The 56,863-nt window shown below is 69.6% G+C and carries 49 protein-coding genes, 1 tRNA gene and 2 pseudogenes (1 of these 52 cut by a window edge); 35 read left to right on the top strand and 17 right to left on the bottom strand.

The genetic code is table 11. The annotated features are described in order from the left end of the window. Positions 1-1,498 carry the 5' portion of a helicase-associated domain-containing protein gene (locus V7E05_RS01670; protein ID WP_333617943.1) on the bottom strand. It extends 893 nt beyond the left edge of the window, so the window shows 1,498 of its 2,391 coding nt (coding positions 1-1,498); the start codon lies at positions 1,496-1,498; its stop codon lies beyond the left edge, outside the window. Positions 1,499-1,615: 117 nt separating this feature from the next. On the opposite strand from V7E05_RS01670, the gene V7E05_RS01665 reads away from it, so the two are divergent. After that, on the top strand, positions 1,616-1,807 hold the full coding sequence (locus tag V7E05_RS01665; protein ID WP_333617942.1) for a hypothetical protein: 192 nt from the start codon (positions 1,616-1,618) through the stop codon (positions 1,805-1,807). Positions 1,808-2,174: 367 nt separating this feature from the next. On the opposite strand, the gene V7E05_RS01660 is transcribed toward V7E05_RS01665, so the two are convergent. Both V7E05_RS01660 and V7E05_RS01655 read right to left on the bottom strand, forming a co-directional pair. Then, positions 2,175-2,828 carry a transglycosylase family protein gene (locus V7E05_RS01660; protein WP_442891564.1) on the bottom strand — a complete coding sequence of 218 codons (654 nt, stop codon included), beginning with the start codon at positions 2,826-2,828 and terminating at the stop codon, positions 2,175-2,177. A gap of 483 nt (positions 2,829-3,311) precedes the next feature. Further along, on the bottom strand, positions 3,312-3,596 hold the full coding sequence (locus V7E05_RS01655; RefSeq protein ID WP_333617941.1) for a hypothetical protein: 285 nt from the start codon (positions 3,594-3,596) through the stop codon (positions 3,312-3,314). A gap of 162 nt (positions 3,597-3,758) precedes the next feature. On the opposite strand from V7E05_RS01655, the pseudogene V7E05_RS14270 reads away from it, so the two are divergent. Both V7E05_RS14270 and V7E05_RS14265 read left to right on the top strand, forming a co-directional pair. Continuing rightward, positions 3,759-3,942: pseudogene (locus V7E05_RS14270) on the top strand (cold-shock protein); the annotation flags it as partial. Positions 3,943-4,004: 62 nt separating this feature from the next. Next, positions 4,005-4,157: pseudogene (locus V7E05_RS14265) on the top strand (cold-shock protein); the annotation flags it as partial. Between the two features lie 143 nt (positions 4,158-4,300). On the opposite strand, the gene V7E05_RS01645 reads toward V7E05_RS14265, so the two are convergent. From V7E05_RS01645 to V7E05_RS01635, 3 genes are all read right to left on the bottom strand, one after another. Further along, positions 4,301-4,852, bottom strand: coding sequence for a hypothetical protein (locus V7E05_RS01645; RefSeq protein ID WP_333617939.1), 552 nt, complete (start codon positions 4,850-4,852; stop codon positions 4,301-4,303). 108 nt (positions 4,853-4,960) lie between these two features. Then, positions 4,961-6,502: an MFS transporter gene (locus V7E05_RS01640; protein ID WP_333617938.1), complete on the bottom strand. Its 1,542-nt coding sequence runs from the start codon at positions 6,500-6,502 to the stop codon at positions 4,961-4,963. Further along, positions 6,499-7,491: a glutaminyl-peptide cyclotransferase gene (locus V7E05_RS01635; RefSeq protein WP_333617937.1), complete on the bottom strand. Its 993-nt coding sequence runs from the start codon at positions 7,489-7,491 to the stop codon at positions 6,499-6,501. The genes V7E05_RS01640 and V7E05_RS01635 overlap by 4 nt, the downstream gene beginning before the upstream one ends. Before the next feature lie 102 nt (positions 7,492-7,593). Between V7E05_RS01635 and V7E05_RS01630 the strand changes: the two genes are divergently transcribed. Then, positions 7,594-8,469 (top strand): DUF3027 domain-containing protein, encoded by an 876-nt coding sequence (locus tag V7E05_RS01630; RefSeq protein ID WP_333617936.1) that lies wholly within the window; start codon positions 7,594-7,596, stop codon positions 8,467-8,469. 48 nt (positions 8,470-8,517) lie between these two features. Here the strand turns inward: V7E05_RS01630 and V7E05_RS01625 are convergent, their stop codons facing one another. After that, positions 8,518-8,904: a DUF2530 domain-containing protein gene (locus tag V7E05_RS01625; RefSeq protein ID WP_333617935.1), complete on the bottom strand. Its 387-nt coding sequence runs from the start codon at positions 8,902-8,904 to the stop codon at positions 8,518-8,520. A gap of 77 nt (positions 8,905-8,981) precedes the next feature. Between V7E05_RS01625 and V7E05_RS01620 the strand changes: the two genes are divergently transcribed. The 3 genes from V7E05_RS01620 (at position 8,982) to V7E05_RS01610 (ending at position 12,329) form a co-directional block, all read left to right on the top strand. After that, the gene (locus tag V7E05_RS01620; protein WP_333617934.1) at positions 8,982-10,466 is read left to right on the top strand and encodes an NCS2 family permease; all 1,485 of its coding nucleotides are present in this window, start codon (positions 8,982-8,984) and stop codon (positions 10,464-10,466) included. A gap of 20 nt (positions 10,467-10,486) precedes the next feature. After that, entirely contained in the window at positions 10,487-11,335 is an 849-nt protein-coding gene (locus tag V7E05_RS01615; RefSeq protein WP_333617933.1) for a TrmH family RNA methyltransferase, read from the top strand. A 178-nt stretch (positions 11,336-11,513) separates the two neighbouring features. After that, positions 11,514-12,329 (top strand): hypothetical protein, encoded by an 816-nt coding sequence (locus V7E05_RS01610; RefSeq protein WP_333617932.1) that lies wholly within the window; start codon positions 11,514-11,516, stop codon positions 12,327-12,329. A gap of 39 nt (positions 12,330-12,368) precedes the next feature. Here the strand turns inward: V7E05_RS01610 and V7E05_RS01605 are convergent, their stop codons facing one another. The 3 genes from V7E05_RS01605 to serC all read right to left on the bottom strand — a co-directional run bounded on the left by V7E05_RS01605 (position 12,369) and on the right by serC (position 16,403). Then, positions 12,369-13,292, bottom strand: coding sequence for a DUF6928 family protein (locus V7E05_RS01605; RefSeq protein ID WP_333617931.1), 924 nt, complete (start codon positions 13,290-13,292; stop codon positions 12,369-12,371). A 54-nt stretch (positions 13,293-13,346) separates the two neighbouring features. After that, positions 13,347-15,038: a septation protein SepH gene (sepH, locus tag V7E05_RS01600; RefSeq protein WP_333617930.1), complete on the bottom strand. Its 1,692-nt coding sequence runs from the start codon at positions 15,036-15,038 to the stop codon at positions 13,347-13,349. Between the two features lie 240 nt (positions 15,039-15,278). Then, the gene (gene serC, locus V7E05_RS01595; RefSeq protein ID WP_333617929.1) at positions 15,279-16,403 is read right to left on the bottom strand and encodes a phosphoserine transaminase; all 1,125 of its coding nucleotides are present in this window, start codon (positions 16,401-16,403) and stop codon (positions 15,279-15,281) included. Positions 16,404-16,732: 329 nt separating this feature from the next. On the opposite strand from serC, the gene V7E05_RS01590 reads away from it, so the two are divergent. The 3 genes from V7E05_RS01590 (at position 16,733) to V7E05_RS01580 (ending at position 19,799) form a co-directional block, all read left to right on the top strand. Further along, the gene (locus V7E05_RS01590) at positions 16,733-17,509 is read left to right on the top strand and encodes a pyridoxine/pyridoxamine 5'-phosphate oxidase (protein ID WP_333617928.1); all 777 of its coding nucleotides are present in this window, start codon (positions 16,733-16,735) and stop codon (positions 17,507-17,509) included. Between the two features lie 500 nt (positions 17,510-18,009). After that, on the top strand, positions 18,010-19,293 hold the full coding sequence (locus V7E05_RS01585) for a citrate synthase (RefSeq protein WP_333617927.1): 1,284 nt from the start codon (positions 18,010-18,012) through the stop codon (positions 19,291-19,293). Positions 19,294-19,436: 143 nt separating this feature from the next. Next, positions 19,437-19,799 carry an FKBP-type peptidyl-prolyl cis-trans isomerase gene (locus V7E05_RS01580; protein WP_333617926.1) on the top strand — a complete coding sequence of 121 codons (363 nt, stop codon included), beginning with the start codon at positions 19,437-19,439 and terminating at the stop codon, positions 19,797-19,799. A gap of 607 nt (positions 19,800-20,406) precedes the next feature. Here V7E05_RS01580 and V7E05_RS01575 read toward each other — a convergent pair. From V7E05_RS01575 to V7E05_RS01565, 3 genes are all read right to left on the bottom strand, one after another. Beyond that, positions 20,407-21,036 (bottom strand): DUF1801 domain-containing protein, encoded by a 630-nt coding sequence (locus V7E05_RS01575; protein WP_333617953.1) that lies wholly within the window; start codon positions 21,034-21,036, stop codon positions 20,407-20,409. Positions 21,037-21,078: 42 nt separating this feature from the next. Continuing rightward, a complete protein-coding gene (locus V7E05_RS01570) occupies positions 21,079-23,034 on the bottom strand; it encodes an AMP-binding protein (RefSeq protein WP_333617925.1) in 1,956 nt (651 codons plus the stop codon). 89 nt (positions 23,035-23,123) lie between these two features. Continuing rightward, complete coding sequence (locus V7E05_RS01565) at positions 23,124-24,671, bottom strand: carboxyl transferase domain-containing protein (RefSeq protein ID WP_333617924.1); 1,548 nt, start codon at positions 24,669-24,671, stop codon at positions 23,124-23,126. Positions 24,672-24,775: 104 nt separating this feature from the next. Between V7E05_RS01565 and V7E05_RS01560 the strand changes: the two genes are divergently transcribed. The 4 genes from V7E05_RS01560 (at position 24,776) to V7E05_RS01545 (ending at position 29,332) form a co-directional block, all read left to right on the top strand. Further along, positions 24,776-25,522 carry an enoyl-CoA hydratase gene (locus V7E05_RS01560; protein WP_333617923.1) on the top strand — a complete coding sequence of 249 codons (747 nt, stop codon included), beginning with the start codon at positions 24,776-24,778 and terminating at the stop codon, positions 25,520-25,522. A 355-nt stretch (positions 25,523-25,877) separates the two neighbouring features. Continuing rightward, the gene (locus V7E05_RS01555; RefSeq protein WP_333617922.1) at positions 25,878-26,273 is read left to right on the top strand and encodes a DUF485 domain-containing protein; all 396 of its coding nucleotides are present in this window, start codon (positions 25,878-25,880) and stop codon (positions 26,271-26,273) included. Positions 26,274-26,338: 65 nt separating this feature from the next. Further along, positions 26,339-27,892 carry a solute symporter family protein gene (locus V7E05_RS01550; RefSeq protein ID WP_442891565.1) on the top strand — a complete coding sequence of 518 codons (1,554 nt, stop codon included), beginning with the start codon at positions 26,339-26,341 and terminating at the stop codon, positions 27,890-27,892. A 177-nt stretch (positions 27,893-28,069) separates the two neighbouring features. Further along, on the top strand, positions 28,070-29,332 hold the full coding sequence (locus tag V7E05_RS01545; protein ID WP_333617920.1) for a saccharopine dehydrogenase family protein: 1,263 nt from the start codon (positions 28,070-28,072) through the stop codon (positions 29,330-29,332). A 68-nt stretch (positions 29,333-29,400) separates the two neighbouring features. Here the strand turns inward: V7E05_RS01545 and V7E05_RS01540 are convergent. Then, positions 29,401-29,476: transfer RNA gene (locus V7E05_RS01540), tRNA-Arg, on the bottom strand. A 223-nt stretch (positions 29,477-29,699) separates the two neighbouring features. Between V7E05_RS01540 and V7E05_RS01535 the strand changes: the two genes are divergently transcribed. From V7E05_RS01535 to glmM, 8 genes are all read left to right on the top strand, one after another. Further along, on the top strand, positions 29,700-30,209 hold the full coding sequence (locus V7E05_RS01535; protein WP_333617919.1) for a hypothetical protein: 510 nt from the start codon (positions 29,700-29,702) through the stop codon (positions 30,207-30,209). A gap of 76 nt (positions 30,210-30,285) precedes the next feature. After that, positions 30,286-31,593, top strand: coding sequence for a glycosyltransferase 87 family protein (locus tag V7E05_RS01530; protein WP_333617918.1), 1,308 nt, complete (start codon positions 30,286-30,288; stop codon positions 31,591-31,593). A 179-nt stretch (positions 31,594-31,772) separates the two neighbouring features. After that, positions 31,773-33,275 carry an MFS transporter gene (locus V7E05_RS01525; protein WP_333617917.1) on the top strand — a complete coding sequence of 501 codons (1,503 nt, stop codon included), beginning with the start codon at positions 31,773-31,775 and terminating at the stop codon, positions 33,273-33,275. 143 nt (positions 33,276-33,418) lie between these two features. After that, positions 33,419-34,372 carry an NADPH:quinone oxidoreductase family protein gene (locus tag V7E05_RS01520; RefSeq protein ID WP_333617916.1) on the top strand — a complete coding sequence of 318 codons (954 nt, stop codon included), beginning with the start codon at positions 33,419-33,421 and terminating at the stop codon, positions 34,370-34,372. An 81-nt stretch (positions 34,373-34,453) separates the two neighbouring features. Next, entirely contained in the window at positions 34,454-35,809 is a 1,356-nt protein-coding gene (locus V7E05_RS01515; protein WP_333617915.1) for an MFS transporter, read from the top strand. Between the two features lie 242 nt (positions 35,810-36,051). Beyond that, positions 36,052-36,495, top strand: a complete 444-nt coding sequence (gene rplM, locus V7E05_RS01510) for a 50S ribosomal protein L13 (RefSeq protein WP_333617914.1) — start codon at positions 36,052-36,054, stop codon at positions 36,493-36,495. Then, positions 36,492-37,022, top strand: coding sequence for a 30S ribosomal protein S9 (gene rpsI / locus V7E05_RS01505; RefSeq protein ID WP_333617913.1), 531 nt, complete (start codon positions 36,492-36,494; stop codon positions 37,020-37,022). Before rplM ends, rpsI begins: the two co-directional genes overlap by 4 nt. 334 nt (positions 37,023-37,356) lie before the next feature. Beyond that, positions 37,357-38,775 (top strand): phosphoglucosamine mutase, encoded by a 1,419-nt coding sequence (gene glmM / locus V7E05_RS01500; RefSeq protein WP_333617912.1) that lies wholly within the window; start codon positions 37,357-37,359, stop codon positions 38,773-38,775. Positions 38,776-39,045: 270 nt separating this feature from the next. On the opposite strand, the gene V7E05_RS01495 is transcribed toward glmM, so the two are convergent. Next, positions 39,046-39,927: a poly(ethylene terephthalate) hydrolase family protein gene (locus V7E05_RS01495; RefSeq protein WP_333617911.1), complete on the bottom strand. Its 882-nt coding sequence runs from the start codon at positions 39,925-39,927 to the stop codon at positions 39,046-39,048. 213 nt (positions 39,928-40,140) lie between these two features. Here V7E05_RS01495 and glmS point away from each other — a divergent pair, with 213 nt between their 5' ends. The 8 genes from glmS to tsaD are packed head-to-tail and all read left to right on the top strand — an operon-like array spanning position 40,141 to position 49,571. Beyond that, a complete protein-coding gene (gene glmS / locus V7E05_RS01490) occupies positions 40,141-41,994 on the top strand; it encodes a glutamine--fructose-6-phosphate transaminase (isomerizing) (protein WP_333617910.1) in 1,854 nt (617 codons plus the stop codon). Between the two features lie 28 nt (positions 41,995-42,022). Continuing rightward, positions 42,023-43,756, top strand: a complete 1,734-nt coding sequence (locus tag V7E05_RS01485; protein WP_333617909.1) for a bifunctional ADP-dependent NAD(P)H-hydrate dehydratase/NAD(P)H-hydrate epimerase — start codon at positions 42,023-42,025, stop codon at positions 43,754-43,756. A gap of 6 nt (positions 43,757-43,762) precedes the next feature. Next, entirely contained in the window at positions 43,763-45,040 is a 1,278-nt protein-coding gene (gene alr, locus V7E05_RS01480; RefSeq protein ID WP_333617908.1) for an alanine racemase, read from the top strand. Positions 45,041-45,046: 6 nt separating this feature from the next. Further along, positions 45,047-46,525 carry an alpha/beta fold hydrolase gene (locus V7E05_RS01475; protein ID WP_333617907.1) on the top strand — a complete coding sequence of 493 codons (1,479 nt, stop codon included), beginning with the start codon at positions 45,047-45,049 and terminating at the stop codon, positions 46,523-46,525. After that, positions 46,522-47,115 (top strand): tRNA (adenosine(37)-N6)-threonylcarbamoyltransferase complex ATPase subunit type 1 TsaE, encoded by a 594-nt coding sequence (gene tsaE, locus V7E05_RS01470; RefSeq protein ID WP_333617906.1) that lies wholly within the window; start codon positions 46,522-46,524, stop codon positions 47,113-47,115. Before V7E05_RS01475 ends, tsaE begins: the two co-directional genes overlap by 4 nt. Positions 47,116-47,126: 11 nt before the next feature. Then, positions 47,127-47,861 carry a tRNA (adenosine(37)-N6)-threonylcarbamoyltransferase complex dimerization subunit type 1 TsaB gene (gene tsaB, locus V7E05_RS01465; protein WP_333617905.1) on the top strand — a complete coding sequence of 245 codons (735 nt, stop codon included), beginning with the start codon at positions 47,127-47,129 and terminating at the stop codon, positions 47,859-47,861. Next, entirely contained in the window at positions 47,851-48,462 is a 612-nt protein-coding gene (locus V7E05_RS01460; protein WP_333617904.1) for a GNAT family N-acetyltransferase, read from the top strand. Before tsaB ends, V7E05_RS01460 begins: the two co-directional genes overlap by 11 nt. Next, positions 48,459-49,571, top strand: coding sequence for a tRNA (adenosine(37)-N6)-threonylcarbamoyltransferase complex transferase subunit TsaD (gene tsaD, locus V7E05_RS01455; protein WP_333617903.1), 1,113 nt, complete (start codon positions 48,459-48,461; stop codon positions 49,569-49,571). The genes V7E05_RS01460 and tsaD overlap by 4 nt, the downstream gene beginning before the upstream one ends. A 29-nt stretch (positions 49,572-49,600) precedes the next feature. Here tsaD and V7E05_RS01450 read toward each other — a convergent pair whose 3' ends face one another. Then, a complete protein-coding gene (locus tag V7E05_RS01450; RefSeq protein WP_333617902.1) occupies positions 49,601-50,077 on the bottom strand; it encodes a DUF4190 domain-containing protein in 477 nt (158 codons plus the stop codon). Positions 50,078-50,330: 253 nt separating this feature from the next. Between V7E05_RS01450 and groES the strand changes: the two genes are divergently transcribed. The 4 genes from groES (at position 50,331) to V7E05_RS01430 (ending at position 54,455) form a co-directional block, all read left to right on the top strand. Then, positions 50,331-50,618: a co-chaperone GroES gene (gene groES / locus V7E05_RS01445; RefSeq protein ID WP_333617901.1), complete on the top strand. Its 288-nt coding sequence runs from the start codon at positions 50,331-50,333 to the stop codon at positions 50,616-50,618. Between the two features lie 151 nt (positions 50,619-50,769). Further along, a complete protein-coding gene (groL, locus tag V7E05_RS01440) occupies positions 50,770-52,395 on the top strand; it encodes a chaperonin GroEL (protein WP_333617900.1) in 1,626 nt (541 codons plus the stop codon). A gap of 408 nt (positions 52,396-52,803) precedes the next feature. Then, positions 52,804-53,385, top strand: a complete 582-nt coding sequence (locus V7E05_RS01435; protein WP_333617899.1) for a sigma-70 family RNA polymerase sigma factor — start codon at positions 52,804-52,806, stop codon at positions 53,383-53,385. Continuing rightward, positions 53,376-54,455: a hypothetical protein gene (locus V7E05_RS01430; protein ID WP_333617898.1), complete on the top strand. Its 1,080-nt coding sequence runs from the start codon at positions 53,376-53,378 to the stop codon at positions 54,453-54,455. The genes V7E05_RS01435 and V7E05_RS01430 overlap by 10 nt, the downstream gene beginning before the upstream one ends. 106 nt (positions 54,456-54,561) lie before the next feature. Here V7E05_RS01430 and V7E05_RS01425 read toward each other — a convergent pair whose 3' ends face one another. Further along, entirely contained in the window at positions 54,562-54,984 is a 423-nt protein-coding gene (locus V7E05_RS01425; protein WP_333617897.1) for a DUF5319 family protein, read from the bottom strand. Positions 54,985-55,208: 224 nt separating this feature from the next. Between V7E05_RS01425 and guaB the strand changes: the two genes are divergently transcribed. Then, the gene (gene guaB / locus V7E05_RS01420; protein WP_333617896.1) at positions 55,209-56,717 is read left to right on the top strand and encodes an IMP dehydrogenase; all 1,509 of its coding nucleotides are present in this window, start codon (positions 55,209-55,211) and stop codon (positions 56,715-56,717) included. The last annotated feature ends 146 nt before the right edge of the window (positions 56,718-56,863 follow it).

The following is a 56,863-nucleotide window of genomic DNA, read 5'->3' as shown; positions in this document are numbered from 1 at the left end:
TGTACTTCTCGGAGAGCAGCGTCCGGAGCTCGTCGGCGCCGGCATCGGAATGCAGCGAACGGCCTTCGTCGCGGGCCGCGGACTCGGCGGCGAGGAGGGCGCGGCCGGGCGTCGTCAGGCCCCATCCGGCGACGAGCCCGAGCCCGCGCGCCTGGTCGACGACCTGGCGGATGAGCGCCATCCGCCGACCGGAGAGCAGAGAGGGGCGCAGCCAGCGGACGAGCTCGGGGAAATCCTCGGCCGTCGTCTCGCCGTCTTCGGGAAGCTGGCCGAGCGCGGCGAACGCGTCGTGGCGGGCCTCGAGGGTGCCCGGCAGCCAGCGGTCCTCGGCACGGATCGCGAGGACGGGAACGTCGATGTGGGTCTTGCCCGGCTCGTCCGCGCCCGGTTCCGGCTGCCACGGCGCGAGTGGCATCTGCCACCACGCTGCGGCGAGTGTCGCGAGGCGCTCGGGCAGCTCCGCGGCGAGCCAGCGGTCCGCGGCGGGAGTCGGGGCCCAGGCGTCGAGGACCTCTTCCTCGCCCACGGTGCTGTCGCCGGGGAAGATGAGGCCCGCGGCGTAGAGGGTCTCGAGGAGCACGACGAGTGGGCCGAGTCCCTCGCCGGTGGCCGCCGCGAGGCGGCGCAACTCGCGGATGCCCACCCCTCCGCCCCGGAGCTGGCCGACGGGGGCGCCGCCGAGGTGCGAGAGCACCCGCTGCGCCGCGTGGTCGAGCTCGATGGCCGCGACACCGCCGCTGCCGTCGCGGCTCGCCTGCGAGACAGTCGTACCCGGCCACTCGGGCTCGGCGAGTACGTCCGCGCCGCCGGCTCCATAGCGCAGCCGGTACAGGGCGCCGGCGCTCGGCCACAGGTGGGCGCTGTCCGCGGAGAGCCTCGCGACGCCGGCGGACACCGCGGCGTCGAGGACCTCGCGGGTGCCCGCGCTGATCCGGACCGAGAACTCCCCGCGCGCCACGGACCCGCGTGCGAGCCGCGCGAGCATGGCCTTTACCCGCTCGTCGCCGTCGAGCGCCGCGGCGACCTCGGCCGGCTTCGGATCGCCCGGCGCAGGGAGAACGATCTGGCCGCGGGCCGGGAAATCGCCGGGCTTCGCCGTCATCCGAATGGCCGAGTCCGGGCCCCACAGGAGGCCTACGCCGCGCAGCCTGTCGACGGCATCGGCGAGGTGTTTCTTCGCGCCGGCCGGACGGCGGCCCTTGTGCGGGAGCGCGGCGTCGATGTCGGCGAGGGCGACAGGCCCGGGAAACGCGCCGGCGGCCTCTGCCGCGAGAAGCGTCGTGGCCGTGGGGAGGTCGAGTCGCGCGGCCTCGCGGGTCGCGGTCTGCGGCAGCGCGAGGCGCGCCGCGAGGACCTCGAAGGTCGAGGGCGGGGGAGCGGTGACGTCGGGGCGGGCCTGCAGCAGGGCGGCGACGGTGGCGTCGTCCGTAGCGGCCAGCCACTCCGAGAGGTCTCCCGCGGAGGCGGCGGAGGCTGCGGAGCTGGATCGGCGTGGCACTTTATCCACAGTAATTGCCTCGGCTCGCTCGTGCCGCCGGGCGAGTAGCGACCCGCGGTGACATCGAGTCCCACCCTGCGGTGACAAGGGGCCGGTTCGGATGACACAATAGACGGCGTGAGCACCGCAAAGAACGTTCTCGACACCACCGCCTGGCCGGACGAGCGCTTCGGCGAGCACCCTGTTACCGAGCTGGTCGCGTACGTGACCGGCGGCCTTTCGCCGTACGGCAACGTGACCTTTCCGGTGGACTACACCGAGTTGGCCTACGTGCACTCGTACACGCACATCAATACCTGGGACCAGTAGCAGCTCTCCGCTCGATCCGAGCGCGCTGAGCGCGGCGTGAGCCGCGCCGCCGCTCGTCGACTCGGTGGTGGTTTTCGGTAGCCCGCCTCCCTTCCATTGGGGGCGGGCTTTCGTGCGTGCGGAGCGGGTGCTGTTCCCGCTGTGTGGGATTGGCAGAATTTACGCCTACCAGATTGTCGATCCACCAACTGACGCTGTGGGTGGATCGACAATCTGGTGGGCGAACGCGGCCGCATGCGAATCGAGAAGTGCTCGAACGCAGCGCATACCCCGAAATGGCCGAACGGCCGGAACGCTGCGAAAGCATTCCGGCCGTCCGGGAGACAGCTCCTGCGCGAGTAGGCGCAGGCGACGGCTGGTCCGAGGGCTAGTTGGTGCCGAAGTAGGTCGCCATGAAGTTGTCGACGGCGTCCTTGTTGTCGAGGTAGTGCGTGTCGACGAGATCCTTGTTGGCCTCGTACTCGGCCTGGATGTCGACGGGGAGCTGGACGCCACGGGCGGCAGCCTCGGCGACGACCTGCGCGACGTACTTCTCGGCGGAGGGCGCCTCCTGCGCGATGTCGGCGGAGCCGGCATCGGCGGCGGGGGCAGCCGGGGCGGCCTGGCCGAAGTCGGCCATGGTGCGCTCCTGTGGGGCGCCCGAGAGGCCGAGCTGAGCGGAGCAGGACGGCCATGCGCCCCAGCCCTGGCCGGCGAGAACGCGCTCGCCGACGATGATCTGCTGCTCACGCGAAGCCTGGTTGGCGGTGGGGGCGAACTCGCCGCCGCCGTAGCCCGACCAGGTGGACGGGGAGAACTGCAGGCCGCCCTGGAAGCCGTTGCCCGTGTCGATGGCCCAGTTGCCACCGGCCTCGCACTGCGCGAGGGAATCCCACTCGGAGATCGGGGCCGCGTTGGCGGCGCCCGGGGAGAAGAGGAAGCCGGCGAGGCCGACAGTGGCACCGGTGAGAGCGACCTTCGCGAAGGTCTTAGCGTGCGAGGAGTTCGTGGCGGCGCGGTGGCGACCGTTGATCGTGCTCATTCTTCGCGGGGTCCTTACGTGTTCGATACGGGGTGGGGCGGGGAGTCCGCGCGCGCCGGTGTTCTCGGCACTGCGGGCGAGCTCGCGCTTCGCGCCGCACCTGGATGTCCAACTCTTGGGGAGTCGACGTCGACAATAACGAATCAACAACGAATCGTCATCATTCTGAAATAAACAGAATCGAGATTTCGTGACGTTTCCGTGACATTTATCGAATCGACCAGGCGTTTCGCGTCCCACTGTGATTCACCGCACTCGGCGTGTCGCGATTCGGCGCCCCAATTGCCCCTCGGGCCACACGCGTAGTCCCTCCGCTGGTCGCGATCCCGGCGCTGCTGAGGCGGCGGGAAGGTGGCCGTCATCCAGTGGCCCCGAAATGGGGGAGAGTGGTGCGCGCGCCGTTCGCGCGGCCGTGGCGAAGGCGGCGCTGCCGGTGGGCGGAGGGCGAACCTCGGCCCCGGGTGGAGGCGGGCGTCGAGGAGGCTAATGCCGCGAGGGCCGCGACGACGCGATCGCGTAGATGATCGCGAGGAGGAAGCCGAGCGGGGCGCAGAGCATCGCCACGAGGTAGATCCACGTGGGGCCCTCGGAGTCGGCGGAGAGGAGCGGGTAGACGATCGCTGCGATGGTGGCGACGACGCCGATCGCGAAGATCGCCATGGCTGTATAGAACAGTCCGCGGCGGCGCGGCTTCTGGCCGGCGCGACCGGCAGGGGCGCCGTCGGCGGCGGAGGGCTCGGGAATCTGCGGCTGCTCTGCGGAACTCACAGGCAGTAACCATAGTCCCGCCCGCGCCTCCGCGACCAGCAGCGAGGCTGGGGAATCCCGTCCGCTCGTTGTACGCTGGATGTTCTTGCGGCCCCGCCGAACTCCGGCGGGGCCGCCTTCGTGGGGCCAGCGGTTCGACAGGAAAGACAGGGAGGAACGTCCATGGCACGGGGAAGAGTCAAGTGGTACGACGCCGACAAGGGCTTCGGCTTTCTCTCCCAGGACGAGGGCGAGGACGTCTACGTTCGCGCCGATGCGCTTGCCGACGGCGTCGAGGCGCTGCACGCCAGGCAGCGCGTCGAGTTTGACATGGTCAGCGGCCGCCGCGGACCCCAGGCGCTGCGCGTTGAGGTCCTCGAGGTCCCCGGCGCGAAGCCCGCGCGCGGCGCCAAGCAGCGCTCGACGCGCAACCCGGATGAGCTACACGGGATGATCGAGGACATGATCACCCTGCTCGATTCCTCCGTGCAGTCCGAGCTCCGTCGCGGTCGCTTCCCGGACCCCAAGGTCTCCTCGCGCGTGGCCGAGGTGCTCCGCGCGGTCGCCAAGGAGCTCGACTGAGGGAGTGCGGCCGGGGCCGCGGCCACCTGTGAGCCTTACGAGCAGGTGTGACGACCGAGCGTCCGATAACCGGATGAGCTGCGCATTCACGCATCCTTAACGAGCGTCCAAATTGATCTCGGGCTCCGGTCTCGGTAACGCCGCTATGCGCCTGGCGCAGCCGCGGGATCGGCGGGGGCCGGCGTCAGCTTGAGCGACCACTCGCCCGAGAGCACGTCCTCGTCGCCGTTCTCCGCGTAGACGGGGACGACGCCGCCGGTGATCACCACGCCGGAGAGCAGCCCCTGCTCGTCCGTCGCTGGGAGCGTGAGCGTCTTCGTCGAATGCGCGGGAACGTCCTCGAGGATCTCGACCTCGTCGTCGGGGGAGCCGCCCTCGGGCGTGCGTAGGACGAGAACGGAGAGATCGACCTTCTCGAGCTCCGGGGGCAGGCCGACAGTGAGGTGCTGCTCGGGGGAGACGTTCCGGGAGAGCTGGACCTCGTCGCCGCCGCCGTCGGTGAGCGTGCGCCACGTGTACGGCTCGGCGCTCTCGCTCCACGAGCTCGTGGCGAATCGGACCTCGGGGATCCGTCCGTACTGCGATTCGCTGCCACGCCATGCGGAGAGCGCGGCGACGATGAGGAGCGCGCAGACGACGAGGATCACGATGGTGAGCGGGCGGACCCGCCGCGCCCGGGGCTTGCTTTGAGACATGCCTCTATCGTGCACGGTCGGTGTCCGTGGGGGTGCCGCGGCCCCGCCGCCGGTCCGCCGCAGCCCTGCCGGTCGCTGGTGTGTTCCGCAAGCCCGCGACGACTCGCGCTACTCCGCCGGCACCTCGGCCGCCGGGCGCCTCGGCCTGTCGCCGCCGATCCACGGGATGAGCGTGCGCCCGCGGCTCGTGAGCGCGGACTGCCCGAACATCAGCGCGGTGAGCCCCGCGAGCACGCCGAAGCCGATGGAGAAGTCCGTGGGCAGGAGCACGCCGAGCGCGCCGCCGAAGACCCACGCGAGCTGCAGCGCCGTCTCGGAGCGGCCGAAGGCGGAGGAGCGGGCGATATCGGGGATATCGGTCTGGATCGAGGCGTCGAGGGCGACCTTTCCGATCGCGCTGGTGAGCGCGGCGACGAGCGAGAGCGCGACTGCCGCGTAGACATTGCCCGCCACGGCGGCGACAACGGTGGCCGCGACCGCGAAGCCCGAGACCGTGAGCGTGATCCGCGCCGGGTGGCCGAGAGTGATCCGCGCGCCGAGGCCGTTGCCCGCGAAGGTGCCGATGCCGGCCGCAGCGCCGGCGGCGCCGAGGATCGCGATCTGCTCCGTGGCTGCCGCGGCCTCGGTGGACTTGGCGACGAAGGCCACGTAGAGGGTCATGAAGCCGGTGAGCATCCGCACCGACGCCTCGGCCCAGAGCCCGGCGACGACATCGCGGCCGAGCGGCCGGGTGAGCACTGTCTTGAGGACGTCGACCCGGGCTCGCGCGGCATTGCGCAGCGGCCGCCGCGTCGGCGCGGGCTTGTCGCCCAGCGGGACCGTGTCCCCGGCGCCTGCGGGCAGCTCGGACGCCGATCCGGAACCGGCACCTCCGCCGTCATCCCCATGATGGAAATAGGCGAGCGAGGCGGTCTCGTCCCCCTCGTGGAACTCGGCGGACGCGGGCAATCCGATGCAGAGGTAGGCGCCGACCAGCGCGACGAGCGCGAGCACCCACAGCACCTGGTGCGAGTCGAACATCCACGCGATGACCGCCGCGACGCCACCCGCGACGAGCGAACCGAAGACGTGCCCGAGGATCGTGAGCCGCGCGTTGGTCCGCACGAGATCGAGCTTCGGCGGCATCAGATACGGCGTACACGACGCCCGCACCACGCCGTACGTCTTCGAAAGCACGAGCATGCCGAGCGCGCACGGGTAGAGCAGCAGCGAATTGAAGTTGAGCGCGAGGATCACCGCGAGGACCGCGCGCAGGGTAAAGGTCATCGACAGCGTGAAGCGCCTGCCGCGGCGCATGCGGTCGAGCGCCGGGCCGATCACGGGGGCGATGAAGGCGAACGGCGCGACCGTCATGAGCAGGTAGAGCGCGACGTTCGTCCGCGACTCGGCGGTCGCGGCGGAGAAGAAGAGCGTGTTGGCGAGCGCCACGGCCAGCATCGCGTCGATCGAGAAATTCGCGACGGTGGTGTAGGCGAGCTGCGCGAGGCCCGAATCGCGCGCGCCGTCGCCGGTGAACAGGCGCAGGGGGAGCCCGGCGGCCCGCTGCAGGGGCCCGCCGCGCTGGCGCGGGCCGACTGTAGATGTAGCGCCGCCGGCGCTTTCCGGGGACGTACGGCCGCGTCCTCGCTGTCGAGGTCGCGACCTGATCACTTGAGGCGAACCTCGTAGGCCCCGGGCCAGAGCTTGCCTGTGACGACGAAGGTATCCGAGTCCGGGACGGCCGCGATGCCGTTGAGCACCGCATTCGGATCGCTCGGGCGGGGCTGACCGATGTCGTGGAGATCCCACGCGGCGTCGACGGCACCCGTCGCCGGGTCGATCCGGACGATCGTGTCCGACATCCACACGTTTGCGTAGATCTTCCCGCCGGCGCACTCGAGCTCGTTGAGCTGGTCGATCGGGCGGCCGTCCTGGGCCACGTCCACCGAACCCGTCGGCGCGAAGGTCTCCGGGTCGCGGAAGGTGATCTTGTTCGAGCCGTCCGACATCGCGAGGCGGTCACCGAGGTTGCACAGGCCCCAGCCCTCGCCCTCGTAGTCGGCGCGGTCGGTCTCCTCGCCCGTGGCGGCATCGCGCTGGTAGGCGACGCCGTCCTTCCACGTGAGCTGCCACAGGGAATTCCCGACGAAGGTCATCCCTTCGCCGAACTGCTCGCGGGGGAGCGAGTCGGTCTTGAATTCGTAGTCGGTGGCGGGCGCGTCGAGCTGCTTCGCCGAGACCCACGAGGTGCCGTATTCGCCGGTCGACTCGTAGAGCCGTCCGTCGTGGAACTCGAGGCCCTGGGTGAACGCTGCGGGGTCGTGGGGGAGGTCGCGGACGACCTCGACCTCGCCGGTGGCCCGCGCCGCGGCGGAACCGGAGCCCAGACCGGCGGCGCTGCCGGAGTTGAGGCTCCCCAGATCGCCCATCGCGGTGGTCGAGATGCTTCCGCCGTCGATGGTGCCCTGGCCGTCCTGCGAGGCGGATGAAGGCGCCCCGGCCCGGTCGCCGCCGCCGTCGCCGCCTTCGCTGCTCCCACATGCCGCCGCCGCGAGGAGGGTCGCGGTGAGGAGCGCAGGCACCGCGGTGGTGGCGAAGCGATGCCGCGCGGGGCGGCGCGCGCCGCGGGCGGCGTTTCGGGGGGACAGCGATGAGCTCATGCCGTCGATAATGCCGCATAGCCCGCCGCCGCGGCGAGGGCACGGGGGATCCGGGCGCCGCGCTTTTCGGGGATCAGGGCACCGGCGGCCATAATGAAGGGCATGACGGATGTGACCGAGCGAAGCGAGGCCGGGAAGGCGCCGGGGCGTGGCGACGAGGGCGGCGCGATCGCCACGGCCCGCGCGGCGGCGATCGAGGTCGCAGGTGCGGAGACGGTCGGCGAGCACGTCCGCGCCGTCGTCGAGGCCGAGAACACCACGACGCACTTCTTCGAATCGATCCTCCCCGGATATCGCGGCTGGCAGTGGGCGTGCGTGCTCTCCGACGCCGGAGACCGCACGACCATCGACGAGATCGCTCTCCTCCCCGGCCCCGACGCGCTCCTCGCCCCCGAGTGGGTGCCGTGGGTCGACCGGCTCCACGCCGGAGACGTGGGCCCCGGCGACCTGCTTCCCGTCGATGAGGTCGACGAGCGCCTCGCCCCCGGCTACGAGCTCGTCGACGACGGCGCCGAGGACCTCGAGGACAACGCCGTTCCGCTGGGGCTAGGCCGCGAGCGTGTCCTTTCCTACGAGGGCCGCGTGCTGACGGCCGAGCGCTGGCAGGAAGGCCCGAACGGCCCGGACTCCGAGACGGCGAAGCTCGCCGAGCATTCGTGCGGGACCTGTGGGTTCCTCGTGTCGATCGCGGGATCGCTCGGCCACGCCTTCGGGGTGTGCGCGAACGAGTTCTCCGCCGACGGCCAGGTCGTGTCTCTCGACTACGGCTGCGGCGCGCATTCCGCCGTGCGCGACGAGCAGTCGGGCCCCGGCGCCCCGGTCGGCTCGCCGGTCGACGACCACGCTCTCGATTTCGATCCCGCCCCGGGGGCCGCTGACGATGCAGAAGGCGGGGCCGTCGAGAGTGACTCCGTAGCCGCCGCGAGCGAGACTGTTGCCGCAGATTCCGATGTCCCAGCCGAGGGCACGGCGGAATAGCTCCTCCGCCGTCATGCATTGGGCTTTCCGAGCGGTGGAGGTAGCCCGCTAGCTCTGGTCGAAGTCGAGGCCCTGCTGGCTTCCGCGCGCGCCGCGGACCACGGCGCGCCGCTGGAGCGCGTATACGGCGGTGCCGAGGACGCCCACGGCGATGCCGGCGAGGCAAAGCGCGACCGTGCGCGACCAGCCGCCGAGCACGAGGAGCACGATTGCGATGACCAGCCATATCGCGGTGCCGAGCGCTAGCGCGGGGCGAGGGTCGAGCACTGCAGCGGGCAGCGGGGGCAGGCGATCGTAGAGGTTCGAGCCTCCGGTCGGTGCCGAGACAGAGCCAAGCGCATCGGCTGCGCCGGCCGCTTCGCCCGCCGCGGCCGCCGGGTCCGCTGCCGGCCCGTCCGCGCGGGGCGTGTCGCCGAATCGGGGGGTGCTGCTCACGCGCACAGAGTACCGTCGGCGCGCTCAGTCGCATATCTTAATTACGGTTGAGAACGGCCCTAAAGGAAGCGAGCCGAATGAGTACGAACGAGACGCCGGCAGGGGAGCGGGCCGAAAAGGCCGAGACCGCGCCGAAGAACGCGCTAGACAAATACTTCTTCATCACCAAGCGCGGTTCGACCCCGGGCAGGGAACTGCGCGGCGGGCTCGTCACGTTCTTCTCGATGGCGTACATCATCCTGCTCAACCCGCTGATCCTCGGCGGCACCCCGGACATCGAGGGCCACACGCTTTCGATCGGGGAGATCGCGGCGGTCACGGCGTTCACCGCGGGAATCATGACCATCGCGTTCGGCTCGATCGCCCGCCTCCCGTTCGCGTTCGCGACCGGTCTGGGCATCAATTCCCTCGTCGCGGTGACCATCGTCAGCGAGGTCACGTGGGCCGAGGCGATGGGGCTCATCGTCATCGAGGGCATCCTCATCCTCATCCTCGCGATCACGGGACTGCGCTCGGCGATATTCAACGCGGTCCCCGCGGACCTCAAGGCCGCGATCACGGTCGGCATCGGCCTCTTCATCGCCATGGTCGGCTTCGTCGACGCCAGCTTCGTGCGGCGTATCCCCGATGCCGCGGGCACCACGGTCCCCGTGGGCCTCGGCATCGACGGCTCGATCGCCTCGTGGCCCACCGCGATCTTCTGCGTGGGCCTCCTGCTCTGCGGCATCCTCGTCGCGCGCGGGGTCCGGGGCGGCATCCTCATCGGCATCATCTCAGCCACGGTCCTCGCCATCATCGTCGAGGCGATCTTCTCCGCGGGCCCGTCGTTCGTCGACGGCAAGCCCGTCGCCACCGGTTGGAACCTCGCGGTCCCCACCGTCCCCGATTCCCTCGGCGCGCTGCCGAACCTCTCGCTCATCGGCCAGGTCGACCTCTTCGGCGCGTTCACCCGCATCGGGCCGCTGCCGGCGATCCTCTTCGTCTTCACGCTGCTGCTCGCGAACTTCTTCGACGCCATGGGCACGTTCACGGGGCTCAGCCGCGAGGCCGGGATCGCCGACGAGAACGGCAATCCGCCGAACATGCGCACCGCGCTCGTCATCGAGGGCGCGGGCGCCGTCGTCGGCGGCCTCACCTCGTCGTCGTCGAACACGGTCTTCCTCGAGTCCGCGACGGGCATCGCCGAGGGCGCCAGGACCGGCCTCGCCAACATCGTCACCGGCGTGCTGTTCCTCCTCGCCATGTTCTTCACCCCGGTGTACAAGGTCGTCCCCGTGGAGGCGGCGGCCCCGGCGCTCATCATCGTCGGCGCGCTGATGATCGGGCAGGTCGCGAACATCGACTTCACGAAGTTCCACATCGCGCTCCCGGCGTTCCTCACGATCGTCGCCATGCCGTTCACCTACTCGATCGCCAACGGCATCGGCGTCGGCTTCGTCGCGTGGGTCGTGCTCGCGCTGTTCACCGGCCGCGCGAAGTCGGTGAACCCGCTGCTGTGGATCGTCTCGGCGCTCTTCGTCGTGTACTTCGCGATCGACCCCATCACCTCGGTCCTCTCGTAACGGGCGGCTACGCTCTCCGCGTGGACGTCATCGACATCGCCGACCCCGCGGACCCGCGGCTCGACCCCTTCCGCTCGCTCAACGTCGCCGACCGCCGCCCGGACAAGGGCGGCAGCGGACTCGTCATCGCCGAGGGGCTCTACGTAGTCGGCCGGATGCTCCTCTCGCGGCTCGGCACGCTAGCGCTGGCCGGGACGGGCGCCAAGCTCGACCGGCTCCGCGCGGACCTCGCCGCGGAGGGCGACGATCTAGACGCGGCCGCGGGCCCCGCGCCGTTCTACCGCGTCTCCAACGCCGTGCTCTCGGAGGTCATCGGCTTCTCCTCCTCGCGGGACGTGCTGTCCGTGGCCCCGCGCCCGGAACCTCTCATGACGGCGGACGTGCTCGGTAACGCGCGGACCCTGCTCGTCCTGGAGGGGGTCAACGATCCGGAGAACATCGGCGCCATCTTCCGCGGGGCTGCGGGCTTCGGCGCAGATGGCGTCCTCCTCGGCGCGTCCACCGCGGACCCCTGGTACCGGCGGACGGTCCGGGTGTCCATGGGGCATGTCATGGCCGTGCCATGGGCGCGGATGGGTGGCTCGCCGACCACGTGGCAGTGGGGGCTTGACGAACTCCACGAGGCGGGATTCGCGACCGTCGCGTTGACCCCCTCGTCCGACGTCACCCTTGCCGAGGCCACGAACCGGCTGGGCCGCGCGGGCGGGGAGGGGAAGCTCGCGCTGCTGGTCGGCGCGGAGGGGCCGGGGCTCACGGAGCACGCGATGCGCGCGGCATCGATGCGCGCGGCGATCCCGATGGCGCCGGGGGTCGACTCGCTCAACGTGGCGACCGCCGCGCAGATCGCGCTGTACGAGCGGATGAGATAGGCGGCCTGGACCGTCCGGTCCGGCCCATTCGGGGCCTCGGCAGTAGGCGCCCCCCGCGCAGGAAGTCGGAGCGAAAGGGCCAAAGGCCTCCGCGGCCGGATGCTATAACAGTGCCTGTGATTCGGAATGTAGCCGACCTAACATTCCGTATGCCGCCCAGCGCCACAGGAGCCTCGCAGTGCGATTTCGTTCCGCCCGCCCCGCCGCGAACCGCTTCGATTCGGCTCTGCGAGCCGCCGCCGTCCTCACCGCGACCCTTGCCATCGTGGCGGCGGGCACGGGGACTTCAACGCACGCCGATGTCGCCAGTACGCCCGCCGGATCGTCCGAGCCGCCGCTCGCTATGGTGACGGACGTGTCTTCGACCGTCGACGCCTTCCGAACCGCAGAAAAGCGCTACTCCGCGAACCGCTACGACGGCAGCGCCGCGCCGGGATCGGTGGCCTTCGTCGACCGCACTGCCGGCTCGCGCCTCGTCATCCTCGCGCCGCACGCCGTCCGCCATTTCCGCGCCGGCCAGCCGAAGGTCCCCGATCTCTACACCGGCGGCATCGCCGAGGTGCTCGGGGAGCGCCTCGGGGCGACGGTCCTCGCGACGGACGGCAAGGTCGCCGACTGGCACGACAACTGGGCCGACCGCGACGACGCATTCTCCCGCACCCTCGACGCGCTTCCTGCGGACTCGGTATTCGCCGACCTCCATGGGATGAGCGACGCGTCCTCCTCGGCGCATATCGAGCTCGGCCTGGGCTCGGCGCCCACCCCGGAGGCGGAGGACCTCGGGCGGCGGATCGTCGGCGTGGCGCCGGACATCATCACGGACCAAGGGCCCTTCAATGCCACCGAGGCATATACGGATGTCGCGCACCTTCAGGGCCGGGGGCGCACCGCGCTGCAGGTGGAGATGTCGCTGAGCGCGCGCGATCCCGACGCGGGCAACCTCGATCGCACGATCGACGCCCTCGCCTCCGGGCTCGGCGGCTACGGCCGCTGAGCCGACGGCCTCTTCGCCCGGCGTATTTCGGCGCGCGGCTCAGCGCTCGCGCCGGCTGCGGTCCTCGAGCCTGCCGATCTGGTCCTTGGTGAGCTTCGCGAGTCGTCCCATGCCGCGCGCGGCGATGCCCCCGGCTTCCTTCGCGCGCGAGGCGGCTGCGCGGGCGGACTCGCGCAGCGGCTGCTCCTTCGCGGCGGCGGCGCGTTCGTAGTCGTCGTGCGCATACGGCGAGCTGGCCGTTTCCTCGGAGGCCCCACCGGCGGCGGAATCGCCCTGCTCCTCGATCTCCGCGTGCCCGGCATCCCCCGACAAGTGCATCGCGGGCCCGGTGGGCGGGTGCGCGGCGCGGACCTCGCGGCGGCCGTCGGTGGCGTAGCCGAGCACGGGAACGTCGAGCCCGTCGGGGCTCAACTCGAAACCGAGCCATTCGGTGTGCGCGGTACTGAGCAGCTCGGCGGGGGAGAAGGGGAGCGCCAGCGGATCGTCGCCTGCATCGTCCTCGAGCGGACGCTCGCCGGACCAGAACGGCAGCTCGAAGCCCGCAGGGATGCCCTCGTCTTCGACGATACGGTTGTTTGCGGCGGAGAACGAGCGCTGCAGCTTGCCCTCGTGCCAGTGCGCGAAGGCGCTCACCTCGCTGTCGGCGTCGAAGGCGAACGCGTAGACGTCGGGCGCGCCGACGAGCGAGATCCACTTCTCGTCGATCTCCGATGGGCGCAGCGCATCGCATTCCGACGTCTGGATCACCGTGAGCCCCGGGAACGCGCCGATATAGATTTCGCCCTCGCCGGCCGAAGCCGAGCGGTTGAGCGGGAACTCGCCGAGCTGGCTGATCGTCGCCGTCGGGTACAGCTTGCTCAGCACCCGCCGCGGGAAGCCCGGGTCCGCCGGCACGCCCGTGGTAAATGCCTGCGCCGGCGATTCCGTCGCCACGTGCCACAGGGTTGTCACGTGGTGGGGCATCGGCGGAACCTTCCGTTCGTGGGGCTGGATGTTCTTACCAGTATGACGGCGAACCTACGAGTTGTCCTTGGGAGAGCGCACTCCCAGGAGCACGTCTTCCCATGAAGGCATCGTCGGGTGCTTCCCCTTCGCCTTGTGCTGGGGTGCATCGCTGCTCGGCGGGTGCATGAGGAACTCGTCGTCGTTCGCGTGCCCGCCGGCCGCGTCGTTGCCTTGGGCCGCGGCGCTGTCCTGAGCGTTCTGCGCGCTGGCGCCCGGGGCGGCATCGCCGAAGTGAGGTGCCGAGTCGCCTCGCCCCGCGCCCTGCTGCCATGCGGCGTCGCCCGCGGCCGGAGCGTGGGTCCGCGGCCCGCGGGGATGGCCCGCGTCGGGGCCGAGCTCGATGGGGCCGCCGAGCGGGCGGCGCGTCGGGTCCGTGGGCACCGAGCCCTGCTGGCCCCGTGGCGCCTGCTGGCCTTGCTGAGCTTGCTGACCCTGTCGGCGCCGCGCATCCATCGCGAACGGGCTGCGGTCGCCGGCCGATGGTTGCGCGGGCGGCACCGCCGGGATGTCCGCGCCGTCCTGTCCGGTCCGTGTCTGCCCCGTAAAGCGCTGCGCCCCGGGCTGTGCAAAGGGCTGCTGATTCTGCGGGGCCTGCTGACGGCCCGGCGGCTGATACGGCTGCTGCGCGCCGGGAAGCGCCGCGGGCCGGATGTTCGGCCCGGCTGCTGGTGCCGGGTTGTCCTGCCGCCCCCAGCGCTGGTCAGCGGCCTGATGTGCAGCCGGCTGCGTCGGCATCGTGTACCCGGTGGCCGTCGTGTACCCGGCATCGGTGTCGAAGGGCTCGTACGGCACAGACGACATCTGACGCCGCAGGGACGGATCGCCGATGGCGAGAGCCTCGTCGTCGAGCGGATGCCCGACCCCGCCATGCGAATCGGGGACGAACTCCCATGCCGCGCTCGCGTCGTCGCTGAGACCCGCGGGCCAAGTCGCCTGGACGACCCAGTTCCCGTTCTTGATCCGCCACGAATCCCACTTGACCAGCTCGGGGGCGACGCCACGCTCCTCGACGGATTCGAGCGTGAGCTTCTCGATGGAGTCGACCGCCGGGCCGTCGGCGAGCATCGGGTGCGCCTTGCGTGCGCGCTCGGCGCGGTCGCCCCGCTCCTGGAGGATGGGATACGCGAAGGCCTCTACACGCGTATAGGGCATGCCGGTGAGCTCGCAGATCTCGTCGATCGAGGCGCCGGCGCGCACGCGATTCTGAATCTCCTTCGGGCGCAGCGGGGTGCGCGGTACCGAGGGCTCGCCGTTCTTCGCGGACGCTTTGTCCCCGGTCATCCCGCCGGTCCGGCTATCCGTGTCTCCGGCCTTCTGAGGCGCGGAGGAAGAATCGGAATCGGCACCTGCGGCGTCATCCCAAGGGGTGGCGAGGGAGGTGAGCGAAGGAGTCGCAGTGGTGGAGGAGGACGAATCCGCGTCGGAGGCCGAGTCGGAACCGGAAGCGGCGGAATCCTTCTCGTCGCTGGCGGCGTCCTTGTCGTTCACAGTGTCGTTGGCGGCGTCCTTGTCGTTCACAGCGTCCTTGGCGCCTTCGGCGTCGGCGTCTTCGGAGTTCGTGGATGAGGTCTCGCCGAACTCACCCTTCGCGGCGGAGCGCAGCGTTTCGTCGAGGGGGAGTTCGAGGCGCTCGCCGGAACCGGCGATCTCGCACTCCACGACCTTGGAGTCGTTGTCGACCCCGACGATCGTGATCTTTCGCATTCGCTCCTCCTGACGGTTCGATGCGTGCGGCGCACCGCGACGGCCGAAACCGCGCGGCGCGCCGCTGGCTTTCGCCCATGGTAGGGCAGGGGTTCGCCGAAAACGCGTCGAACGGTGCGAGTGTGGCAAATCCGCGCCGTTCGATCGTGTTCGGTGGTATCGGTCCTGGGCCGTCCCGGCCCATCGCGGGCAGTCCCGTGCCGGGCCGCGTATGTCCGCGCCGGGCCATGCTCTTCGGTTCTACTTCGAGAGGTTCTCCACGACGAAGTCGATGGAGGAGGTGAGCTTCGAGATGTCCTCGGGCTCGATCGCCGGGAACATGCCGATCCGCAGCTGGTTGCGGCCGAGTTTGCGGTATGGCTCGGTGTCGACGATCCCGTTGGCACGAAGCGTTTTCGCGACCGCGGCGGCATCGACGGAATCGTCGAAATCGATCGTGCCCACGACCTGCGAGCGCAGCGCGGAGTCCTGCACGAACGGGGTCGCGAAAGAGCTCTTCTCGGCCCAATCGTAGAGGCGCTTCGAGGAGTCCGCGGTGCGCGAGACGCACCAGTCGAGACCGCCCTGGGCGAGCATCCACTCGACCTGGTCCGCCATGAGCAGCAGCGTGGCGATCGCCGGCGTGTTGTACGTCTGGTTCTTCCGCGAGTTCTCCACGGCCGTGGGCAGCGAGAGGAAATCGGGCACGTAGCGGTCTGTCGCGGCGATCTCGTCGACGCGCTCGAGCGCGGCCGGGCTCATGATGGCGAACCACAGGCCACCGTCGGCGGCGAAGCACTTCTGCGGCGCGAAGTAATAGACGTCCGTGTCGGCGATGTCGACGGGGAGGCCACCGGCACCGGAGGTCGCATCGATCGCGATGAGCGAGCCATCGGAGCCCGCAGGGCGGCGGATCGGGACCGCGACGCCGGTCGACGTCTCGTTCTGCGCCCAGCCGATGAGGTCGACGGACGGGTCCGAGGTCGGCTCGGGCGCCGAACCCGGCTCCTCCGAGATGACGATGGGCTCGGCGAGGAACGGCGCCTTCTGCGTGACCTTGGCGAACTTCGAGGAGAACTCGCCGTAGGTGAGGTGCAGCGACTTCTCGCGCACCAGTCCGAATGCCGCGGCATCCCAGAACGCGGTGGTTCCGCCGTTGCCGAGGAGGACCTCGTAGCCCTCGGGCAGCGAGAAGAGCTGCGAGAGCCCCTCGCGGACGCGGCCGACCGTGTCCTTAACCGGAGCCTGGCGATGGCTGGTGCCGAAGATCGCGGCGCCGCTCGTGACCAGCGACTGGAGCTGCTCGGGGCGGACCTTCGACGGCCCACAGCCGAAGCGGCCGTCGCCGGGGAGGAGGTCCGCGGGAATGGTGAGGTTTTCGCTCATGGAGAGGGCGACCTTTCTTGGCTGGCTGTCTCTGACGGTCGTGTCGTGCGGTTGTCTTCGGCTCGTGCTGTGCGGCCATTCCGGCCGGTCGGTCGAATTCGCGTCCGCCGCGAGGCTGGACCACGTGGTGGAACTGCTTGGCGGAATCTCTTGGTGGATTCGCCTGGCGGATCCACCCGGCGAGGCCAGGCGGCTTCCGGAATTCGACCAGCGCTGGGCAGGCGCAGGAGCCCAGTCTATAAAACGCCCGCGGCCATGCCTCCAGTCCACCGCACGCGAGGGGTGCGCGGGCGCCGGGCGCGCTGCCCGAGCCCCGCTACCGTGGACGCATGGCGACGACCCCTTCCGCAGTCCCCGACGATTTCCGCGGGCTCCGCGAAACCTACGGGCACAACCGACTCCTCGACCCCGCCGACCTCGGGGAGGGGTGGTGGTCACTGCTGTCTGCGTGGATCGCCGATGCCGCGACGGCGGGTGCCAGGGAACCGAACGCCATGGTGTTGGCGACGTCCGCCGTCATATACGGGGGAGAGGAAAGACGAGCCGGGGGAGAGAGGCAGGCAGGCGGGGGCGCGCCGATCGCCTACGCGCGGCCGAGTACGCGGACGGTGCTGTGCAAGGGGATCACGCCCGGTGGGGTGCGTTTCTTTACGACGCGAACGTCTCGCAAGGGGCGACAGCTCGCGGCGAATCCGTTTGCGTCGGCGACGTTTCCGCTGCTGGAGAGGGAGCGTCAGGTGCATGTGGAGGGCGCGGTCGTCGAGCTGCCCGATGCCGAGAGCCGCGCGTACTGGGCGACACGCGGGCGGGCATCGCAGCTCGCCGCGTGGGCGTCCTCGCAGTCCGAGCCGGTCGCGAATGCCGAGGCCCTCGGGGAGCTCTACGCCTCGGCCGAGGCCCGTTTTCCTGACGGCGGAGGTGCCGAGAATTCCCCCGACTCCGAGGACGCAGGTGTTCCCATGCCTCCCTACTGGGGCGGCTACGAGCTGCGTCCCGATCGCGTCGAGTTCTGGCAGGGCGGCGCCGGTCGGTTCCACGACCGGCTGGTGGCCGAGATGTCGCCGGCGGCCGGCGGCGAGTGGGAAGTGCGGCGGCTGCAGCCGTAACGGTCGTGGAGGGGCTCGGCGGGCTCGGCGGCTCGCAGCTGGAGTGGGCAGCTGCAGCCGTAGGGGTGGCGGGCTGCACGGTGGGCTTGAAGGCGGTCGGCGGGCCCGGAGGGGCGCGGCTAGCAGGGGGAGCATGGCGGCCTCTCGGCAGGCGGCGCTCGGGTAATCGGCGGGTAACCGGACGTCTCGGGCTCGCATCTTCGGGCACCGTCCTGGCGTGCACGGATTCCACGGACTGCAGAAGGATTCGTCAGGCGCCGGATCTGTACTCGCTGGTAGGGACCCGGCGCCGAGCGCGGGCGATGCCCATGCGCCCTCCGGGGGCGGGGACCGAATGCCGGTGTGCGGGGTGACGGGCTAGAGTGGACCCCACTGGGATTGAAGAGGTTTAAGGTCGCGCTTTTCGCAGACAAAGCGGAGAACTCGCGCGGCACGCCCACGTGTGTCCGCCGGATCGGCGGGCGCAAGTGCACTACGAACCGAGCTTGAGAGGTAGACGCATGCCCGCAGATGCGAACGGAACGGCCACCCTTTCCACACCGAACGGCGACCTTGGTCTGGACGTGGTCGAGGCCACCGCCGGCAGCTCGGGCCTGCAGCTCGGCAAGCTCCTGGGCAGCACGGGGTACACGACGCTCGACGTGGGCTTCGTCAACACCTCGGCGTGCCAGTCGGCCATCACCTTCATCGACGGTGGGAAGGGCGTCCTCCGCCATCGCGGCTACCCGATCTCCGAGCTCGCGGAGAAGTCCTCGTTCCTCGAGACCGCGTACATCCTCATCTACGGCGAGGACCCCACGGCCGAGCAGCTCGATGCGTTCAACAAGAAGGTACTTGCGGAGGTCGAGCTTCCCGAGATCATCTCGCCCGTCCTCGGCGCCTTCCCGGCGGAGACGCACCCCATGCCGGTGCTCTCCGCCGGTGTTTCTCTCTTCGGCACCATCGGCGGCGATATCGACATCAACGATCCCGCCCAGGTCGATCTCGCCTCGGCGCGGCTCCTCGGCCGCACGCCGACCCTCGCCGCCGCGATCCACCGTCGCCGCCAGGGCCTTGAGCCCATCGCGCCGGACCCCTCGCTCGGCTACGTCGCAAACTTCCTGCGGATGACCTTCGGCGAGGACTACGAGATCACCGATCGCGCCGTCCGGGCGCTCGACATGCTCTTCATCCTCCACGCCGATCACGAGCAGAACTGCTCGACCTCGACGGTCCGCATGGTCGGTTCCTCGAACGCGCCGCTGTACTCGTCGATCGTCGGCGGCATCAACGCCCTCTACGGCCCGCTCCACGGCGGCGCCAACCAGGCCGTTCTCGAGATGCTCGAGCACATCCACTCCGAAGAGGGCGGCGACGCCACGGCGTACATGGACAAGGTCAAGAACAAGGTCGACGGCGCCAAGCTCATGGGCTTCGGGCACCGCGTCTACAAGTCCTACGATCCGCGCGCCGCGATGGCGAAGAAGTTCGTCACCGACGTTCTCGCCGATGCCAACGATCCGCTCCTCGAGATCGCGCAAAAGCTCGAGGAGACCGCGCTGGCGGACGACTACTTCGTCGAGCGCAAGCTCTACCCGAACGTCGATTTCTACACCGGCCTCATCTACCGAGCCATGGGATTCCCCACGGAGATGTTCACCGTTCTCTTCGCGCTCGGCCGCATGCCCGGCTGGATCGCGCACTGGCGTGAGCAGCACGACGACCCGGCCACGAAGATCAACCGTCCGCGTCAGGTCTACACGGGCGCAACGGAAAAGACCTTCGTTCCTGTCTCCGAGCGCTAGCGCGAGCGTTAGTATCGTCGAAGGGGTATGTAGTACCGTCGGCACCCGGCAGAGGCCCGGGCGCCCACAGGCCCCGCGGTAGATGCCGTGCTCGACCGACAACCGGATCGAGTCAATCGAATATCGTCAGGGGACATAGAGCCATGACTCGCGAAAAGCCAGAGATCGAACCGTCCGAGGGCCCGGCGCCCACGGAGCTCGCCATCGAGGACATCATCGTCGGGGATGGAGCGGAGGCCGTCGTCGGCGGGAACGTCACCGTCCACTACGTCGGGGTCGATTTCGAGAGCGGCGAGCAGTTCGACTCGTCCTGGGACCGCGGGGAGTCCATTTCGTTCCCCCTCAACGGTCTCATCCAGGGCTGGCAGGAAGGCATCCCCGGGATGCGGGTCGGTGGGCGCCGTAAGCTCACGATCCCCCCGGAGAAGGCGTACGGCACGTCGCCGGCGCTGCACCCGCTCGGCGGGCGCACCCTCGTCTTCGTTATCGACCTGCTCGACGCATAGGCGTCAGCGCAGCGTCGCTGCGGGCGGTGGACCTTCGGGTCTGCCGCCCACTTTTGCATTTTCCGCCTTTGACGGCGGACGTCCCTGTTCCCGCGGCCGATCCAGTTTCGCCCTCGACCTCGGCCATCCAGGTTCCGATTCCGACTTCGGCCTGCCCGGTTCCGCTGTATGCAGGATGTCGGACGATTCCTTCGTATCGAACTGGGGCCCGCCAGTCCCTTCTATCCCTTGCATAGCGTTCCTCGAAGTCGACGGGCGCGGGCTTATTCTTCTGCACGGGGAAACGTCCCATTGCTCGGGTTCATAAGGGTGTGCAAAGGGACGTTTCCCCGTGCAGAGGGCGGAACCGCGCCGGTGAGTCGCCCCGAGCGCCCCAGCAGTCCCGCACGTCGCCTGCTTCGGGGCCGGCGGGAGGTGTGCACGAGTTTCCGCGTGTTTGCACGAGGTTAGGAGGTCGTGCACACGTGCGGAACGTTCTGCAAACCTCGCGGGCGCGGGCGATGTTGAGGCGCTGCCGATGCAGCGCTCGGCCGGCGTCGGACTCATGGTGGCCGCCGATGGCGGACCAGCGAGGGCAGCTAGCGCCCGGCCGGCGGCGCCCACCTCACTACTCAAGCGCCTCCCACGAGCCGCGGACCAGCGAGAACAACACATCGAGGTCGACGTCCTCGGGCTTGTTGATCCACACGCAGCCGGCGCCCACCTTGTGCTTCCCCAACGCCTCGAGCTTCTCCGCCGCGCCAAGTGCCCCCTGCAGTCCGTACAGCGCGAGGTTCGCCTTGCGCGGGCTGAATCCCACGCGGAACCAATCGCCCTCACGCCCGGTATGCGAGGTGTAGTGCGATTCGCCGTAGCCGACCATCGACGGTCCCCACATCACCGGCTTCTCGCCGGTGGCGCGGCCGAAGAGCTCGAGCAGGATCCGGCCGTGCTCGCGCCGCCGCGGCCATTCGAGCGAGTCGATCCATTCGGCCGGGTCGACATCAGTGGGCGCCGTCTTGATATCCGCTGCCTTCTTCCCGGTGTGGCCCTTGGTCACGCGAGCGCCAGCAGCGGGAAGAGAAGGAACTTCGCCGCCGAGGCCCATGCTGTTCTCCGCAAGGCGGTGGTGGAGGCGATCGAGGGCACGCGGGCCGACCCCATGAAGCGCGGCGAGCGATGCGTAGTCCACGCCGTCGAGGGACTCGAGATCGGGATAACCGGCCGCGCGAAGTGCCCCCCGCGCGGGGTTGCCCATGCCGGCGAAGTCATCGAAAGAGGTGCCCACGCCCGTTGCTGCCTACTGCGAGTCGATCTCGCCCCGCAGCACGGGGCCGAGCGCGTCGAGCACGTCCGGGTCTTCGATGGTCGAGGGCACGGTCGGGGACTGTCCGTCGGCGATCTGCCGCATTGTCTTGCGGAGGATCTTGCCCGAGCGGGTCTTTGGCAGGCCCTGCACCACGTGGGTTTCGCGGAAGGAGGCGACGGCGCCGATGTGCTCGCGGACCAGCTCGGCGAGCTCCCGCCGCAGCACCTCGGGGTCGGAGACCACGCCGGACTTGAGGATCACGTAGCCCACGGGGAGCTGGCCCTTGAGCTCGTCCTTGACCCCGATCACCGCGACCTCGGCGACGGCCTCGTGCTTCCCGATCGCCGCCTCGATCGATCCGGTCGAGAGCCGGTGCCCGGCGACGTTGATGACGTCGTCCGTCCTGCCCATCACGAAGACGTAGCCTTCGGAGTCGATGTATCCGCCGTCGCCGGTGGCGTAGAAGCCGGGGAAGGTCTCCATGTACGAGGAGACGAAGCGCTCTTCGTCGTTCCACAGGCCGAGCATGTTGCCGGGGGCCATGGGGAGGCGCACGGCGAGATTCCCCTCGACCCCGGGCTCCACCTCGTTCCCCTCGGCATCGAGGACCACGAGGTCCGAGCCAGGAACGGGAACGGTGGGCGAGCCGAGCTTGATCGGCATCGGCGCGAGCCCGCGGAGGTTCGAGGCCAGCGGCCAGCCGGTCTCGGTCTGCCACCAGTTGTCCACGACCGGAACCCCGAGCGTGTCCCTGGCCCAGGTCTGGGTCTCCGGGTCGAGTCGCTCGCCGGCGGAGAAAAGGGTCTCGAGTGAGCCGAGATCGTACTTCCCGACCTCCTCGCCGTTCGGGTCCATGCGGCGGATCGCGCGGATCGCGGTCGGTGCGGTAAACAGGGCGCGCACACCGTGCTCGGCGGCGACCCGCCAGAACGCGCCGGCATCAGGGGTGCCCACCGGCTTGCCCTCGTAGAGCACCGACGTAGCACCGACGAGCAGCGGGGCGTAGACGATGTACGAATGGCCGACCACCCAGCCGACGTCCGAGGCCGTCCACCACACGTCGCCCGGGCGGATGCCGTAGACGTTCCACATCGACCACGTGAGCGCCACGGCATGGCCGCCGTTGTCGCGGACCACGCCCTTGGGCAGGCCCGTCGTGCCGGAGGTGTAGAGGATGTAGAGCGGATCGTTCGCGCCGATCTCGGCGGGAACCGCACGCTCGGCGCCGTCGACGAAATCCGCCCAGCGGACCCACGCCACCTCGCCGGCGGCGGCACCCGAAGGCAGCTCGGGCGTGCCGATCTCGGGCCGTTCGAGGACGACCACGGTGCGTGGGGAATGCTTCGAGAGCTCGAGCGCTTTGGAGAGGATCGGCTGGTAGGGGACCGTTCGGCTCGGCTCGATCCCGCCGTCGGCGGAGAGGATGACGTCGGGCCGCGCATCGTCGATGCGAATCGCGAGCTCGGGCGCCGCGAAGCCACCGAAGACCACCGAATGCACGGCGCCGATCCGCGCGCACGCGAGCATCGCGACGATGGCCTCGGGGACCATCGGCATGTAGATCACCACGCGTTCGCCCTGCCTGACGCCGTCGGCCTGGAGCGCCCCGGCGAGCGTGGCGACCTCGTCGAGGAGCTCGGCGTAGGAAACGGTCCGCTTGGTGCCGGTGACGGGTGAATCGTAGATCACGGCGGCCTGCTCGCCGCGCCCGTTCTCCACGTGCCGGTCGAGCGCGTTGTACGAGGTGTTGAGCGTGCCGTCGGGGAACCACCTGTTGTGCGGCGACCGACTCACGTCGACCGCGGAGGTGGGCGCAGAGATCCAGTCGACGAGGCGCGCGGCCTCGAGCCAGAAGCCGTCCCTGTCGGTGACGGACCTCTGGAAAGCGTCGTCGTACGGCGCTCGCTCCTCGGCAGTGTGGGATACCTGGTCGCGTTCGGTGCTCATCGTTCTCCTCGAGAATTCTCCGCCCACTCCTCGACTGAGAGGCGGGTCACATTCCGCTCGCGTTCGACAATAGTCGACCTGCCGACCGGCTATTCGAGCATGCGGTAGCGGCGCAGCCGGTCGGAGACACGGATGGCCTGCGGGGTGATCCGCGCGTAGCGGAGCCCGTCGGCGATGGCGTCGGCGAGACGATGGCAGAACTCGACGGGCTCGTCGGCGGCATCGGGCTTCTCGGGGACGATCACGTCGGCGATCCCGTGGTGGAGCAGCTCGGTCGATGAGACATGCTGCGAGCGCGCCATCTCGGCCGCGTGCTCGGTGTGTCGGTGCACGATCGCGCTGGCCCCCTCGGGCGGTAGCGGCGAGAGCCAGCCGTTCTGCGCGCAGATCACGCGATCGGCGGGCAGCAGGGCGAGCGCGCCGCCTCCGGTTCCCTGGCCGAGGATCACGGAGATCGTCGGGGAGGGGAGCGAGACGAGGTCGGCGAGGCTGCGGGCGATCTCCCCGGCGAGCCCGCCCTCCTCGGCGTCCTTCGACAGGTCCGCGCCGCGCGTATCGATGAGCAGCACGAGCGGGACGCCGAGCTCCCGCGACAGTCGCATTCCGCGCCGCGCCGTGCGCAGTGTCGACGGGCCCATGGGCTGATCGCGTTCGATCTGCCGGTCCTGCCCCACGATGACGGCAGCCTGTCCGCGGATTCGCGCGAGGCACAGCGACAGCGGCCCCGAATCCTCGCCCTGCCCGGTGCCGGAGAGCGGAACCATGTCGGAGACGGCCGTGGAGAGGAACGTTCGCGTCCCCGGACGGTCGGCCCGACGCGTCGCTACGACGGAGCGCCACGCATCGGCGGCCTCTTCGCTGATCGCCGCCTGGGGTCCGGTGTCGGATGCGTCCTGCTCCCTGGGAGTGACGGCGTGGGGCGCCTCCTCGTCTGGCGTCGGCGGATCCATGCACAGGACTCGGAGGGCGCGGTGCGTGCGATCCCGTGCCTTGTCCGGTCGTACGACCCCGTCGATGACTCCCTTGGCGGCGAGGTTCTCCGAGCGTTGCACGCCCTCGGGGAACGCCTCGCCGTAGAGCGCCTCATAGACCCGCGGGCCAAGGAAGCCGACGAGTGCGCCCGGCTCGGCGACGGTGACGTGCCCGAGCGACGCCCACGACGCGAAGACGCCGCCGGTCGTGGGGTGGCGGAGGTAGACGAGATAGGGGAGTCCGGCGGCCTTGTGCGCGGCGACGGCTGCGGCGATCTTGACCATCTGCACGAACGCGACTGTGCCCTCCTGCATCCGCGTGCCGCCCGAGGTCGGGGCGGCGAGGATGGGTAGGCGCTCGGCGGTCGCGCGTTGCACGGCCTCGGTAACCCGGCTCGCCGAGGCGACGCCGATCGAGCCCGCGAGGAACGCGAACTCGCCGACGATCACGCACACCCTGCGGCCGTGGACCGTGCCACTACCGGTGATCACCGACTCGTCGACGCCGGACTTCTCCTTGGCGGCGGCGAGTTCCTCCTGGTAGCCGGGGATCTCGTGGGTCCAAGCGGGCGGGATCGCCGGGGAGTCCCACGAGTCGAAGCTGCCCGGGTCGAGGACGAGATCGAGGAGTTCTATCGCAGAGAGTCGCGGCGTGGATCGGGCCATGGATCGATCGTAGCCATTCCCACGCCGCCGGAAGGAGGCTATGCAGCCTCTACCGGCCGGTAAGGTCGGGAGCGTTGACTGGAGAACCGGAAACGAGGGAATAGATGCTGGAAGTCCGCCGCGAAGGCAAGGTCGCCGTTATCGCCATCGACCGTCACGAGAAGCGTAACTCGATCAATGCCGATGTGAGTCGCGCCCTGCGCGAGGCGTTCGAGGCGCAGGTCGAGACGCTCGAGACCGACGATCCCGTACGTGTCATCATGTTCACCGGCAACGGTTCCGCCTTCTCCGCGGGCGCGGACCTCGGCGGAGGCGTGTACTCCGAGGAGTTTGGGAAGGAGCACGAGAAGTTCCTCCGCACCGTCGAGAGCATCCCGATTCCCGTGGTCGCCGCGATCAACGGCCCGGCCGTCGGCGCCGGTGTGCAGATGGCGCTCGCCGCGGACCTGCGGGTCATGGACCCGAACGCCTTCCTCGCCGTGCCCGTGGTCAAGGTCGGCCTCGCCCTGGACTGGTGGACCGTCCACCGCGCCTCCGCGGTGGTCGGCGGCGGGCACGCCCGCACGATGCTGTTCTCCGCGCGGCCTGTCGACGCCGCGTTCTGCGAGCGCGTCGGCTTCGCCAACTCCCTCGGCGATGCCGAGGAGGCGCTCCTGTTCTGCACGGAGCTCGCCGAGTTCGCCCCGCTGTCGCTTCGCCATATCAAGGCCGTGATCAACTCGGACCTCGCCGTCGCCGAGCACGATCCCAAGATGGAAGAGCTGCAGCGTCTCGCGTGGCATTCGGACGATGCGAAGGAGTTCCGCCGGGCCCGCGAGGAGAACCGCAACCCCGAGTTCCGCGGCGAGTAGCGGGTCGCCGGCGCGAGAGTCCGACAGGACCTCGTTCGGTCAATAATCGACGGCGCCTTCCCTTCTCTAAGGGCGGGCGCCGTTGTCGTTTCGGATTCGACGACTGCTGCGGGTCGACACGAAAAGGCGGCGGCGACTTCTCAACAAATGTTGACACTTAGAAGTTCCGCGCCACGCCGAGCGGATCGCAAATGTGGTCGACAGCTGCGAAAAGCGCCCCATTTTCGATGAAGAGTGGGCCTACATTTCCCTCTTCGGGTGATGTGTGCCACACTTTGTGGCAATTCATTTATCCAGGCACGATCCCGCCGCGAATCTTGCGGCGGGACCGTACGACGACGAAGGGAGGGCGTCCGTGTCGACTGCAGCAGAATCCAACGCGGATCCTCACGCAGGGGAACCGGCGGCGACCCCGCTCGATCCCCACCGCGAACTCACGGCAGCCGAATTCCACGCAGCGCGCGACAGCGAGGAATTCCATGAGCTCAAGCGCCGATTCCGCGCGTTCGTATTCCCCATGACCATCGCGTTCCTGGTCTGGTACTTCCTCTACGTTCTGCTCGCCGTCTACGCCACGGACTTCATGTCCCAGAAGCTCTTCGGAGAGATCAACGTCGGCCTCGTCTTCGGCATCCTGCAGTTCGTCACCACCTTCGGGATCACCGCCCTCTACATCCGTTTCGCCGGACGTGAGATCGACCCGCGCGCGGAGTCCCTCCGCACCGCCATGGAGAACGGAGACTTCCGATGAGCGACTACGTCCTCGACATCCACGAGCTCGTGCCAGGCGAGGCGGTCGGCTCGACCACGCTCAACATGGTGGTCTTCGGCATCTTCATCGTCTTCACCATGGGCATCGTCATCCGCGCCTCGCGGACCACGAAGTCGGCGTCCGATTTCTACACCGCGTCGGGCGGCTTCTCCGGAACGCAGAACGGCTTCGCCATCGCCGGCGACTACCTCTCGGCGGCGTCCTTCCTCGGCATCGCCGGCGCGATCGCCGTGCAGGGCTACGACGGCTTCCTCTACTCGATCGGCTTCCTCGTCGCGTGGCTCGTGGCCCTCCTGCTCGTCGCCGAGCTCATGCGTAACACCGGCCGGTTCACCATGGCCGACGTCCTCTCGTTCCGCCTCAAGCAGCGGCCGGTCCGCATGGCTGCGGCGCTCGCGACTCTCGCCGTCTGCCTCTTCTACCTCATCGCGCAGATGGCCGGCGCCGGCGGACTCGTCGCCCTCCTCCTCAATGTCGAGGGCAAGACGGGCCAGTCGATCGTCGTCGCGGTCGTCGGCGTGCTCATGATCCTCTACGTGCTCATCGGTGGCATGAAGGGCACGACCTACGTGCAGATGATCAAGGCCGTCCTCCTCGTCGGCGGCGTGCTCATCATGTGCGTGCTCGTGCTCATCGCAGTGCGCGGAAACTTCTCCGAGCTGCTCTCCGCCGCGATCGACCGCTCCGGCGAGCCACTCACCACGCCGGGCCTCAAGTACGGCGCCACCGATACGAGCAAGCTCGACTTCGTCTCCCTCGGCATCGCTCTGGTCTTCGGCACCGCCGGACTGCCGCACGTGCTCATGCGCTTCTACACCGTGCCCACCGCGAAGGAGGCCCGCCGCTCGGTCACGTGGGCCATCGTGCTCATCGGCGCGTTCTACCTCTTCACGCTCGTGCTCGGCTTCGGTGCCGCGGCGATGGTGGGGTCCGACGTCATCAAGGCGGCGCCCGGCGGCGTCAACTCGGCCGCGCCGCTGCTCGCCTATGCGCTCGGTGGCGAGATCTTCATGGGCATCATCTCGGCGGTCGCCTTCGCCACGATCCTCGCGGTCGTCGCGGGCCTCGCGATCTCGGCCTCGGCCTCGCTGGCGCACGACATCTACAACGGCGTCATCAAGCACGGTCAGGCGAGCGAGGATCAGCAGCTCCGCGTATCCCGGATCACGGTCGTGGTCATCGGCATCGTCGCCATCGTCCTCGGTATCGGCGCGATGGGACAGAACATCGCGTTCCTCGTGGCGCTGGCCTTCGCGGTCGCGGCGTCGGCGAACCTGCCGACCATCATCTACTCGCTGTTCTGGCGCCGGTTCAACACGCGCGGGGCGCTGTTCTCCATCTACGGTGGTCTCATCTCCACGCTCGTGCTCATCTTCTTCTCCCCGGCGGTCTCCGGCTCGGAGACGTCGATGGTCACCGGCGCGGACTGGGCGATCTTCCCGCTGTCCAACCCGGGCATCATCTCCATCCCGTTCGGCTTCCTCATGGGAATCATCGGCACGTACCTCGGCACGTCCGACGAGTTCCCGGACAAGGAGGCGGAGATGGAAGTCCGCTCGATGACGGGCGTGGGGGTCGAGAAGGCCGTCTCGCACTAGCGGGAGATCCGCCGGGGGAACCCGGAGGCCCGCCGTCATGGGTGATGGGGCCGGTAGCCTCGGGGCGCCGGCCCCATTTCCCATTTATGACGGCGGAGGTCCGCGCCAGCTGTGCGGGCGCGCCCGCCGCGAGCGGTGGGCAGGGGCGTACACGCGCAAGGGATAGGACGAGAAACGATGGACAGCACTGCAGCCGCTCGGGAATTCGATGTGATCGTCTTCGGGGCCACCGGCTTCGTCGGCGCGCTCACCGCCGCCTACCTCGCCGAGAATGCCCCGGCGGGCACGAAGATCGCCCTGGCCGGGCGCAACGGGGCCAAGCTCGAGGCGGCGCGCGCGGAGCTCCCCGCGGCCGCGCGGGAGTGGCCGCTCGTGCTCGCCGACGCCGACGACGAGGCGCAGCTTTCCGCGATGGCCCGCCGCGCCCGCGTCGTGTGCACCACCGTCGGCCCGTACCTGCGCTACGGCCGCGCGCTGGCCACCGCGTGCGCCGCGGAGGGCACGGACTACGTGGATCTGACCGGGGAGGTGCCGTTCGTCCACTGGTCCATCGAGGCGAATGCGGAGGCGGCGAAGGCCTCCGGCGCGCGAATCGTCCACTCGTGCGGCTTCGACTCAGTGCCCAGCGAGCTCGGCGCGTATCTCGTGCACCGGGAGGTCGAGAAGGCCGGCGCGGGGTCGATGGGGGCGACCACCATGGTCGTGCGTTCGATGCGCGGGGGAGCGTCCGGCGGCACGATCGATTCGATGCGGGTCGTGGCCGAGGAGGCCTCCGATCCCGCGACGCGTCGGATTCTCGGCAACCCGCAGGCGCTGTCGTTCGACCCGGGCTCCGATGTGCCGCGGCCGACCGCGAAGCAGCCGGGCGACATGTCGACGCTCGCCGCTTCGTCCGTCGATCCGAGCCTGAGCGGGCGGCTCGCCCCGTTCTTCATGTCCAGCTACAACACGCGTGTGGTGCGGCGCTCGAGCTACCTGCTCGGCAACGCGTATGGGCCCGATTTCCGCTACGGCGAGGCGATGGCAGTGGGCTCGAACCCGGTCTTGTCTCGCGTTGTTGCGGCGGGCGTGGCCGGCGGGACGATCGCGGCGTTCGGGATCATGGCGGTGCAGCCTCTGCGTCCGATCGTCGACCGTCTCCTGCCTAAGCCGGGTTCGGGGCCGAGCGAGGAGGCGCGGGACAACGGGCACTTTACGACCGAGACTTTTACCCGGACCTCGACCGGGCGGCGCTTCTCGGCGCGGATCCATGCGGAGGGCGATCCGGGGTACAAGGCGACGGCTGTGATGCTGGGCGAGAGCGCGCTCGCGCTGGCCCTCGATCGCGAGCGACTGCCCGAGCGCGCCGGGGTGCTCACTGCTTCAACTGCGATGGGCGACGTGCTCGTCGACCGGCTGCGTGCTGCGGACTTCGAGATCGAGGTCCGCGAGCTGGGATAGCGGGGTTGCGCCTCGCCGTATGACTCGACCCCGCCGGAGCTTGTTGCGGCGGGGTCGAGTCGTTGTGATGGTGCCCCCGACAGGATTCGAACCTGTGACACCTTCTTTAGGAGAGAAGTGCTCTATCCCCTGAGCTACGAGGGCGCAGGCGTCGGTTGTCGCCCGTCGGCCACTATATAGCCCCACATCCGCGACATGCACGCCGGACGAGGGCCGCTCAACGGGGCGGAAAGGTAACAGGACCGACGCCGGCCCCTACATACCCCGCGCCTCCATTGTTGATGCCGTACATGTCGGGCGAATTGTCAGGCGGTTTCGAGCGCCGCCGGCGAGGCGGCGCGCCGATCTCGAGGACCCGGGAGCCCCCATGTCCGAAACAGTATGTCGTCGCGCAGTCCGGTCCGTGGGTGCTGTCACGCTTTCTGCCGGCCTCGCCCTCGACGGCGCCTCGACCGCAGTCGCGCAGCCGCAATCGTCCCTCGAGCCGAAGCTCGTCGAACAGTTCAACGACTTCGCGTACACACAACTATTCGCCGTCGGCGTGCAGGTATACGAGCGGGTCGAGCTCCAGGAAAAGCAGTTCGACGAGGATCGAGTGCTCTACACACCGATCCTTGAGCGCCTGCATTCGCCGAGCGGCGGCGAGCCCGGCTCTCTGCGGTACGGGTTCATCGGTTCGCCGCTCCCGGAGGCGTTCAGTTCCCCGGGGACGTTCGACAAGCCGTCGATGATGCTCGGGTCCGGCCATATCTCCTCCGTCGATCCCACGACCCACGAAACCCTGCAATTCCTCGGCACCTGCGTTGGTGATCCCAACGGTGGCCGGCCGATCGGTCCGCTGGCCGGAGGCAGCCTCGCGACCTGGTGCCCTTCGTAGCCGCCTTCCGCGCCGAGCCGCTCGCGAACTCGCGCAGAACCGCATCTTCCCAGGTAACGTGACCGCAATGCGAACCATGCCGAGCACCCTGTTCCTCAGGATCCCGCTCGCCCTGGCCGCGCTGGCGTCCGTCGTCATGGTCCTGCGTTTCCCCGACGAGCGCCTGCCGTGGTGGGGGATCACCCAGAACTACATCGACGTCAATGTCTACCGCTGGGGTGCCCACGCCGTGCTCCACGGGCAGCCGCTCTACGACGGGCTTCTCACCGGCGACGACTCAGGCCGCTTCTATCCGCAGATGGCGTTCACGTACCCGCCGTTCTCCGCGCTGGCCTTCGCGCCGCTCGATCAAGTGAGTCCGCGCCTCATGGAGGGCGCGTGGATGGTGTTCTCGCTGGTCCTCCTCTACGTTGCGATCCGCTTCTCCTTCCGTCTCGTCGGCTACGTCTCCGACCCGGTGACGGCGCAGGTCTCCCTCTGCCTCGCGGCCGTGTCCCTTTCTCTCGAGCCCGTGCGCACCACGCTGTGGCTCGGGCAGATCAACCTCGTGCTCCTCGTTCTCGTGTTGGCCGACGAATACGCCTCCCGGCGCGGCTGGAGAATCGCGGGACTGGGGAGCGGACTCGCGGCGGGCCTCAAGCTCACGCCCGCGTTCTTCTGGGCCCATTGGGTGGTCACCCGCCGGTGGCGGATGGCGATCGCGGGCGTCGCGGGCTTCGCCGCCACGGTGGCCGTGGGGTTCGCCGTCATCCCCTCCGACGCGCGCAAGTACTGGTCGGGGACGCTCTTCGAATCCGAACGCGTGGGCCTCGACGGGATGGTCGCGAATCAGTCGCTCAGCGGGATCATCGCCAGGGCCGCGGGGCTCGAGGAGACGCCCACCGCCGTGTGGCTGCCGCTCGCGGTGCTCGTCGCCGTCGCGGGGCTCGGCGTCGCCGCGCTCGTGTACCGCGCCGGGAACGGGCTGCTCGCGCTCGTCCTCTCGGGAATGACCACGACCATGGTTTCGCCGTTCTCGTGGGGTCATCACTGGGTGTGGTTCGTGCCGCTTCTCGTCCTTGCGGTGCACCGGGCCATCGAGGCGATGCGGGGAAGCGGTGTGCGGGCACTCGCCTGGTGGCTCGTCCCCGTGGCCCTGTGGGCGGCGGCCGCGAACTGGACGCAGTCCTACCCGAGGCCGGACATGCCGGCACATCTGTGGTTCAACATGGGGCTCTTCATGATCGGTGACGTTCCCGAGCTCGTCCTCACCCTGTTCCGTTCGGTGTACCCGCTCGTGTGGCTCGCCGTGCTGTGCGCGGCGGCGGTCGTCGCGATGCGGGCGTGGCGAGCGAGGCGTGCGGGACGGGACGGCGCCCTGGTGGCGGACGCACGCGTCGGTTAGGGGTACCCGGCCACCCCCGTAATTCGCTTCCTCGTGTGATCGCCCACACGCGGGAATCAATAGTGTCGCCCCGGTGCTGTAGAACGAGTTAGTCCTACCGACGATGGGCCCTGCGCTGGCATTTTGCCGTTAGCTCCCCTAAGCAACAGGCGTCCGAAGAAAGCATCGAGGAACCCACAATGTCCCAGCCGCCCTCAGCGGAGACGGCTCAGGTCGCCACGCCCGCTCCCAGCGACGGGCTCGATCCCCGGCGTTGGATCGCCCTCACCTTCATCTGCGTCGCGCAGCTCATGGTCGTGCTCGACGGCACGGTCGTCAATATCGCCCTTCCCCACGCCAAGGCGGATCTGGGGATCCCCGATGCCCACCAGCAGTGGGTCATCACGGCCTACGCCCTCGCCTTCGGTGGGCTCCTCCTCTTCGGCGGCCGTCTCGCGGACCTCTGGGGCCGTCGCCGCACGCTCATGATCGGCCTGGTCGGCTTCGCCGTCTCCTCGGCGCTCGGCGGCGCCGCCGTCAACACCGGCATGCTGCTCGGCGCCCGCGCGCTCCAGGGCGTCTTCGCCGCGCTGCTCGCGCCGGCCGCGCTGTCGCTCATCACCGTGATGTTCACGCTCCCGCGCGAGCGTGCGCGAGCGTTCGGCATCTTCGGCGCCATCGCCGGTGCCGGTGCCGCGGTCGGCCTGCTCCTCGGCGGCGTGCTCACCGAGTACACGAGCTGGCGCTGGACCATGTACATCAACATCATCTTCGCGCTCGTCGCCCTGGTCGGAGCGATCTTCGAGATCCGCGAGCCCGAGGGGCACGGTGGTGCCGTGCGTCTCGATATCCCCGGTGTCATCCTCGCGAGCTCGGGCCTCGCTCTAGTCGTCTACGGATTCAGCCGTGCGGCAGAGGAGAGCTGGACCGATACGTGGACCATTGTCTCGCTCATCGCGGCGGTCGTGCTGCTCGCGCTGTTCGCCGTCACTCAGACGCGCGTCGCCCACCCGCTGCTCCCGCCGCGCGTCATCACCGAGCGCAACCGAGGCGGCGCCTACCTGTCCATCGGCCTGGCCGTCACGGGCATGTTCGGCACCTTCCTGTTCATGACCTTCTACCTCCAGACCGTGCTTGGCTTCTCCGCGCTCAAGAGCGGCTTCGCCTTCCTCCCGATGGTCGCCGGCATGATGATCGGCTCGACCCAGATCGGCGCCCGCCTCGTCACCAAGCTCCCGCCGCGTTACCTCATGGTCCCGGGCCTCTCGCTCGGTGCGCTCGGCCTGCTGTGGATGTCGCGGATGCACGTCGATTCGTCCTATTGGGCGCTCGTCGTCCCCGGGCTCGTCGCCCTCGGCCTCGGGATGGGCACGAACTTCATGGCATCCATGAACCTCGCGACGCACGGCGTCGAGCCCCGCGATGCCGGCGTCGCCTCGGCGATGGTCAACACCTCGCAGCAGGTCGGCGGCGCTATCGGCACCGCTCTGCTCAACACCATCGCCACCACGGCGGCCACCCGCTACGCGGACTCGCACATGGCCGGAATCACCAGCCCCGAGGCGGGCCAACGCCTGCAGCTCGAGGCCATGGTCAACGGCTTCTCCCACGGCCTCATCTGGGCGGCGTGTTTCCTTTTCGCCGCGGCGATCGCCGCGGCCGTGCTCATCAACACAAAGGAGCCAGTGGGTGGGCGGCACTAGGAGCTAGGCGGAAGCCCGCACTCCGAGTGCCCGGAGGGGCTACAACTGGAGAGGTACCCGAGAACTAAGGGCGCCCCGAGCCGATCCCTGATCGGCAGAGGCGTCCCGTCGACTCGCCGACCCGACCCCTCCGAAAGGCCGACATGCGCGCAGTGCAGATCACCACCCTCGACGGCCCCGAGCACGTAGAGATCGGCGACATCCCCGAGCCCGCGGCAGAAGGCAAGGTCCTCATCGCCGTCGAAGCCGCCGGAGTCGCCTTCCCCGACCTCCTCCAGACCCGCGGGCTCTACCAGATCAAGCCCGAGCTGCCGTTCGTACCGGGAGCCGAGGTCGCGGGCACCGTGGTCAGCGCGCCGGAGGGGAGCGGCTTCGTCGCAGGCGACCGCGTAGGCGCGCTGTGCGGAATAGGCGGCTTCGCCGAGAAGGTCCTCGCCGATCCGGACCTCACCTTCCGTCTGCCCGATTCCTACGAGGCCGTCGAGGGCGCCGCCTTCGCCTTCAACTACTGCACCGCATACTTCGCGCTCGTCGAGCGCGGCCGCCTCGCCGAGGGCGAGACGGTCCTCGTCCAGGGCGCGGCCGGCGGCGTGGGCACCGCGGCGATCCAGGTGGCCAAGGCCTTCGGCGCCGGCAAGGTTATCGCCGTGGTCTCCACGGAGGAGAAGGCCGCGGTCGCGCGGGCGGCAGGCGCCGACGAGACGGTCCCCGCCGACGGCTTCCTCGACGCCGTGGGGAAGGGGAGCATCGACATCGTGGTCGATCCCGTCGGCGGCGACCGGTTCACCGACTCCCTCCGCACGCTCCGCGAGGATGGGCGGATCCTGGTCATCGGGTTCACTGCGGGCGACATCCCCACGGTCAAGGTCAACCGCCTCCTCCTCAACAACATCTCCGCAGTGGGAGTGGGCTGGGGCGCCTACGCGCTGTCTCGTCCGGGCCACGTGCTGTCGGAGATCGAGGCGATGCGCCCGCACATGGAGAGCGGAGCCCTCCGGCCCGTCATCCACGAGACCTATCCCCTCGAGCGTGCGGCCGAGGCTCTCGGGGTGCTCGAGACGCGGACCGTGCGGGGCAAGGTGCTGATCGCGCCGTAGCCTCCGCGCCGCGAGCGCTTGGCGCCCCGGGGGGTAACGTGCTTCCTTCGGGCAAGGACGAGCGGAGAACGGGGAGCGGATATGGCGATGGCGTCGGCGGAACGGCAGGCGCTGTACGCGTCGGCGAGGCGCAAGGCGATTTGGCGGCTCATGCCGCTGCTGCTCCTCGCGTACTTCATCGCCAACATCAACCGCACCAACGTCGGGATCGCCAAGCAGAGCCTCGGGATCCACGCGGGCCTCGACGCCGCGGCGTACGGGCTCGGCGCCGGCTTGTTCTTCGTGACCTACGCGATCTTCGAGATCCCCAGCAACATGGTGCTGCGCAGGGTCGGCGCGCGGATCTGGATCGCGCGCATCGGCGTCTCGTGGGGCGTGCTGTCCATCGCGCTCATGTTCACCACGGGGCCGGTGTATTTCTACGTCTTCCGGATGCTCCTCGGCGCGGCCGAGGCGGGGATCTTCCCGGCGATCCTTTACCTCATCTCCCGCTGGTTCACCCAGGAGGACCGCGGCAAGATGGCCGGGGTCGTGCTCGCCACGGCCGCGTTGTCCTCGGTGCTCGCCTCCCCGCTCGGCGGGGCGCTGCTCCGGCTCGACGGCTTCGCCGGCCTCCACGGCTTCCAGCTCCTCTTCCTCGTCGAGGGGATCCCGGCGATCGCCGTGGGCATTCTCGTGTTCTTCCTCCTGCCCGACGGCCCCGAGGACGCGCGGTGGCTCACCGAGGGCGAGCGCGAGACGGTGCTCGGCATCGAGGGATCGAAGCAGAGCGACGACGATCCCGACACCCTCCGCGGCGTCCTCGCCCGCGCGCTGGCCTCCCCGCTGCTCCTCGTCGCGGCACTCGTCTACGCGCTCAACATGCTCGCCGCGTACGGGATCATCTTCTTCACCCCGTCGATCATCTTCGCGATGGGCGTGGAGAACACCTTCCACGTCGGTCTGCTCGCGGCCATCGTGAGCGTCGGCTCCGCCTTGGGTCTCCTCCTCGTCCCGCGTCTCATTCGGTCGAGGGAGGGGGCAGGTACGGTTCCCGGCAACGAGATCCGCCTCGCCGCGTGGACGATCGCGGGCATCCTGCTCACCTCGGCGCTCTTCCTCCTCTCCGACTCCGGGCTCGGCCTCCCCGCGAACCACGGCCTGCAGATCGGGATCCTCGCGATGATCATGTTCTTCGTCTCCGCGTTCCAGCCGCTGCTGTGGTCGGCGCTCATGTCGCGGCTCGCGGGCGCGGTCGCGGCCACGGGCCTCGCGTTCGTCAGCATGTTCGGACAGATCGGCTCCTTCGTCGGCCCGTTCGCCTTCGGCCGGGTCGAGCAAACGACCGGCGATGCGAACGCGTCGGTGTGGCTCATCCTCGCGGCGACCGTCGGTGCCGGCGCGCTCCTGCCGGTACTCGCCCGCAGGCTCCGCGCCGATTGGCGCGCTTCTTCCTGACGGCGGACGTGCCCCTCCTCCCGGCGGTCCCGGCCTCCGGCGTCATGGGCAGGGGAGAAGCGGTTTGGACTCCGGCCCCGGCGGCCGTAAGATCGAATATCGGTGTTTTCTTACCGCCCGTGGCCGCAAGGTCGAGGGCGGACTCGCGCGGGTCACAACCGGCCGCCGCGCGGGGCATGGGGGCGCCGCCCGGTCCGCCGGGTCCTGGCCGGCAGTCCACGACAAGTAAGGGAAGTTTCCTTATGTCTACGTACGCCCCGAAGTCGGGAGACGTGGAGCGCGCCTGGTACGTCATCGACGCCACTGATGTGGTGCTCGGTCGACTCGCCGTGCAGGCCGCCGCTCTCCTGCGAGGCAAGCACAAGCCGCAGTTCGCGCCGAACGCCGATACCGGCGATTTCGTCGTGATCATCAACGCCGACAAGGTCGCGATCTCCTCGACCAAGCGCGATCGCGTCGTCCACTACCGCCACTCGGGTTTCCCCGGCGGCATCAAGTCCGAGAAGCTCGGCCGGGCCATGGATACCCGCCCCGACCGCGTCGTGGAGAAGGCCATCAAGGGCATGCTCCCGTCCAACAAGCTCGGTCGCTCAATGGCGTCCAAGCTCAAGGTGTACGCAGGTGCCGAGCACCCGCACGCCGCTCAGAAGCCGCAGCCGTTCGAGATCAAGCAGGTGGCCCAGTGACCGACGAGAACATCAACCCCGAGAACGTAACCGAGGATCCGATCGAGGACGTCGTCGCCGAGGTCGCGGAGGATTCGTACACCGAGGAGATCCTGCCGGACTCCGATTTCGGTGACGTCGCTCCGGCCGCCCCTGTGCTCGATGGCCCGGCGCAGGCTGTCGGCCGCCGCAAGGAAGCCATCGTCCGCGTGCGCCTCGTGCCCGGCACCGGCGAGTTCACGCTCAACGGCCGCACCCTCGAGGACTACTTCCCGAACAAGGTGCACCAGCAGCTCGTCAAGTCGCCGCTCGTGCTCACCGAGCGCGAGGAGCAGTTCGACGTCGTCGCGCTGCTCCGTGGCGGCGGCCCGTCCGGCCAGGCCGGCGCCCTCCGCCTCGCGATCGCCCGTGCGATCACCGCCTACAGCCCGGACGATCGTCCGTCGCTGAAGAAGGCGGGCTTCCTCACGCGTGACGCGCGTGCGGTCGAGCGCAAGAAGGCCGGCCTCAAGAAGGCCCGCAAGGCCCCGCAGTACTCGAAGCGCTGATCGGCGCTTCCTCTCGGGCCGTTCCGGCTGCCGCTCCTCGAGCGCATCCTGGCGACCCACCGCAGGCGCCCGCCCTCACCGGCGGGCGCCTGCGCGCATTTGACCACTTTGCGCTTCGCGACTCCCGGATTTCTAGTCGGGAATCGCTGGCGTGCCAGCGCATTCTTCGCCCTCGCACGGATTAGAATCGCAGAGAATTCCGGCCCGCCCCGCGCGCGGCGCCGTGCCCAGGTCCTTCGGCCTGCACGCGCCCAATGCTGCGGCGCGCCCGGCCGGCACTCCGACCGCGAGCCGATCGCGGTCGGTGGATCACACTCGGGAGGACCCTCCACTCATGGCTCGACTCTTCGGAACCGACGGCGTCCGCGGGCTCGCCAACAAGACGCTCCGCGCGGACCTCGCGCTCTCGCTCGGCGCTGCGGCGGCGTCCGTGCTCGCTTTCGATCCCGGCGCCGACACGGCGCGCGGATCGGGCGCGGCAGGCGGATCGGGCGCGGCGCGTGGCGAGAATGCGCAAGGGGAGAGGGCGCACGGCGACAGGCCGCTCGCCGTGGTCGGCGTCGACCCGCGCGTCTCGGGGGAGATGCTCTCCTCGGCCCTCGCCGCCGGTCTCGCCTCGCAAGGCGTCGACGTCCTGCTGGTCGGCCAGATCCCGACTCCGGCTGTGGCCTTCCTGACGGCGCACCACGATGCCGCCCTCGGGGCCATGATCTCCGCCTCCCATAACCCGATGCCCGACAACGGGATCAAGTTCTTCGCCGCCGGCGGACGCAAGCTCTCCGACGAGCTCGAGGACCGCATCGAGGCCGCGCTCGAGACGTCGATCACCGGCCCCACGGGCAACCGGATCGGGCGGATCTCCGCGGTCTCGCGCGAGGAGTCGGTCAAGCCGTACGTCGAGCACCTGCTCGCATCCGTGCCGAACCCGCTGGCCGGAATCAAGGTGGTCGTCGACTGCGCACACGGCGCTGCATTCGAGGCCGCTCCGGCCGCGTACCGCGGCGCGGGCGCGGAGGTCGTGGCGATCAACGCCGATCCTGATGGCTACAACATCAACGAGGGCGTCGGCTCGACGCACATCGAGGGCCTGCAGAAGGCCGTTGTCGAGCACGGTGCCGATATCGGCCTCGCGCACGACGGCGATGCCGACCGCTGCCTCGCGGTCGACGCGTCGGGAAGGGTCGTCGGCGGCGACGAGATCATGGCGATCCTCGCGCTCGGGCTCTCGGAGGCCGGCAAGCTCAAGGACGACACGCTCGTCGCCACCGTGATGAGCAACCTCGGTCTCCGCATGGGCCTCGAGAAGCACGGCATCTCGATCGTCACCACCAAGGTCGGCGACCGGTACGTCCTCGAGGAGCTCGACCGCAGTGGGCGCTCGCTCGGCGGAGAGCAGTCCGGGCACGTGGTGCTTCCGGACTTCGCCACGACCGGCGACGGCACGCTGACCGGCCTCTTCCTCATGGCGCGGATGGCCGAGACGAAAAAGTCCCTCGCCGAGCTCGCCGAGGTCATGCAGATCCTGCCTCAGGTGCTCATCAACGTGCCGGTGCAGGACAAGGCAAAGGTTTCGGTGTCCGAGTCGGTGACCTCGGCCGTCGCGAGCGAAGAAGCCGCCCTCGCCGGCGCGGGGCGCGTGCTGTTGCGGCCGTCGGGGACGGAGCAGGTCGTGCGGGTCATGGTCGAGGCCGAGACCGAGGAGATCGCCCGTCGCAGCGCCGAGCGCCTCGCGGAGGTCGTCGGCGCGGTGTAGCTGCCGTGGCTCGGTGCCGCGTTTGCACGAAGATCCGCACGTTTGAACGACGAAATTCCGCGTTCGCACGAGGTTGCGCACGATTGGACGACCTTGGGAGGTCGTGCAAACACGCACATCATCGTGCAAACCTGCGGGGCGCCGTCAATTGCCGGCGGCCGGAAAATGCTTCTGCACGGAGAAACGTCCCTTTGCACACCCTCCTAACGGCGTACAAAGGGACGTTTCTCCGTGCAAAGGCGGGAGCGCCGTTGGGGCGCCGCCGCTAAATCAGCGCTTCAGCGCAGCGACCGCAGCACTCTGCCAGAACGGCTGCTTCTTGAGCTCCTTGGCGAGCGCCTTTTGCTCTTCCTTCTCGATCAGCTCGTCATCGACCAGCGTGGTCCCGGGGATGGCGGCATCCGCCGAAGCGAACACGGCGTATTCCTCGTCACCGGCGAGTTCGGAGAGCAGGAACCCGGTCGCGAGGCTGCGCACGAGCTGCTGCGTCTTGCGATCCCCACCGGCGAGGCCGACCTTGCGCAGCAGCGCGGAGCGCTCGACCAGGCCGTTCTCGTCGACGTCCGCCCGGCGCAGGATGCACGGGCCATTCCAGATCTGGGAGAGCGACTCCGCCTCGTGGTCCTCGTCGCCCTTTTCGGCGCTGATCACGAGACCCGGCGCGGAGATCAGCGAGGCGCGGCCGATGGTTCCGGCCGAGGCGGCCTTGGGGAACGCGGCGACCACGGCGGAGATGTCGGTGCGGTATGAGGCGAGGGCCGTGGCCGCGGTGGCGCCGAGACCGTGCCCGAACAGGCCGATCGATCGGGGATCGGCGCGGAGCTTCCCATGGCCGAGATCGGCGAACACCGCTGCCTCGATGGAGTCGGAAATGGCGTCGATGTACTTGTTCTGGCTGGAGAAGATTCCCGAGCCGGCATCGGTCGCGGCGGCGATAAAGCCCCAAGAAGCGAGGTGCTTGAGCGTGTCCTCGTAGTAGCGGCTCGACTTGGTCCAGTCGTGTGCGAAAGCGACGAGGGGAGCCTTTCCGGCCTTGATCCGGGGCACGTAGATGCGTCCGGAGACCCCGGTGAATCCGAGATCGCCGAAGTCGACATCGTGCGGTCCGCGCCGGCCGAGCTTGCCAATGAGTTTCTTCGCCTTGTTCGCCACCACAATAGGTTAACGTGTGCTCGCCGTCGCGGCTTGGCCGCGCGCCGATCCCCACCGCCCAGCGCGCGGGTCCCCGGCGCGCCCCGGCGCGCCGCTCTCCGTCGTGCTTCTGCGCGCCGATCCTCGACGCCACATGCCCCGATCCCGCCGGCCTCCCCGCCGCTCCGCTGCCCACGTGGGTTCTGCGCCCCTCCTTCTATAGACTGCGTGACTATGTGCGGAATCGTGGGATATGTGGGCAACCGCTCGGCGAAAGACGTCCTCATCGGGGGGCTTCGCCGTCTTGAATATCGCGGGTACGACTCGGCGGGTATCGCCGTGGTCGATGCCGACGGGACTCTCGAATGGCAGAAGCGCGAGGGCAAGCTCGCCAACCTCGAAGAGGCGCTGGCACAGGCGGACCTGCCGTTCGCCGGCGGAACGGGCATCGGGCACACGCGCTGGGCCACGCACGGTCGCCCGAGCGATAGGAACGCGCACCCCCAGGTGTCCGGGGACGTCGCCGTCGTCCACAACGGCATCATCGAGAACTTCGCCCCGCTGCGGGCCGAGCTCGAGGCGGAAGGCCGCGAGTTCACCTCGGACACGGACACCGAGGTCGTCGCGCAGCTCATCGACCGCGAGATCTCCGGCGCGCACAAGGGCGATTTCGCCGGAGCCTGCCGCGCCGTCTTCGCGCGCCTCGAAGGCGCATTCACCCTCGTCGTCGCCACCGCGGATGCCCCGGGCACGGTCATCGCCGGCCGCCGCAACACCCCGCTCGTGCTCGGGCGTGGCGAGGGCGAGATGTTCGTCGGTTCGGACGTCGCCGCCTTCATCGACTACACCAAGGAGGCCGTCGAGATCGGCCAGGACACCTTGGCCGTCATCACCGCCGAGGGCTGCGAGATCCTCCCGTTCGTCGAAGGCGCGGAGGCGGAGAGCCGCGAGTTCACCATCGACTGGGATCTCGAGGCCGCCGAGAAGGGCGGCTACGAGTACTTCATGCTCAAGGAGATCGCGGAGCAGCCCGAGGCCGTCGCGGATACCCTCCGCGGCCACCTCGTCGACGGCCGGATCGTCCTTGACGAGCAGCGCCTCTCGGACCAGGAGCTCCGCGATATCGACAAGGTTTTCATCGTCGCCTGCGGCTCCGCTTACCACTCGGGCCTCGTCGCGAAGTACGCCATCGAGCACTGGACCCGTATCCCCTGCGAGGTGGAGATCGCCTCGGAGTTCCGTTACCGCGATCCGGTCCTCGATCGCTCGACCCTTGTGGTCGCGATCTCCCAGTCCGGCGAGACCGCGGACACCCTCGAGGCCGTCCGCCACGCGAAGACCCAGAAGGCCCGGGTTCTCGCGGTGTGCAATACCAACGGCTCGCAGATCCCGCGCGAGGCGGATGCGGTGCTCTACACCCACGCGGGCCCGGAGATCGGCGTCGCCTCGACCAAGGCGTACCTGGCGCAGATCGCCGCGAACTACCTCGTCGGCCTGGCGCTCGCGCAGGCCCGCGGCACCAAGTTCCCGGACGAGGTGTCCGCGGAGTTCCACGCTCTAGAACAGATGCCGGAGCTCATCGGCGAGGTCGTGAAGGGCCTCGACCACGTGCGCGAGATCGCCCGAGAGCTCGCCGATTCCAAGTCCGTGCTGTTCCTCGGCCGCCACGTGGGATACCCCACGGCGCTAGAGGGCGCGCTCAAGCTCAAGGAGCTCGCGTACATGCACGCGGAGGGCTTCCCTGCGGGCGAGCTCAAGCACGGCCCCATCGCGCTCATCGAGGAGGGGCTGCCGGTCTTCGTCGTCATGCCGCCGCTGCACGGCCGCTCGCTGCTGCACTCGAAGCTCATCTCGAACATCCAAGAAATCAAGGCGCGCGGCGCCCGCACCATCGTCATCGCCGCGGAAGGCGACGAGGTGGTCAAGCCGTTCGCCGACTACCTCATCGAGATCCCCGAGACCACCACGCTGCTGCAGCCGCTGCTCTCGACCATCCCGTACCAGGCGTTCGCCGCCGAAGTCGCCGCCGCCCGCGGCTACGACGTCGACAAGCCGCGCAACCTCGCCAAGTCGGTCACGGTCGAATAGCAGCAGCACCAAGCGCCGAAGGGACACGATGACCCACCTCGCCGACCGCCTCGCATTCCCCGTCTCCGCGATCCGCGCGGCGGAGGCCCCGCTCATCTCAGCCGAACGGGGCACGTCGGCAAGCGGGTCGCCGGCCTCCGCCGACCGGCTCATGCGCCGCGCCGCGTGGGGCGTGGCGGATGTCGCGCGCACCGTTCTGCGCGCGCAGGAATTCCTGGATGACGCCGGAGGCCGCGTCTACGGGCACATCGCCTGCGCGCTGGTCGGGGCCGGCGACAACGGCGGCGATGCCCTCTACGCGTTGGCGGAGCTCGCGCGTTCTGGTCTGCAGGTCCACGCCGTGCTCCTCGCCCCGGACCGCGTGCACTCGCGCGCTCTCGCGGCGGCTCGGCGCCGGGGCGCCAGGGTCCATTCCCCGGGCGACGAGGCGGAGATCGAATCGCTCCTCTCTCGCCTCGACCCGGACATCGCGATCGACGGGATCGTCGGGCTCGGCGCGAGCGGCCCGCCGCGACCGCTCGCGGGCCACGCGGCCGGGGTGTTGGCGGCGCTCGGCACGCCCATCGTGTCCGTCGACGTCCCGTCGGGGATCGACCCGGACACGGGGCTCGTCCATCCGGGCGCGATCCGCCCCACCGCCACCGTGACCTTCGGGCTGTGGCGACGCGCGCACCTGCTCGCCTCGACGGACTGCGGCGCGCTCGAACTCGTGGACATCGGCATCCAGCAGCCCGGGGCCGGAAGCGGGGGAGCCGGTGCCGGCAAAAGGTCCGGCGCCAATGCGACTGCCGACCCCGACGCCGGCCTCGATCCCGATAGTTCCAGGGATAACGATGGCGCGGATGCCGGATCGGACGCTTCATCGAACGCCGGGGCGCTGGCGAGCCTGGGAACCCGTTCGGCCGGGGAGTTGTGGCCTGTGCCGGGAGAATCGGACAACAAATACTCCGGCGGAGTGGTCGCCGTGCGGGCCGGATCGGACAGGTACCCCGGCGCGGCCGTGCTGTCGAGCCACGCGGCCGTGCACGCCACGAGCGCCATGGTCCGCTACGTCGGCCCGTGCAGGCGCGAGGTGCTCGCAGAACGCCCGGAGATCGTCGCCTCCTCCGTCGTCACGAATACGGGCAGGTCCCAGGCCTGGGTCGCCGGGCCCGGCATGGGCGTGGGCGCGGAGTCGGCGCAGGAGCTCGAGTGGATTCTGTCCCGCGACCTGCCCACTGTGCTCGACGCCGACGCGCTCCGCGTGCTCGCCGAGCACCCCTCGGTGCTGCGGCGGCGGACGGCGCCGCTCGTGCTCACACCGCACGCCGGCGAGTTCGACGCGCTCGCGCAGACCTTCGCGCCGGAGGTCGCCGGGACGCTTGCCGGGGACCGCGCCGGGGCGGTGCGCGCTCTGGCCCGCGCGTTCGCAGGCAGGGGAGTGGACTCGGCGACGGTGCTGCTCAAGGGGCGGATCACGATCATCGACGACGGGCGCACCGCATACGCCCAGGACGCGGGGAGCTCGTGGGCCGCGACCCCAGGCTCGGGGGACGTGCTCTCCGGGATCGTCGGGGCGGTGCTCGCCGCTCAGGCGTCCTCGACGGGCGCCCTCGGTGCGGTCGGGGTGCCGCACGCAGTGGCCATGGCGCAGGTGGTCCACTCGGTCGCCGCGCGCCTCGCCGCGGAGGAATACGGCCGCCCCGGCGCGCCGATCGGTGCATCGGATCTGCTCGCGGCCGTGCCGGAAGCCATTGCGAGGGTACGTGAGGTGGCAGAATAGGCGGTTATGACCAGCTTCGTCCCGCTCTCCGCTGACACCTCACCGGTGCCGAGCGGCCCCGCGCGCGTCGATATCGACCTCGAGGCGATCGCCCACAACACGGAGATCCTGCTCCGCGCCGCGGGTGGCGCGGAGCTCATGGGCGTGGTCAAGGCCGATGCGTACGGGCACGGCGCCCCGGCGGTCGGGCGCGCGGTGCTCGATGCCGGTGGCTCGGCGCTCGGGGTCACGACCCTCGCCGAGGCGCTCGAGCTGCGGCAAGCGGGGATTTCGGCGCCCGTGCTCGCGTGGCTCTATTCGGCGGGCGACGACGTCTCGGGCGCCCTCCAAGCCGGAATCGACCTCGCCATCCCCAGCCCGCTCCACCTCGACGCGGTCCTGGCCGGCGTTCGGCGCAGCGGGCTCCGCGCGAAGGTGACCCCGAAGCTCGACACCGGGCTCGGCCGCTCGGGAGTGCTGCCGGCGCAGTGGCCGGAGTTCCTCGACCGCCTCGTTGCGGCGCAGCGCGACGGGCTCATCGAGGTCAGCGGGCTCATGGCGCATTTCGCGAACGCCGATTCCCCCGGGGACCCGATAATCGACACGCAGGTCGAGCGGCTTCACGAGGCGGTGGCGGAGGCCCGCGCGGCGGGTCTGGAGTGCGCCGTCAACCACCATTCCAACGCCGCGCGAACCCTGACCGAGGGGGCCGACGGTTTCGAGATGGTGCGCCCCGGCATCGCGCTGTACGGGCTCAGCCCCATCGAGGGCGAGGATTTCGGGCTCCGCCCGGCGATGACCTTCTCGGCGGAGATCCTCATGGTCAAGGACGTGCCCGCGGGCCAGGGGATCAGCTACGGGCACACATGGGTGGCGCCGCGCGATACCGTCGTCGCGCTCGTCGCCGCGGGATACGCCGACGGCGTGTGGCGGCTTCTTTCGAACAAGTTCTCCGTCGAGATCGGCGGGCGGCGCTATCCGCAGGTCGGGCGCGTGTGCATGGATCAGTTTATGGTCGATCTCGGTCCCAGGCAGCCGGATGGAAGCGTAACGGGCGGGGTCGCCGCAGGCGATAGAGCGGTGATGTTCGGCGACCCGCGGCGCGGAGCCCCGCACGCTGGTGAGTGGGCGGAGACCCTCGGCACCATCCACTACGAGGTGGTCTGTGCGGCTCGCGGGCGCGCGGCGCGCTATGTCCACTCCGGCCGGGCGCCGCATCCCATCGGAACCGGAACTGGAACCGGCGCAGGCGCCGCCACCGAGGATGCCACTGGCACCGATACCGCCACCGGCGGGGAAGGGTAGCCGTCGATGGTCATCAAGCCCGTTTCCGGTCGCCGCGAGCCCGAACGCGCAGACGACCGGAAGAACTCACAGGACCACGACGCCACCGAGCACCGAGACCATACCGACGGCCGCGCCGGAATCCCGGCCGGCGAACCGAGGGGAACCACTCCGATGACCTCACAGCTCGCCGCAAACGACCACCCGCGCGCAGACCGCAGGCTCATGCGGGTCGAGCCGAAATCCGGGCGCCTCTCGCTGCTCGAGCGCATGCGCGAGAACTCGCCGCAGCTGCCGCGAATGCCGATCCCGCGGGCCTTGCGCCCGCACCTCCCGCGCACGCAGATCGCGCGCGCCGAGGCAAACAGCTCCTCGCACCCGGTGATGAGCTCGGGGATGCTCGCGGGGGCCGGGGCGCTCGCGGTCTCCGCCGCCAGCCTCCTGCCGGGCCTCCTCCCGTTCCGCCCGTACGACCAGTGGGCCGGTGAGCACGTGTGGGATCTCGGCGCCGACCGGGGCGAGATCGTCGCCACTGCAGACGGCACCCCGCTCGCGGTCCGCGAGATCGGTCCGGAGAACGCCGAGCTCACCGTGATCTTCATCCACGGATTCACGCTCTCGATGGACTCGTTCCACTTCCAGGCCACGAAGCTCAAGGAAACCTACGGCCAGGACATCCGCATGGTCTTCTACGACCTGCGCGGACACGGGCTCTCGGGCCGGGCGACGAGCTCGAGCTACTCGATCCCGCAGCTCGCGCGCGATCTCCACGACGTCATCGACACGATCGCCCGGGACAAGCCCGTCGTCCTCGTCGGGCACTCGATGGGCGGCATGACCATCCTCAAGTTCGCCGAGCTGTTCCCCGAGGTCATCGAGAAGCAGGTCGTCGGCGTCGCCCTGCTCGCCACCGCCGCGAGCAACCTCGGCGACGCGGGCCTCGCCGCGATCGTCGACAACCCGCTGGTCTCCTCGGTGGCGTGGAGCGTCGAGCGGGCGCCGGGCGTCTTCCACTCTGGTCGGCGCGCGCTCGGGGCGGTCATCGAACCGCTGCTCAAGGCCGGATCTTTCGGGACGCCGTCGATGGCGGGCAAGACGCTCGTCGACCTCACCAACGACATGATCGGCTCGGCCGATGTCGAGGTCATGGCCGGCTTCCTCGAGACGCTGCTCAAGCACGACGCCGAAGGCGGATACGCGAACCTCCAGGACACGACCGTCGCCATCGTCTGCGGCGACGCGGACCTCATGACCCCCGTCAACCGCTCCGTCGAGATGTCGCGGGAGCTGCCGAACGCGCGCTTCGTGGTCGTCCCGGGGGCCGGGCACATGATCCAGCTCGAGGCGATGGACATCTGCAACGACGAGCTCGCGTGGGTCATCGACAACGCTTTCGCCTCCATCGGGGTGGAGAAGGAGCCGCGCAGCTCGGTGTGGGACCGGACCGCGAGCTCCCCGGACGAGGAGCGCTCGGAGGCCGGCGAAGAGCGCAAGAAGCGCTCGTGAGCGGGGTTCCCGAGAGCGAGGTCCCCGAGCGCGCTTTCCCCGAGAGCGGGTCCCGCGAGCTCGCCGACCTCGCCGCGACGCGCCGGCTCGGCGCCGAGCTCGGCGCGGTCCTCGGCGCGGGAGACGTCGTCGTGCTTTCCGGGCCGCTCGGGGCGGGGAAGACCTCGCTCACACAGGGCCTCGCCGAGGCGCTCGGCGTGCGCGGCCGGGTCACGTCCCCGACATTCCAGCTCGCCCGCCGTCATGCGCCGAACAGCCCGGGTGGGCCGGGGCTCGTGCACGTGGACGCCTACCGGCTGCGCGGGGAGGACCTCCCCGCCCATGACGGCGGAGCCGCCGATTCCGCCCCGGCCACCGCGAACGCCGACCCGCATGCCCTCGCCGACGAGCTCGAATCCCTGGACCTCGACGCGTTCCTCGACACCGATGTGGTGGTCGTCGAATGGGGGGAAGGGCTCGCCGAGGTCCTCGCGGAGTCGCCGTGGCTCGTGCGGCTCTCGCGTGACGACATCGCCGACACCCGCACGGCGCGGTGGGAGCGCCTCGTTCGCCGCGCGGACGGCTACCAGCAGCGCGGCCCGGGCGAGTAGCCTGTGACCCCGTGATCATAGTCGCCCTCGATACCGCCACGTCCGCCGTCACGAGCGGGGTGGTCGAGCTGCGCGACGCTGCGCCGGAGCGCCCCGTGGAGCTCGCGGCGACTTACACGCTCGATGCGCGGGCGCACGCCGAACTTCTCGCCCCGCAGGTGCTCGGCTGTCTCGCCGCGGCAGGGCTGTCCGCGGCCGATATCGACGCGGTGGTCGTGGGGCGCGGCCCCGGACCGTTTACGGGCCTGCGCGTGGGCATGGCCTTCGCCGCGGGCTACGCTGACGCGCTCGGCGTCCCGTGCCGCCACGTGCACACGCACGACGCCATCGCGCTCGGCGCGCGCTGGGAGCTGGGAGCCGGTGAAACGGACGCGCCGGCCCTTCTCGTGTGCACCGATGCGCGGCGCCGCGAGGCGTATTTCTCCCGGTATGACGCCGCAGGCCAGCGCATCGAAGGTCCGGCTGTGCGCGCTGCGGCTGAGATCGAGCCGCCGGCCGGGGGCGGCCGCGAGATCGCGCTCGGGGACCCCGTGCGCCTCGCCGAGCTCCCCGAGGGCTTCGACGTCCGCGACGACCTGCGCGCGTTTCCGCAGGTCGCGGCGCTCGCCGCCTGCGCCGCCCCGGCGCTGCTCTCCGGCGCCGAGCCCGAGCCGGGCGAACCGCTCTACCTACGCCGCCCCGACGCGGTCCCGCCGCGGCCGCAACAGATCTCGCCGGCGCTCACGGGACACGACGATGCCCGCTGATCCGCGCCCGAGCATCGAGGTCGAGATCGGCCCGTTCCGCACTTCCGACGCCGACCGGGCAGCCGAGCTCGAGCTGATCCTCTTCCCGCGTCAGGACCCGTGGTCGCGGCAGCAGTTCGTCGACACACTTTCGCAGCCCCACGTGCAGATGTGGGCGGCACGCACGGTGGCGACGACGGGGGAGCTGCCCGACGCCGCGCTAGCGGGCTTCGCAGTCCTCGCCGGTTTCGGGCCCGAGGGCGACCGCGAGTTCGAGGTCTTCGACATTGCGGTCGACCCCGACTACCAGGGGTTCGGGATCGGCCGGGCGCTGCTGCGCGCGATGCTTGCGGTGGCCGACGGGGAATCCGCGCCAGTCCACCTCGAGGTGGCCACGGGCAACGTCCCGGCGCGGACCCTCTACGAGGCGCACGGCTTCGTGGCCGTCGGCCTGCGCAGGAACTACTACAGGCCGAGTGGCGAGGACGCCTATGCGATGGTGCGCCCCGCCGTCATCCGGGATTCGGGGCTTGAGCCAGAGCCGGAATCGGGACCGGGGCCGGAGCGGAGCGAACGCTCGTCGGAAGTAGAGGCGGCACACGAGACGGAGGTAGGGCAATGAGCGGGAACGAGACCGGCCGAGAGGAGCATGCGGACCAGGCGGTCGTGCCCGCGGAGCCGCTGGGGCTCGGCGAGCCGCGGATCGTGCTTGGCATCGAGTCCTCGTGCGACGAGACCGGCGTCGCGGTCGCGCGCGTGCATCCGGGCGGCGAGGTCGAGCTCCTCGCCGACGCCGTGGCCTCCTCGATGGACGAGCACGCGCGCTTCGGCGGCGTTGTTCCGGAGATCGCCTCGCGCGCCCACCTCGAGGCGCTGGTCCCCACGGTGCGCAAGGCACTCGCCGACGCCGGCATCGAGCGGCCCGACGCCGTCGCCGCGACAATCGGCCCGGGCCTCGCCGGGGCGTTGCTCGTGGGCGTCGCGGGCGCGAAGGGCTACGCGGCGGCGTGGGGCGTGCCGTTCTATGCGATCAATCACCTCGTGGGCCACGTAGCCGTCGCGCAGTTCGACGGCGGCGAGCTGCCCCCGGCCGTCGCTCTGCTCGTCTCCGGCGGGCACACGCAGCTCCTCCACGTGCCCTCGGTGGCCGAGCCCTTCGTCGAGCTCGGTTCCACGGTCGACGACGCCGCGGGCGAGGCCTACGACAAGGTCGCCAGGCTCCTCGGCCTCGGCTATCCCGGCGGGCCCGTGGTCGACCGCGCCGCGCGCGACGGCGACCCCGCGGCGATCTCCTTCCCGCGGGGCATGACCGGCCCGCGCGACGCGCCCTTCGACTTCTCCTTCTCCGGACTCAAGACCGCGGTGGCGCGCTACCTCGAGAAGGCCGAGCGCGCTGGGGAGTCCGTGCGTCTCGTCGATGTCGCCGCGTCCTTCCAGGAGGCCGTCGCCGACGTCCTGACGGCAAAGGCCGTGCGCGCCTGCGAGCACACGGGCGCGAAGTGCCTCCTGGTCGGCGGGGGAGTCGCGGCCAACTCCCGGCTCCGCGAGCTTGCCGCCGAGCGCTGCGCCGCGAAGGGCATCGAGCTGCGTATCCCGCGGCCGCGGCTGTGTACGGATAACGGCGCGATGGTCGTGGCTGTCGCCGGCTCGATGATCGCCGACGGCCGAGTTCCTTCTTCGCTCGGCGCGGCGACCGACCCGGGGCTCGATGTGGGGGTCTCTCTCGTCTGACGGCGGAGGGCGACATCCCCGCCAGGCCGCTACTGGAACTGGACCCCTTGCACCGCGAACCACAGTCCTGCGAGGAGGCCGACGCCGACGACGAGCGCGAGCTCGAATACGAGGCCGAGGTAGCTGAGTACGAGCGCGGCGATTGCCAGCGAGCGGCCTGCCTGGTGCGTGCGCCGGATCGAGGACAGCGCGACGTGCCCCATGACGATCCCGGCGATGCACAGGCTGAAGGTGAGCGGCGGGAAGAAGATGAGCGAGAGCGTGCCGACGACGAGGTTGACGAGCGATACGGCGAGCGCGGCGACGGCGAGCCGGTTGGTCGCCCGGACCTCGTAAGGTCCGTACGGCGCGAAATAGGACGGCGGGACGGAGCTATCGGTGAACTCGGGGTAGTAGGGGGAACGAGTGCCGAAATACTGGTCGGACAATTGGTCCGATACCCGGCCCGTGGCCCGCGGCCACTCGGCATCAGCCGCCCGTTCGCGGTCCCTGTACGAGTTCCACACGCGTGCTCGACCTCCTAGCCGCCGGAAACCTGGGGACGAGTTCGTTATCCCGTCCGGGACGCGACCCTACTGCGGCGACCTGAGCTTTCTCTGATCGAGGTCGAAGAATCGAGAACCTTGTGCGTTGGCACTCTCGGGTATAGAGTGCCAATTGGCTCGAGGGCATCGGGACCGCCACCCGCGACGGCGATCCGCACGTGTTCCACGCGGGCCGAAACGTACTTACCGAACTTTACTCACCCAGGAGGATCCCGTGGCGATCAAGCCGCTTGAGGACAAGATTCTCGTCGAGGTCAGCGCTGCTGAGACCACGACTGCTTCCGGTCTCGTTATCCCGGACACCGCCAAGGAAAAGCCCCAGGAGGGCACCGTGGTCGCGGTCGGCCCCGGCCGGTTCGACGAAGAGGGCAAGCGCATCCCGGTGGATGTCGCCGAGGGCAACAAGGTCATCTTCTCGAAGTACGGGGGGACCGAGATCTCCTACGAGGGCAACGACTACCTCATCCTCTCCGCGCGCGACGTGCTCGCGGTCATCGACTAGTCGAGGTTCGCCGGCCGCCGCTTTACGCGCGGCCACAGGGCGAGGCCCCGGCGCTGCCGCTGTCACAGCGAGTCGCAGCGGCCGGGGCCTCGTCGTCTAGCTCCCAGGTAGTTCCCTGCAGAGACTCTCCCGCGAAGGAATCCAGAGAAATATGTCCAAGCTCATTGCTTTCGACGAAGAGGCGCGCACCGCGATGCTCTCCGGCGTCGATCAGCTCGCCGATACCGTCAAGGTCACCCTCGGCCCGCGTGGCCGGCACGTCGTGCTCGCCAAGGCCTTCGGCGGCCCGACCGTCACCAACGACGGCGTCTCCATCGCCCGCGAGATCGAGCTCGAGGAGCCGTTCGCCGACCTCGGCGCGCAGCTCGTCAAGTCCGTCGCCACCAAGACCAATGATATCGCCGGCGACGGCACCACCACCGCCACCGTGGTCGCCCAGGCGATCATCCGAGAGGGCCTGCGCAACGTCGCGGCCGGCGCCAACCCGCTCGCGCTCGGCAAGGGCATCGCCGCCGGCGCCGACGCGGTCGTCGAGTCGCTCAAGGCCGCCTCCACCCCGGTCTCCGGGACCGAGGGCGTCGCTCAGGTCGCCACCGTCTCGTCCCGCGATCCCGAGATCGGCGCCATGGTCGCCGAGGCCATGGACGCAGTGGGCACCGACGGCGTGGTCTCCATCGAGGAGTCGCAGTCGCTCTCCGACGAGGTCACGGTCTCCGAGGGCATCGCCTTCGACAAGGGCTTCCTCTCGCCCTACTTCATCACCGATGCCGAGGAGCAGAAGGCGATCTTCAACGACGCTCTCGTGCTCCTGCACCGCGAGAAGATCTCCTCGCTGCCCGATCTGCTCCCGATCCTCGAGAAGGCTGCCGAGGCGGGCAAGCCGCTCGTGATTATCGCCGAGGACATCGAGGGCGAGGCGCTGAGCACCCTCGTCGTCAACTCGATCCGCAAGACCCTCCGTGCCGTGGCCATCAAGGCGCCGTTCTTCGGCGACCGGCGCAAGGCGTTCATGGACGACCTCGCGGTCGTCACCGGCGCCCAGGTGGTCTCCCCGGACGTGGGCATGTCGCTGCGCGAGTCCGGCATCGAGGTGCTCGGCTCGGCCCGCCGTGTCACGGTCACGAAGGACGAGACCGTCATCGTCGACGGCGCCGGCTCGAAGGAGGCCGTCGAGGAGCGCGCCGCGCAGCTCAAGCGCCAGGTCGAGGACACGTCCTCCGACTGGGACCGCGAGAAGCTCACCGAGCGCATCGCCAAGCTCGCCGGCGGTGTCGCGGTGATCCACGTGGGCGCCGCGACCGAGGCGGAGATGACCGAGCGCAAGCTCCGCGTCGAGGACGCGGTCAACTCCGCGAAGGCCGCTGTGGCAGAGGGCGTCGTCGCCGGCGGCGGCTCCGCGCTGGTCCAGGCCGCCAAGGCCCTCGAGCCGCTCGAGGCGTCGTATGCCGGGGCCGATGAGGCTGCGGGCGTCCGCGTCCTGCGCAAGGCGCTCGAGGCCCCGCTGTTCTGGATCGCCTCGAACGCGGGCGAAGACGGTGCCGTGGTCGTCTCCAAGGTCTCCGAGATGCCTGCGGGCCAGGGCTTCAACGCCGCGACCCTCGAATACGGCGATCTCATCGCCCAGGGCGTCATCGACCCGGTCAAGGTCACCCACTCCGCCGTGGTCAATGCCGCTTCGGTGTCGCGGATGCTGCTCACCACGGAAACAGCGATCGTCGACAAGCCGGCCGAGCCCGAGGAGTCGGCTGCCGGTCACGGTCACGGGCACGCGCACTAGCCCCTGGAGGGCCCACAGGCGGCCCCGGCGCGATCCGAGCGATCGCGCCGGGGCCGCTTTCGCGTATCGGGATCCGGCGCAGCTTCGGATCCGGATGCGGCGAACGAACTCGGCGACGCGCCGAAATCGATTCGGTGTGCCGGTGCCGTCTCAGTGCGTATAGATAGTGCACATAGGTGTTTCTGGGCACCGTCTCGGCTTGGATCGAGGCGAGAACTGTTGCCCGTGGCCAACTGGGCGGTAACCTGGGAGCTCGGACCTGCGCCGTCGAAGCGCTGTGCGCGGATTCCGGGGAGTGGGAATTGGGCTCAACCGAACCGCGGCGGATACATCCTCGAATAAGTGCCGAGATGAGTGACTAGCAGGGGAAGGACGTGCTGCGACGTAACGTTCGCAACTTCTGAGGCGATGACACAAACAGCAGATGAGTTGGAACTCGCGGTGGCCTCCGCCATCAAGGGCGACAGGGCCGCCGCCTCGCGGGTGCTTGAGTTGATCAAGCCCGGTGTGGCTCGGTACTGCCGCTCAAGGGTGGGCATCGCCGACAAGGGCCTTCTCTCTGCTGATGATGTAACGCAAGAAGTACTGATCGCGGTGGTTTCTGCGATCCCGGGTTACAAGGATCAGGGCAAGCCGTTCATGGCGTTCGTCTACGGGATCGCTTCGCACAAGGTCGCAGATGCGCACCGGACGGCGGGGCGGAACAAGTCGGACCCCGTCGAGCATCTCCCCGAGACCCTCGCCGCTGGAGGCGGCCCGGAAGAAAGCGCGCTGGCGAATGATTCCAGCGCAGCTGTGACGCGTCTCCTCTCGGAACTCCCCGAGAAGTCCCGCGAGATCATCCGCTTGCGTGTCCTCGTCGGACTGTCTGCAGAAGAGACCGCAGAAGTCGTCGGTAGTACCCCTGGAGCAGTGCGGGTGGCCCAGCACCGGGCCATCAAGCAGCTGCGGCAGCGTATTGAGAAAGAAGGTGAAGGGCGATGGCGCTAGAACGCGACCGGTTCGAAGAGAACCGCGTCGACGGTCTCCTGTACGCCCTCGGGCGAGGGGAGCGGCCGGACGCCGCGGACTCGTCTGACGATGCGCTCGTCGGCATGCTCCTCGATTGGCGAGCGAGCACCGAGGCCACCCCCTTCCCTGCGGGACCGGGGGACGAGGCCATCGATGCCGCTCTCCGTTCGGGCGGCGACACGGCCCCCGAGCAGCCTGCGAGCATCGACGCGGCACGCGAGCGACGCCGCAAGCGCCGCGGCATGCGCAGCCTGAGCACGATCGCGGTCGGCGCGGCCTCCGTGGTCGCCATCGCGGTCGGCAGCGTGTCGGTAATGGCTTACAACGCCCAGCCCGGATCCCCGCTGTGGAACGCGAACCAATCTCTCTTCGGTGGGAACTCCGGCAAAGACAACAGCGTCGAGCTCGTCTCCGCGCTGGAGAAGGATCTCGCCGCGGCGAACGAGGCGCTACAGCGTGGGGACAACGCCGAGGCGAGCCGCCTCCTGCAGTCCGTTTCCGACCGTCTCGACGGCGTCGACTCGGCAGCGGACCGTGTCAACCTCATCCGCCTGCGCGACCAGATCCAGCGACAGCTCGATCGTGGAGAGTCGGGCTCGCGAAGCTCGGCCCCCGAGGCCACCGGCGGGAGTACTCCCGGCGAGAAGCCGCGCCTCGAGCCCGGCCAGACGGCGGCCCCGAGCAAGGAGCCGCAGATCAGCGAGCCGGCGCCGGCGGCGCCCTCGGCGATCCCCGGACAGGGCGAGAACCCGGACTCCTCGCTCGCACAGATCGCCCCGGTGCCGCCGCCGAGCCAGGCGCCGGCCGCGCCGAGCCCGAGCACCGATCCGGTGAGTCCCATCAGCCCCGATGATCTATCGGTGCTGCGCGCCCCGAGCCCCACCAGCGATGCCGGTGGCAACTCTGGGAACGACGAAGGCTCGCAGCCCACGTCCCGCGCCAAGTCGGGCGCGGATTCCGCACAGTCCCCGCGCTCGGGCTCGCCCGGCGAGACGGGCTCCGCGGATGGCGGCGGGGGAGCGGACCTCCGCAGCACGGACGGCAATTAGCAGCCGGCCGGCGATCTACCTCTAAACGAGAGAACGGGCGGGTGCTCACTGCGCACCGCCCGTTCTCTCGTCTGTGCTCCCGGCTGGCCGCCGGAACCCGTATTGGTCAGAACAGCCCGCGGCGGACGCGCCGGGGCGCCTCAAGGCCGTCGAGGAAGCCGAGGCAGTAGTCCCAGGTCACATAGTCGTCCGGGTTGGGATCCGCAGCCGGCTCGTGAGTGGGGATCGAGCCGTCTCCGAGCATCTGCTCCATGCGCTCGCGCAGGATGGACCAGTCGAAGTAGTGGATCTCCTGGCAGTCGACGCAGTCGACGACGATGCCGCGGATGCCGCGCGGGCCGAGCGCCGACTCGAACTCGGCGAGGTCCACGAGGTCCTGCTCGAGGAGCTCGCGCTCGCTATCGCTCAGCGGCTCGAACTCATCCTCGTCGAACACGCCCGAATCCGCGGTGACCTCGGCCATGAAATCATCGTCGAAAGGATCCGGCGGCATGCCGGGCGGCATAGGTGGATGGTTGCTGGAACTCACGCCCCCAAGTTACCCCTTTACTGGGCGAATAGGCACACTCGCGCCCGGATCGATTCGTGCGCTCTCGGCGATTTCCCCGGGCGAAATGCGAGATGGATGACGGCGGAGGTCGGCGCGCCCCTGGACGCGGCGCTCACGATATGCATTGGCACCGCGACGAGCACTAGGCTCGTGTGACCGGAAGGCGCGAGGCGAAAGGTCGAAATATGGGAGTCGATGGGACGATGGGCACGATTCGGACCGGGGGAGACGATCCCGGCAAGATCTCGATGATCGGACTGACCTTCGACGACGTTCTGCTCGTCCCTGCGGAGTCGGACGTCGTGCCGTCGGACGTGGATACGAGCACGAAGCTCACGCGCGAGATCTCGCTGCGTATTCCGATTCTTTCCTCGGCCATGGACACCGTGACCGAATCGCGGATGGCCATCGCCATGGCGCGCCAGGGCGGGATCGGCGTGCTCCACCGCAATCTCTCCGCTTCGGATCAGGCCACGCAGGTCGAGATCGTCAAGCGCTCGGAGGCCGGGATGGTCACCGATCCCGTCACCGCTTCGCCGTCGGACACCCTCGCGGAGGTCGACGCGAAGTGCGCCCGCTACCGCATTTCGGGGCTCCCGGTCGCCGATGAGAAGGGCAAGCTCGTCGGGATCATCACCAACCGCGACATGCGGTTCGAGATCGACCAGGAGCGCCGCGTCGAGGAGGTCATGACCACCTCGCCGCTCATCGTCGCGCAGGAGGGCGTCACGGCCGAGGCCGCGCTCGGGTTGCTGCGCCGCCACAAGATCGAGAAGCTCCCCATCGTCGATGGCGACGGCCGCCTCAAGGGCCTCATCACGGTCAAGGACTTCGCGAAGACGGACCAGTACCCGGACGCCACAAAGGACTCTGACGGCCGCCTCATGGTCGCCGCCGCTGTGGGCACCGGGCAGGACTCCTTCGAGCGTGCCGGCCTCCTCGCCGCCGCGGGCGTCGACGCGCTTGTCGTCGACACCGCCCACGCGCACAACTCCAACGCACTCGAGATGGTCTCGCGGATCAAGAAGGCCTTCCCCGATGTGCAGGTCATAGGAGGCAATCTCGCCACCCGCGACGCCGCGCAGGCGATGATCGACGCGGGCGCCGATGCCATCAAGGTCGGCATCGGGCCGGGCTCGATCTGCACCACCCGCGTGGTCGCGGGCGTCGGGGCGCCCCAGATCACCGCGCTCCTCGAGGCCTCCGCCGTCGCGAAGAAGGCCGGCGTGCCCGTCATCGCCGACGGAGGCATGCAGTACTCGGGCGATTTCGCCAAGGCCCTCGCGGCCGGCGCGTCCGTGGCCATGTTCGGCTCGCTCCTCGCCGGCACCCGCGAGGCGCCCGGCGACCTCATCCTCGTCGACGGCAAGCAGTACAAGACCTACCGCGGCATGGGCTCCATGGGTGCGATGAAGGGCCGGGCGGGCGAAAAGTCCTACTCCAAGGACCGCTACTTCCAGGACAACGTGCTCTCCGAGGAGAAGCTCGTCCCCGAGGGGATCGAGGGCCGCGTTCCGTTCCGTGGCGAGGTAAAGCAGGTCGTGCACCAGCTCGTCGGCGGCCTGCGCGCGGCGATGGGCTACACCGGCTCGCACACGGTCCCCGAGCTGCAGGACGCACAGTTCGTGCAGATCTCCCCGGCCGGCCTGCGCGAATCGCACCCGCACGCCATCCAGATCACCACCGAGGCGCCGAACTACCGGGCCCGCTAGTTCTTCTGGCCAGGCCTGATCCGGCCAGGTCCGTCATCCCGCAGAGCCACACGAGAATCACCGGAGGAAGTACATGCGCGACGTCGTCGAAATCGGTATCGGCCGTGAGGCCCGCCGCACCTACGGGCTCCAGGACGTCGACATCG

The sequence above is a fragment of the Dietzia sp. genome, from assembly GCF_036741115.1.
GTDB lineage: Bacteria > Actinomycetota > Actinomycetes > Mycobacteriales > Mycobacteriaceae > Dietzia.
The sequence above is the reverse complement of the archived record's forward strand: the minus strand, read 5'-3'. Positions and strand labels throughout refer to the sequence as shown.

Bases quoted from the DNA above. Each gene is read 5' to 3' on its own strand.
- V7E05_RS01660 (WP_442891564.1), bottom strand. From the start codon at position 2,828: ATGAGCACGATCAACGGTCGCCACCGCGCCGCCACGAACTCCTCGCAC.
- V7E05_RS01645 (WP_333617939.1), bottom strand. From the start codon at position 4,852: ATGTCTCAAAGCAAGCCCCGGGCGCGGCGGGTCCGCCCGCTCACCATC.
- V7E05_RS01635 (WP_333617937.1), bottom strand. From the start codon at position 7,491: ATGAGCTCATCGCTGTCCCCCCGAAACGCCGCCCGCGGCGCGCGCCGC.
- V7E05_RS01630 (WP_333617936.1), top strand. From the start codon at position 7,594: ATGACGGATGTGACCGAGCGAAGCGAGGCCGGGAAGGCGCCGGGGCGT.
- V7E05_RS01620 (WP_333617934.1), top strand. From the start codon at position 8,982: ATGAGTACGAACGAGACGCCGGCAGGGGAGCGGGCCGAAAAGGCCGAG.
- V7E05_RS01605 (WP_333617931.1), bottom strand. From the start codon at position 13,292: ATGCCCCACCACGTGACAACCCTGTGGCACGTGGCGACGGAATCGCCG.
- sepH (WP_333617930.1), bottom strand. From the start codon at position 15,038: ATGCGAAAGATCACGATCGTCGGGGTCGACAACGACTCCAAGGTCGTG.
- serC (WP_333617929.1), bottom strand. From the start codon at position 16,403: ATGAGCGAAAACCTCACCATTCCCGCGGACCTCCTCCCCGGCGACGGC.
- V7E05_RS01590 (WP_333617928.1), top strand. From the start codon at position 16,733: ATGGCGACGACCCCTTCCGCAGTCCCCGACGATTTCCGCGGGCTCCGC.
- V7E05_RS01585 (WP_333617927.1), top strand. From the start codon at position 18,010: ATGCCCGCAGATGCGAACGGAACGGCCACCCTTTCCACACCGAACGGC.
- V7E05_RS01580 (WP_333617926.1), top strand. From the start codon at position 19,437: ATGACTCGCGAAAAGCCAGAGATCGAACCGTCCGAGGGCCCGGCGCCC.
- V7E05_RS01575 (WP_333617953.1), bottom strand. From the start codon at position 21,036: ATGGGCAACCCCGCGCGGGGGGCACTTCGCGCGGCCGGTTATCCCGAT.
- V7E05_RS01570 (WP_333617925.1), bottom strand. From the start codon at position 23,034: ATGAGCACCGAACGCGACCAGGTATCCCACACTGCCGAGGAGCGAGCG.
- V7E05_RS01565 (WP_333617924.1), bottom strand. From the start codon at position 24,671: ATGGCCCGATCCACGCCGCGACTCTCTGCGATAGAACTCCTCGATCTC.
- V7E05_RS01560 (WP_333617923.1), top strand. From the start codon at position 24,776: ATGCTGGAAGTCCGCCGCGAAGGCAAGGTCGCCGTTATCGCCATCGAC.
- V7E05_RS01550 (WP_442891565.1), top strand. From the start codon at position 26,339: ATGGTGGTCTTCGGCATCTTCATCGTCTTCACCATGGGCATCGTCATC.
- V7E05_RS01545 (WP_333617920.1), top strand. From the start codon at position 28,070: ATGGACAGCACTGCAGCCGCTCGGGAATTCGATGTGATCGTCTTCGGG.
- V7E05_RS01535 (WP_333617919.1), top strand. From the start codon at position 29,700: ATGTCCGAAACAGTATGTCGTCGCGCAGTCCGGTCCGTGGGTGCTGTC.
- V7E05_RS01530 (WP_333617918.1), top strand. From the start codon at position 30,286: ATGCCGAGCACCCTGTTCCTCAGGATCCCGCTCGCCCTGGCCGCGCTG.
- V7E05_RS01525 (WP_333617917.1), top strand. From the start codon at position 31,773: ATGTCCCAGCCGCCCTCAGCGGAGACGGCTCAGGTCGCCACGCCCGCT.
- V7E05_RS01520 (WP_333617916.1), top strand. From the start codon at position 33,419: ATGCGCGCAGTGCAGATCACCACCCTCGACGGCCCCGAGCACGTAGAG.
- V7E05_RS01515 (WP_333617915.1), top strand. From the start codon at position 34,454: ATGGCGATGGCGTCGGCGGAACGGCAGGCGCTGTACGCGTCGGCGAGG.
- rplM (WP_333617914.1), top strand. From the start codon at position 36,052: ATGTCTACGTACGCCCCGAAGTCGGGAGACGTGGAGCGCGCCTGGTAC.
- glmM (WP_333617912.1), top strand. From the start codon at position 37,357: ATGGCTCGACTCTTCGGAACCGACGGCGTCCGCGGGCTCGCCAACAAG.
- glmS (WP_333617910.1), top strand. From the start codon at position 40,141: ATGTGCGGAATCGTGGGATATGTGGGCAACCGCTCGGCGAAAGACGTC.
- V7E05_RS01485 (WP_333617909.1), top strand. From the start codon at position 42,023: ATGACCCACCTCGCCGACCGCCTCGCATTCCCCGTCTCCGCGATCCGC.
- alr (WP_333617908.1), top strand. From the start codon at position 43,763: ATGACCAGCTTCGTCCCGCTCTCCGCTGACACCTCACCGGTGCCGAGC.
- V7E05_RS01475 (WP_333617907.1), top strand. From the start codon at position 45,047: ATGGTCATCAAGCCCGTTTCCGGTCGCCGCGAGCCCGAACGCGCAGAC.
- V7E05_RS01460 (WP_333617904.1), top strand. From the start codon at position 47,851: ATGCCCGCTGATCCGCGCCCGAGCATCGAGGTCGAGATCGGCCCGTTC.
- tsaD (WP_333617903.1), top strand. From the start codon at position 48,459: ATGAGCGGGAACGAGACCGGCCGAGAGGAGCATGCGGACCAGGCGGTC.
- groL (WP_333617900.1), top strand. From the start codon at position 50,770: ATGTCCAAGCTCATTGCTTTCGACGAAGAGGCGCGCACCGCGATGCTC.
- V7E05_RS01435 (WP_333617899.1), top strand. From the start codon at position 52,804: ATGACACAAACAGCAGATGAGTTGGAACTCGCGGTGGCCTCCGCCATC.
- V7E05_RS01430 (WP_333617898.1), top strand. From the start codon at position 53,376: ATGGCGCTAGAACGCGACCGGTTCGAAGAGAACCGCGTCGACGGTCTC.
- guaB (WP_333617896.1), top strand. From the start codon at position 55,209: ATGGGCACGATTCGGACCGGGGGAGACGATCCCGGCAAGATCTCGATG.